This window comes from Enterobacter sp. 4974935 (genome assembly GCF_058661735.1).
On the sequence record NZ_JBZWGT010000003.1, the window covers coordinates 1020679 to 1078349 of the forward strand.

Annotated in this window: 44 protein-coding genes and 1 pseudogene (2 of these 45 only partly in view); 27 read left to right on the forward strand and 18 right to left on the reverse strand. The window is 56.4% G+C overall.

Translation table 11 applies throughout. The features are described from left to right. The 3 genes from iscX to sseB all read left to right on the forward strand — a co-directional run. Positions 1-24, forward strand: the 3' portion of a protein-coding gene (gene iscX, locus AC4OVS_RS06140; protein ID WP_003860650.1) for a Fe-S cluster assembly protein IscX. Its footprint begins 177 nt before the window's first position; 24 of the gene's 201 nt are visible here — the last part of the coding sequence; its start codon lies off the left edge, out of view; the stop codon is at positions 22-24. Between the two features lie 53 nt (positions 25-77). Then, positions 78-1364: an aminopeptidase PepB gene (pepB, locus tag AC4OVS_RS06145; RefSeq protein WP_155019552.1), complete on the forward strand. Its 1287-nt coding sequence runs from the start codon at positions 78-80 to the stop codon at positions 1362-1364. Between the two features lie 96 nt (positions 1365-1460). Next, the gene (gene sseB / locus AC4OVS_RS06150; protein WP_063148285.1) at positions 1461-2237 is read left to right on the forward strand and encodes an enhanced serine sensitivity protein SseB; all 777 of its coding nucleotides are present in this window, start codon (positions 1461-1463) and stop codon (positions 2235-2237) included. Between the two features lie 17 nt (positions 2238-2254). On the opposite strand, the gene AC4OVS_RS06155 is transcribed toward sseB, so the two are convergent. The 4 genes from AC4OVS_RS06155 to AC4OVS_RS06170 all read right to left on the reverse strand — a co-directional run bounded on the left by AC4OVS_RS06155 (position 2255) and on the right by AC4OVS_RS06170 (position 6884). Beyond that, on the reverse strand, positions 2255-3025 hold the full coding sequence (locus AC4OVS_RS06155; protein ID WP_491922260.1) for a MurR/RpiR family transcriptional regulator: 771 nt from the start codon (positions 3023-3025) through the stop codon (positions 2255-2257). Beyond that, positions 3025-3870 (reverse strand): 3-mercaptopyruvate sulfurtransferase, encoded by an 846-nt coding sequence (sseA, locus tag AC4OVS_RS06160; RefSeq protein ID WP_063148286.1) that lies wholly within the window; start codon positions 3868-3870, stop codon positions 3025-3027. The genes AC4OVS_RS06155 and sseA overlap by 1 nt, the downstream gene beginning before the upstream one ends. A gap of 89 nt (positions 3871-3959) precedes the next feature. Continuing rightward, positions 3960-5327 (reverse strand): 6-phospho-alpha-glucosidase, encoded by a 1368-nt coding sequence (locus tag AC4OVS_RS06165; RefSeq protein ID WP_023300715.1) that lies wholly within the window; start codon positions 5325-5327, stop codon positions 3960-3962. A gap of 12 nt (positions 5328-5339) precedes the next feature. Beyond that, a complete protein-coding gene (locus AC4OVS_RS06170) occupies positions 5340-6884 on the reverse strand; it encodes a PTS transporter subunit EIIC (RefSeq protein WP_161177706.1) in 1545 nt (514 codons plus the stop codon). Between the two features lie 286 nt (positions 6885-7170). On the opposite strand from AC4OVS_RS06170, the gene AC4OVS_RS06175 reads away from it, so the two are divergent. From AC4OVS_RS06175 to AC4OVS_RS06250, 16 genes are all read left to right on the forward strand, one after another. Next, the gene (locus tag AC4OVS_RS06175) at positions 7171-12123 is read left to right on the forward strand and encodes an alpha-2-macroglobulin family protein (RefSeq protein ID WP_491922261.1); all 4953 of its coding nucleotides are present in this window, start codon (positions 7171-7173) and stop codon (positions 12121-12123) included. 1 nt (position 12124) lies between these two features. Further along, positions 12125-14452: a peptidoglycan glycosyltransferase PbpC gene (gene pbpC, locus AC4OVS_RS06180; RefSeq protein WP_491922262.1), complete on the forward strand. Its 2328-nt coding sequence runs from the start codon at positions 12125-12127 to the stop codon at positions 14450-14452. Positions 14453-14540: 88 nt separating this feature from the next. Further along, positions 14541-16919 carry a DMSO/selenate family reductase complex A subunit gene (locus AC4OVS_RS06185; protein ID WP_491922263.1) on the forward strand — a complete coding sequence of 793 codons (2379 nt, stop codon included), beginning with the start codon at positions 14541-14543 and terminating at the stop codon, positions 16917-16919. Continuing rightward, positions 16916-17545: a DMSO/selenate family reductase complex B subunit gene (locus AC4OVS_RS06190; protein ID WP_022649006.1), complete on the forward strand. Its 630-nt coding sequence runs from the start codon at positions 16916-16918 to the stop codon at positions 17543-17545. The genes AC4OVS_RS06185 and AC4OVS_RS06190 overlap by 4 nt, the downstream gene beginning before the upstream one ends. After that, positions 17538-18317 (forward strand): dimethyl sulfoxide reductase anchor subunit family protein, encoded by a 780-nt coding sequence (locus tag AC4OVS_RS06195; protein ID WP_022649005.1) that lies wholly within the window; start codon positions 17538-17540, stop codon positions 18315-18317. The genes AC4OVS_RS06190 and AC4OVS_RS06195 overlap by 8 nt, the downstream gene beginning before the upstream one ends. Beyond that, positions 18317-19192, forward strand: a complete 876-nt coding sequence (locus AC4OVS_RS06200; protein WP_491922264.1) for a 4Fe-4S binding protein — start codon at positions 18317-18319, stop codon at positions 19190-19192. The genes AC4OVS_RS06195 and AC4OVS_RS06200 overlap by 1 nt, the downstream gene beginning before the upstream one ends. A 124-nt stretch (positions 19193-19316) precedes the next feature. Then, positions 19317-19748, forward strand: coding sequence for a nucleoside-diphosphate kinase (gene ndk, locus AC4OVS_RS06205; protein WP_003860625.1), 432 nt, complete (start codon positions 19317-19319; stop codon positions 19746-19748). 147 nt (positions 19749-19895) lie between these two features. Continuing rightward, positions 19896-21062, forward strand: coding sequence for a dual-specificity RNA methyltransferase RlmN (rlmN, locus tag AC4OVS_RS06210; RefSeq protein WP_003860623.1), 1167 nt, complete (start codon positions 19896-19898; stop codon positions 21060-21062). 291 nt (positions 21063-21353) lie between these two features. After that, entirely contained in the window at positions 21354-22364 is a 1011-nt protein-coding gene (rodZ, locus tag AC4OVS_RS06215; RefSeq protein WP_045621487.1) for a cytoskeleton protein RodZ, read from the forward strand. Between the two features lie 26 nt (positions 22365-22390). Then, on the forward strand, positions 22391-23509 hold the full coding sequence (gene ispG, locus AC4OVS_RS06220) for a flavodoxin-dependent (E)-4-hydroxy-3-methylbut-2-enyl-diphosphate synthase (protein ID WP_003860619.1): 1119 nt from the start codon (positions 22391-22393) through the stop codon (positions 23507-23509). A gap of 81 nt (positions 23510-23590) precedes the next feature. Next, complete coding sequence (hisS, locus tag AC4OVS_RS06225; protein ID WP_022649001.1) at positions 23591-24865, forward strand: histidine--tRNA ligase; 1275 nt, start codon at positions 23591-23593, stop codon at positions 24863-24865. A 13-nt stretch (positions 24866-24878) separates the two neighbouring features. Continuing rightward, a complete protein-coding gene (locus AC4OVS_RS06230) occupies positions 24879-25499 on the forward strand; it encodes a YfgM family protein (RefSeq protein WP_063850005.1) in 621 nt (206 codons plus the stop codon). Positions 25500-25509: 10 nt separating this feature from the next. Further along, positions 25510-26688, forward strand: coding sequence for an outer membrane protein assembly factor BamB (bamB, locus tag AC4OVS_RS06235; RefSeq protein ID WP_022648999.1), 1179 nt, complete (start codon positions 25510-25512; stop codon positions 26686-26688). Between the two features lie 112 nt (positions 26689-26800). After that, the gene (gene der, locus AC4OVS_RS06240) at positions 26801-28273 is read left to right on the forward strand and encodes a ribosome biogenesis GTPase Der (protein WP_022648998.1); all 1473 of its coding nucleotides are present in this window, start codon (positions 26801-26803) and stop codon (positions 28271-28273) included. A gap of 298 nt (positions 28274-28571) precedes the next feature. Beyond that, positions 28572-30113, forward strand: a complete 1542-nt coding sequence (locus AC4OVS_RS06245) for a peptide MFS transporter (protein WP_023306697.1) — start codon at positions 28572-28574, stop codon at positions 30111-30113. Between the two features lie 58 nt (positions 30114-30171). Then, the gene (locus AC4OVS_RS06250) at positions 30172-30393 is read left to right on the forward strand and encodes a zinc ribbon domain-containing protein (protein ID WP_022648996.1); all 222 of its coding nucleotides are present in this window, start codon (positions 30172-30174) and stop codon (positions 30391-30393) included. On the opposite strand, the gene AC4OVS_RS06255 is transcribed toward AC4OVS_RS06250, so the two are convergent. Genes AC4OVS_RS06255 through xseA form a run of 3 tightly spaced genes read right to left on the reverse strand, consistent with a single transcriptional unit; the run spans position 30390 to position 33191 of the window. After that, on the reverse strand, positions 30390-30740 hold the full coding sequence (locus AC4OVS_RS06255) for a protealysin inhibitor emfourin (RefSeq protein WP_023300706.1): 351 nt from the start codon (positions 30738-30740) through the stop codon (positions 30390-30392). The genes AC4OVS_RS06250 and AC4OVS_RS06255 overlap by 4 nt on opposite strands. Then, positions 30740-31759, reverse strand: coding sequence for a M4 family metallopeptidase (locus tag AC4OVS_RS06260; protein WP_192970401.1), 1020 nt, complete (start codon positions 31757-31759; stop codon positions 30740-30742). The genes AC4OVS_RS06255 and AC4OVS_RS06260 overlap by 1 nt, the downstream gene beginning before the upstream one ends. Positions 31760-31817: 58 nt before the next feature. After that, the gene (gene xseA / locus AC4OVS_RS06265) at positions 31818-33191 is read right to left on the reverse strand and encodes an exodeoxyribonuclease VII large subunit (RefSeq protein ID WP_491922265.1); all 1374 of its coding nucleotides are present in this window, start codon (positions 33189-33191) and stop codon (positions 31818-31820) included. Positions 33192-33350: 159 nt separating this feature from the next. On the opposite strand from xseA, the gene guaB reads away from it, so the two are divergent. Beyond that, positions 33351-34817, forward strand: a complete 1467-nt coding sequence (guaB, locus tag AC4OVS_RS06270; protein ID WP_003860601.1) for an IMP dehydrogenase — start codon at positions 33351-33353, stop codon at positions 34815-34817. Positions 34818-34885: 68 nt separating this feature from the next. Beyond that, positions 34886-36463: a glutamine-hydrolyzing GMP synthase gene (guaA, locus tag AC4OVS_RS06275; protein ID WP_006811514.1), complete on the forward strand. Its 1578-nt coding sequence runs from the start codon at positions 34886-34888 to the stop codon at positions 36461-36463. Between the two features lie 102 nt (positions 36464-36565). Here the strand turns inward: guaA and AC4OVS_RS06280 are convergent, their stop codons facing one another. After that, positions 36566-36919, reverse strand: coding sequence for a helix-turn-helix domain-containing protein (locus AC4OVS_RS06280; protein ID WP_006811509.1), 354 nt, complete (start codon positions 36917-36919; stop codon positions 36566-36568). 334 nt (positions 36920-37253) lie between these two features. Here AC4OVS_RS06280 and oqxA point away from each other — a divergent pair, with 334 nt between their 5' ends. Both oqxA and oqxB read left to right on the forward strand, forming a co-directional pair. After that, on the forward strand, positions 37254-38429 hold the full coding sequence (gene oqxA, locus AC4OVS_RS06285) for a multidrug efflux RND transporter periplasmic adaptor subunit OqxA (protein WP_063163661.1): 1176 nt from the start codon (positions 37254-37256) through the stop codon (positions 38427-38429). A gap of 23 nt (positions 38430-38452) precedes the next feature. Then, entirely contained in the window at positions 38453-41605 is a 3153-nt protein-coding gene (gene oqxB / locus AC4OVS_RS06290) for a multidrug efflux RND transporter permease subunit OqxB (protein WP_023300700.1), read from the forward strand. Positions 41606-41671: 66 nt separating this feature from the next. Here the strand turns inward: oqxB and oqxR are convergent, their stop codons facing one another. From oqxR to AC4OVS_RS06305, 3 genes are all read right to left on the reverse strand, one after another. Then, positions 41672-42151 carry an efflux pump transcriptional repressor OqxR gene (gene oqxR / locus AC4OVS_RS06295; RefSeq protein ID WP_003860591.1) on the reverse strand — a complete coding sequence of 160 codons (480 nt, stop codon included), beginning with the start codon at positions 42149-42151 and terminating at the stop codon, positions 41672-41674. Positions 42152-42318: 167 nt separating this feature from the next. Next, positions 42319-43707: a sensor histidine kinase gene (locus tag AC4OVS_RS06300; RefSeq protein WP_491922266.1), complete on the reverse strand. Its 1389-nt coding sequence runs from the start codon at positions 43705-43707 to the stop codon at positions 42319-42321. After that, complete coding sequence (locus AC4OVS_RS06305; protein WP_045621477.1) at positions 43707-44384, reverse strand: response regulator; 678 nt, start codon at positions 44382-44384, stop codon at positions 43707-43709. The genes AC4OVS_RS06300 and AC4OVS_RS06305 overlap by 1 nt, the downstream gene beginning before the upstream one ends. 205 nt (positions 44385-44589) lie before the next feature. Here AC4OVS_RS06305 and AC4OVS_RS06310 point away from each other — a divergent pair, with 205 nt between their 5' ends. Further along, positions 44590-45426 (forward strand): MipA/OmpV family protein, encoded by an 837-nt coding sequence (locus tag AC4OVS_RS06310; protein WP_491922267.1) that lies wholly within the window; start codon positions 44590-44592, stop codon positions 45424-45426. Positions 45427-45556: 130 nt separating this feature from the next. On the opposite strand, the pseudogene AC4OVS_RS06315 reads toward AC4OVS_RS06310, so the two are convergent. From AC4OVS_RS06315 to AC4OVS_RS06325, 3 genes and pseudogenes are all read right to left on the reverse strand, one after another. Beyond that, a pseudogene (locus AC4OVS_RS06315) lies at positions 45557-46302 on the reverse strand (alpha/beta fold hydrolase). Between the two features lie 10 nt (positions 46303-46312). Then, positions 46313-46780: a DUF6130 family protein gene (locus AC4OVS_RS06320; RefSeq protein WP_045308561.1), complete on the reverse strand. Its 468-nt coding sequence runs from the start codon at positions 46778-46780 to the stop codon at positions 46313-46315. A 156-nt stretch (positions 46781-46936) separates the two neighbouring features. Then, complete coding sequence (locus AC4OVS_RS06325) at positions 46937-47107, reverse strand: YfgG family protein (protein WP_017383512.1); 171 nt, start codon at positions 47105-47107, stop codon at positions 46937-46939. A gap of 368 nt (positions 47108-47475) precedes the next feature. Between AC4OVS_RS06325 and AC4OVS_RS06330 the strand changes: the two genes are divergently transcribed. Beyond that, positions 47476-49773 carry an EAL domain-containing protein gene (locus AC4OVS_RS06330; RefSeq protein WP_421767542.1) on the forward strand — a complete coding sequence of 766 codons (2298 nt, stop codon included), beginning with the start codon at positions 47476-47478 and terminating at the stop codon, positions 49771-49773. Here AC4OVS_RS06330 and ppx read toward each other — a convergent pair. The 4 genes from ppx to purM form a co-directional block, all read right to left on the reverse strand. Continuing rightward, entirely contained in the window at positions 49721-51259 is a 1539-nt protein-coding gene (gene ppx / locus AC4OVS_RS06335; RefSeq protein ID WP_003860570.1) for an exopolyphosphatase, read from the reverse strand. The two genes, AC4OVS_RS06330 and ppx, sit on opposite strands and share 53 nt — an antisense overlap. A gap of 3 nt (positions 51260-51262) precedes the next feature. After that, positions 51263-53323 (reverse strand): polyphosphate kinase 1, encoded by a 2061-nt coding sequence (gene ppk1, locus AC4OVS_RS06340; protein ID WP_006811494.1) that lies wholly within the window; start codon positions 53321-53323, stop codon positions 51263-51265. Positions 53324-53527: 204 nt separating this feature from the next. After that, positions 53528-54169, reverse strand: coding sequence for a phosphoribosylglycinamide formyltransferase (gene purN / locus AC4OVS_RS06345; protein WP_023300681.1), 642 nt, complete (start codon positions 54167-54169; stop codon positions 53528-53530). After that, positions 54166-55203, reverse strand: coding sequence for a phosphoribosylformylglycinamidine cyclo-ligase (purM, locus tag AC4OVS_RS06350; RefSeq protein WP_491922268.1), 1038 nt, complete (start codon positions 55201-55203; stop codon positions 54166-54168). The genes purN and purM overlap by 4 nt, the downstream gene beginning before the upstream one ends. Positions 55204-55469: 266 nt before the next feature. Here purM and AC4OVS_RS06355 point away from each other — a divergent pair, with 266 nt between their 5' ends. Continuing rightward, positions 55470-56900: a 6-phospho-beta-glucosidase gene (locus AC4OVS_RS06355; protein ID WP_126490525.1), complete on the forward strand. Its 1431-nt coding sequence runs from the start codon at positions 55470-55472 to the stop codon at positions 56898-56900. A 217-nt stretch (positions 56901-57117) separates the two neighbouring features. Continuing rightward, positions 57118-57671: the 5' portion of a uracil phosphoribosyltransferase gene (gene upp / locus AC4OVS_RS06360; protein WP_022648979.1), read on the forward strand. The gene runs 73 nt beyond the window's last position; only the first 554 of its 627 coding nucleotides appear in the window; the start codon lies at positions 57118-57120; the stop codon falls past the right edge of the window.

Consider the following 57671-nt stretch of genomic DNA (forward strand, 5'->3'; position numbering starts at 1 on the left):
GTCTGGTTAGATGAAGCAGAGTAAATCACTTAACGGGCTGCCTTCAGGCGGCCCGTTTGCTAATAAGGACAAATAAAATGACCGAAGCGATGAAGATTACGCTATCCACGCAGCCAGCCGACGCACGCTGGGGCGAGAAAGCCACCTGGAGCATCAATAACGACGGTATTACCCTGCACGTGACGGGTAACGATGATTTGGGCCTGATCCAGCGCGCCGCGCGTAAAATTGACGGCCTGGGCATTAAGCATGTCACTCTGGCTGGCGAAGGCTGGGACACAGACCGCAGCTGGGCTTTCTGGGCGGGTTACAAAGGGCCGAAAGGCACCCGTAAAATTGAGTGGGCGAACCTCGATGAAGCCGGTCAGAAAGAGCTGGAAAGCCGCCTGAAAATTATCGACTGGGTGCGCGACACCATCAACGCCCCGGCGGAAGAGTTGGGGCCTGAGCAGCTGGCGCAGCGCGCGGTTGACCTGCTGTGCGGCGTGGCGGACGACAAGATGTCCTACCGCATCACCAAAGGTGAAGACCTGCGCGAACAAAATTACATGGGTATCCACACCGTGGGTCGTGGCTCCGAGCGTCCTCCGGTCCTGCTGGCGCTGGATTACAACCCAACCGGCGATAAAGAAGCGCCGGTCTTTGCCTGTCTGGTCGGGAAAGGTATCACCTTCGATACCGGCGGTTACAGCCTGAAGCAGAGCGCGTTCATGGACTCCATGAAGTCCGACATGGGCGGCGCGGCGACCATTACCGGCGCGCTGGCGTTCGCCATCACCCGTGGTCTGAACAAACGCGTGAAGCTCTACCTGTGCTGCGCGGATAACATGGTGAGTGGCAATGCCTTCAAGCTGGGCGACATCATTCGCTACCGCAACGGTAAAAATGTTGAGGTGATGAACACCGATGCCGAAGGCCGTCTGGTGCTGGCCGATGGCCTGATCGACGCCTCTGCGCAGAAGCCGGAGCTGATTATCGACATGGCGACCCTGACCGGCGCGGCGAAAACTGCCCTTGGCAACGATTACCATGCGCTGTTCAGCTTCGACGACAAGCTGGCCGCTCGCCTGCTGGCCAGCGCGGCGGCGGAAAACGAGCCGTTCTGGCGTCTGCCGCTGGCCGAGTTCCACCGCAGCCAGCTGCCGTCTAACTTCGCCGAGCTGAACAACACCGCGAGCGCGGCGTACCCGGCGGGAGCCAGCACAGCAGCAGGCTTCCTGTCTCACTTCGTTGAGAACTACCATGAAGGCTGGCTGCACATTGACTGCTCCGCAACCTACCGTAAAGCGGCGGTTGAGCAGTGGTCAGCAGGCGCAACCGGTCTGGGTGTGCGTACCGTGGCGAACCTGCTGACGGCTGAGTGATCTTTTTTGCCGGGTGGCGCAACGCTTACCCGGCCTACAAAACCCGTAGGCCCGTGCAAGCGTTGCGCCGCCGGGCAATTGTGAAGTAGCCAAACTATGTCAGAAACCAAAAACGAATTAGAAACCCTGCTGGAGCAGGCGGCGACCGAGCCCGCCCACCGTCCGGCCTTTTTCCGCACGCTGCTGGAATCCACCGTCTGGGTGCCGGGCACCGCCGCGGAAGGGGAGCAGGTTGTCGAAGACAGCGCCCTGGATCTGCTGCACTGGGAGAAAGACGACGGCACGTCGGTGATCCCGTTCTTTACCTCGCTCGAGGCCTTGCAGGAAGCGGTAGAAGACGAACAGGCGTTCGTGGTGATGCCGGTGCGCACGCTGTTCGAAATGACCCTGGGGCAGACGCTGTTCCTCAACGCCAAACTGCCGACAGGGAAAGAGTTCACTCCGCGTGAAATCAGCCATCTGATTGGTGACGAGGGCAACCCGCTCAGCACCCAGGAGGTGCTGGAAGGGGGCGAAACGCTGCTACTGTCTGAAGTGGCCGAGCCGCCCGCGCAGATGATTGACTCCCTGACCACGCTGTTTAAAACCATCAAGCCCGTAAAACGCGCGTTCCTCTGCTCCATCAAAGAGAGCGCTGACGAAAAGCCTGTTCTGCTGATAGGGATCGAGGCCGACGGCGATGTTGAGGAGATCATCCAGGCGGCGGGAAGCGTAGCGACCGACACGCTCCCGGGCGATGAGCCGATTGATATCTGTCAGGTGAAGAAAGGTGAGCAGGGCATAAGCCACTTTATTACCGAGCACATCACCCCGTTCTACGAGCGTCGCTGGGGCGGCTTCCTGCGCGATCTCAAGACCAACCGCATTATCTGATTACGGCGGGGTGACCTTCACCCCGTTGCTTCCAGCAACAGTAAATCCATCAGCAGCACCAGATTCGACTCAAACGACGTCACCCCTGCGGCTTCGGCGGCGAAATGTACCGCTTCGTCATAGAGGGCAAAATGCACGTCGGCCATACCTGCCAGCGTATTGGCCGACGCGCGGGTAAACGCGACAATCGTCATGCCGACGTTTTTGGCGATCCGCGCTTTATCCAGCACCGGCTCCGTTTCGCCGCTGCGCGAAACGGCAATAAATACCTGATAGCGTGCGGCGTTGCTGAGAAAAATATTCCGGCTGTCCCCCGGTCCGGAGATGAACGCGGTTTTTCCCAGCACCTGCAACTTCTTGGTCAGGTACTCGGCAAAAAGATATGAAAACCCGGCGCCGTAGAGAAAGAAGCTCTCTTTCTGGCGCAGCAGGCTGGCAAACTGCTGGCGTTTGTCCTGGGTAACCCACTGGAAGGTCTGCTGATAGTTGGCAATAAACCGGGCAAAAAGCGCGGGCATTTCTGCATGTTGCGCAGACTGTACGGTGATCCGCGGCGTGTCAGAAAGCAGCTGCTTGCAGTGCCAGATAAACTCGCTAAAGCCGCTGAAGCCCAGCTTCTGGCACAGCCGCATAATCGTCGCGGTGGAGACAAATGTCGCCAGCGCCAGCTCGCGCACCGTGATATTGCCCACCAGCAGCGGATGCTCAGTGAGGTGGGCGAGGACGCGATACTCCGCGCGGGTCAGTGACGACCCGCGTGTTAACAGCGTTGCCAGGCGGTTATCCATTATTTCGCCGGTTCTACCGGCAGATCGTCCCGTGCACCCCATTCACTCCAGGCGCCGTCATACAGCATCACGTCATTTGCGCCAAGGGTTGCCAGCGCCAGGATCACCACGCAGGCCGTCACGCCGGAGCCGCAGCTGGCAATAACCGGACGATGCAAATCCACGCCCTGACGTTCAAAAATGGCACGCAATTCATCGGTGGTTTTCAGCTCGCCTTCAAACACCAGATCGCCCCACGGCACGTTCAGCGCCCCCGGGATATGTCCTCGTTTCAGTCCCGGACGCGGCTCATCCGCTTCAGCGTTGAAGCGTGGAGCGGGACGCGCATCGACGATTTGGGCCGTGTTTTCGTGGCTCACCACCAGAACGTCGGTCAGGCGCTTGACCACGTGTGCGTCAAACGTGGCATCAAATTCCCCTTCCGGCAGCGTCACGTCGCCCTGCTGAAGCGGCAGCTCGTCGCGCTTCCAGCCCGCAAGCCCACCCGCCAGAATCGACACTTTTTCCACGCCGAAGTTTTTCAGCATCCACCACGCCCGCGGGGCGGAGAAGAGGTTACCCTCATCGTAAACAACGAGGTGTTTGTCTTTGCTGATGCCGAGCTCGCGCATCGCCACGGAAAACGCTTCCGGACGAGGCAGCATGTGCGGCAGGGGAGAAGTGTGATCGGAGAGGGCTTCGATATCGAAAAAAACCGCGCCAGGCAGGTGTCCTGCGCGATATTCAGCGGGAACGTCACGATGCTCCTGGCCCGGAGGGGCCATGCGCGCGTCGATAATCTGAACTTCCGGGTCGTCGCCGTGCTCAATCAGCCAGTCGGCGGCGACAAAATATGAGGTGGACATGGTTGCCTCCATTCTTTTCCGTAAAAAAGGATTGTCGGTGTTTTTTCTGACACCGACAAGTTAACCACGTTCAACTCGCGAGCAAGCCCCTATTTTTTCACCGCTTCACCGTCCTGCCATGCCTTTTGCAGCGCTGGCCAGTAGTCGCGGTTGGCTTCGATCATCTCATCCAGAATCGCTTTTGCGTGCTCCATGGTCGGCACGGTGCGGTTCAGGGTGAACGCCTGAAGTGCTTTCTCATAGCTGCCTTCGATGGTCGCCTCAACCAGCAGCTGTTCAGAGGCCAACTGCTGCTGTAAAAGCGTCTGGTGGAACAGCGGCACCCGACCCACGCGGACGGGCTCTGGTCCTTCGGAGGTAATATAGGCAGGCACTTCCACCACCGCATCATAAGGCAGGTTGGTAATCGCCCCGCGGTTTTCGACCATCACCAGGTGACGCTGGCGCAGGTTAAACGCCAGCGAGCAGGCGACATCGACGATAAACTCACCGTGGACACCTACGTGGAAGGCGTCCGGTAAGATCCCGCTGCGCTGGTACTCTTCGGCGGCGGCGAACAGCTTTTTCTCACGTCCGTTCATCACTTCATTGGCGCGGGTATAGTCCGGGTTCTGATGCTCCACAATCTGGTTCGGCATCAGGTAGTACTGTAGATACGGGTTCGGCAGGTACTCCGGGAAGTTATCCATAATCGGCTTGATGTTGCGCCAGGTTTTCACCCATGACGGATCCGAGTGCTGCGGGTCGGTTTTGGCCGCGTCTTCCGTCAGCAGGCCAAACTTCGCGATATGTTTACGCAGCTCCGGTAATTTGTCCTCGCCGTCCACCAGCACGCGGGTAAACCAGCCGAAGTGGTTGAGGCCAAAATAGTCCACCTCCAGTTTATGACGATCCACGCCCAGAATGGCGCCCATATTGCGCATCGCGGCGACAGGCATATCGCAGATGTTCAGCACGCGTGCGTTGGGGCGCAGGCGACGCACGCCCTCAGCGACAATCGCCGCCGGGTTGGAGTAGTTCACGATCCACGCCTTTTCGTGCGCGTAGCGTTCCACCCTATCGATAAGCTCTACCATCGGCAGGATCGTACGCAGGCCATATGCCAGCCCGCCGGGTCCGCAGGTTTCCTGGCCGACCACCCCGTGGCGCAGCGGAATTTTTTCATCCTGCTCGCGCATTTTGTACTGTCCGACGCGCATCTGAGCAAAAACAAAATGCGCGCCGCTGAAGGCCACCTCCGGATCGCTGGTGACCGTGAATTTGATGCTCTGGCTGTGGTCGCGAATGACCTTTTCCACCACGGGCGCAATGGTGTTCTGGCGCGCCTCGTCGATGTCATACAGGCGAATCTCTGCCAGGGGGAAATCGTGCAGGCGTACCATCAGGCTTTTTACTATACCTGGCGTGTAGGTGCTGCCGCCGCCGGCAATCGACAGAATGAATGGGGGTGTTAACATCTTTAGCTCCTTTCAGAGAAACGTCTCAACGGCTTCTCGCATTTTTTTGACATGCAGCCCGTAGACCACCTGAACGTTGTTACCTTGTTTGATAATCCCTTTCGCGCCGGTCGCTTTCAGGCGCGGTTCGTCGATGATGGCGACGTCCTTCACCGTGACGCGTAAGCGGGTGTAGCAGTTATCAACCACCTGAATGTTTTCCCGACCGCCCAGACCGACGACGATCGATTCGCCCAGCCCGTCGTTATTTCCCTTCGCCTGGTATTCCTGTTTGCTGTAGAGGCGCGTCTCCCGATCGTCATCTTCACGACCGGGCGTTTTCATGTTGAAACGCAGGATCAGGAAGCGGAACACCACGAAATAAAGGGCGAACATGATCAGCCCGACCACGATGTACATGGGCCAGTTGGACTTTTCCGTGCCGAGCGGCAGGTTGTAGAGGATAAAATCGATAATTCCGTTGGCGCCGATGGCGTGAACGCCAAACAGGGTGAACAGCATCATGCCAATGCCGGTCAGCACCGCATGCACCACGAACAACAGCGGGGCGACAAACAGGAAAGAGAACTCGATCGGCTCGGTTACGCCGACCAGCAGCGAGGTCAGCGCCGCCGGGATCAGAATGGCTTTCGCAATCGCTTTACGCTCTGGCTTCGCGGTCATGTACATCGCCAGCGCGGCGGCGGGAAGGCCGAACATCTTGCTGATGCCGCGAGCATCCCACACCACGGTGCTGCTGAGCTGCTTCACGTCCGGGCAGGCCATCTCGGCGAAGTAGATATTGCGCGCGCCCTGGTAAGCCGTACCGCACACCTCCTGCGTACCGCCCAGTTCGGTATACAGGAACGGCGTATAGACCAGATGATGCAGGCCCGTCGGCACCAGAATGCGTTCAAGGAAACCGTAGATCGCCACCCCAAACGGACCGGACCCTTTGATCGCCAGCGCCAGGGCGCTTATTCCATGCTGTGCGTACGGCCAGAGTTCGCTCATGACCACGCCGAGTAGCATAGAGACTGGCAACATCACAATCGCGACAAAGCAGTGGCCGGAGTATATCGCCATCGCGCCGTTAAACTGGACACCGGAATATTTGTTGTACAGATAACCGGAGAGCGCCCCGGTCAGGATCCCGGCGAAAACGCCCATCTCCAGCACCTGGACGCCCAGAACCATGCTTTGTCCGGCGGCTTTCATCTGCTCTGCAGGGGCCAGTTCTCCCTGAAGCTGTAACGTCACGTTCATGGCATTGATAAACACGATAAAAGTCACCAGCCCAATCAGCGCCGCGTAGCCTTTGTCTCGGGTTGCCAGGCCAATGGGGATCCCGACGGCAAACACCAGCGCCAGGTTGACCAGCACCGACACGGCAGATTTGGCGATCAGCTGGCCGACACTCTGGATCAGCGGATGGCCGAGAAACGGCAGGTACTCGGCCAGATTGCCGTTACCCAGCACATTCCCAAAGGCGATAAACAGACCGACGATAGGTAAGATAAGTACAGGTCCGTAAAGTGATTTTCCGAAATTTTGTAGGGCGTTCACGGCTCGTTGCATGGCTTTCTCTCTTATTGAACCGCGCACTCGGGGTGCGTCATGGTCATAAAACTAGCAGGCATGATGCGAGCTTATCCAGCTATCTTCTTGTTTTAAAAACAAATGACGCGAAAGGTAACATGTTACGTTACGCTGTGTGATCGCGGTTCCACCCTCGCATGCGAGCGCGATGCCATTCTGCGAGGCGCTTTCCAGATTATAAAATTGGACTTTTTGTATTAACGAAACTTGCGGATAATACTTATCCGGACGACGACCAACAGGCCCCTCAGGCCAGGGACATAGGATGAAACCGTTTCGCTTAGCTGCGATCTCTCTCGCGCTGCTCACCACCTTTACGCTTGCCGGCTGTGATAACAGCGATGACAAACCTCAGGCCGCTGCCCCCGCAGCGTCTACTACATCAGCACAGAAAACCCCGGCAAAACCGGATCCTGAAAAGCTGGCTAAGCTGGCCGCGCAGAGTCAGGGTAAGGCGTTGACGCTGCTGGATGCCTCTGAAGTGCAACTCGACGGTGCTGCGACACTGGTTCTGACCTTCTCTGTACCGCTGGATCCCAGCCAGGATTTTGCGAAAACGGTGCATGTGGTGGATAAAAAAAGTGGCAAAGTGGACGGCGCCTGGGAACTGGCCCCCAATCTGAAAGAGCTGCGCCTGCGCCATCTGGAGCCGAATCGTAATCTGGTCGTCACCGTCGAGCGTAATTTGCTGGCGCTGAACAAAGCGACATTCGGCATTGACTATGAAAAAGCGATCACCACCCGGGATGTTGAACCGACGGTCGGATTCGCCAGCCGCGGATCGCTGCTGCCGGGTAAAGTGGTGGAAGGGTTGCCGGTGATGGCGCTCAACGTCAACAATGTGGACGTGAACTTCTACCGCGTTAAGCCGGAGTCGTTGGCCTCGTTTGTCAGCCAGTGGGAGTACCGTAACTCGCTGACCAACTGGGAATCTGACAACCTGCTGAAGATGGCGGAACTGGTCTACACCGGCCGTTTCGACCTCAACCCGGCGCGCAACACGCGTGAAAAACTGCTCCTGCCGCTCAAAGATATTAAGCCGCTCCAGCAGTCTGGCGTCTATATCGCCGTGATGAATCAGGCTGGTCACTATAACTACAGTAACGCCGCGACGCTCTTTACCTTAAGTGATATTGGGCTGTCCGCTCACCGTTATCATAACCGCCTGGACATCTTCACCCAGAGTCTTGAAAACGGTGCGGCGCAGTCAGGCGTGACCATTACCCTTCTGAACGATAAAGGACAGACCCTGGCCGAGGCGAACAGCGACGCCGATGGTCATGCGAAACTGGAAACCGATAAAGAAGCCGCGCTGATCCTGGCCAGTAAAGATGGACAGACCACGCTTCTTGACCTCAAACTTCCGGCGCTGGATCTGGCGGAGTTTGATATCGCCGGTAACCCGGGTTACAGCAAACAGTTCTTTATGTTTGGCCCGCGCGATCTCTATCGTCCGGATGAAACGGTGATCCTTAACGGCCTGCTTCGCGACAGCGATGGCAAACCGCTTCCCGAGCAGCCGGTAAAACTTGACGTGCTGCGTCCGGACGGCCAGGTAGCGCGTACGGTCGTTGTGCAACCTGAGAACGGCCTTTATCGCTTCAACTATTCGCTTGATAGCGGCGCCCAGACCGGCATGTGGCATATTCGCGCGAATACGGGGGATAACCAGCAGCGCATGTGGGATTTCCACGTCGAAGATTTTATGCCTGAGCGTATGGCGCTGAATCTGACCGGGCAAAAAACGCCGGTTTCCCCGCAGGAGGATGTGGACTTTAACGTTGTGGGCTATTACCTGTATGGCGCGCCGGCTAACGGTAATTCTCTGCAAGGCCAGCTTTTCCTGCGTCCGCTACGTGACGCGGTGCCTGCACTGCCTGGCTTCCAGTTCGGTGATATTGCCGAGGAGAACCTGAGCCGCAGCCTGGATGAAGTGCAGCTTACGCTGGACGAACAGGGGCGCGGACAGGTTACCACCGAAAGCCAGTGGAAAGAGGTGCACTCGCCGCTGCAACTGATTTTGCAGGCCAGCCTGCTGGAATCAGGCGGGCGTCCGGTAACGCGACGCGCCGAGCAGGCTATCTGGCCTGCGGCTGAACTTCCGGGGATCCGCCCACAGTTCGCCAGCAAGGCCGTGTACGACTACCGCACCGATACCACCGTCAACCAGCCGATTGTCGACGAGAACGGCAACGCCAGCTTTGACATCGTCTATGCCGATGCCAGCGGGGCGAAAAAAGCGGTATCTGGTCTGCAGGTGCGTCTGGTCCGTGAGCGTCGCGACTACTTCTGGAACTGGTCCGAGAGCGAGGGCTGGCAGTCTCAGTTTGATCAAAAAGATCTCGTTGAGGGCGAGCAGGAACTTAACCTCAAGGCCGATGAAACCGGTAAAGTCACCTTCCCGGTGGAGTGGGGCTCATACCGTCTGGAAGTGAAAGCCCCTGATAACATGGTCAGCAGCGTGCGCTTCTGGGCGGGGTACAGCTGGCAGGATAACAGCGATGGCACGGGTGCTGCACGCCCGGATCGTGTGACGCTGAAACTGGACAAGCCATCCTATCAGCCAGGCGATACCATCAACCTGCATATTGCAGCGCCGGCCGCAGGCAAGGGCTATGCAATGATCGAATCCAGCGAAGGGCCACTGTGGTGGAAAGAGATCGACGTACCGGTTAACGGTCTGGATCTCGCCATTCCGGTGGATAAGGCCTGGAAACGTCACGATCTCTACCTCAGCACGCTGGTGGTTCGTCCTGGCGATAAATCTAAATCCGCCACGCCAAAACGCGCGGTTGGTCTGCTGCATCTGCCAATGGGGGACGAAAATCGTCGCCTGAGCATCGCACTTGATAACCCACAAAAAATGCGTCCGAACCAGACGCTTTCTGTGAAAGTGAAAGCCAGCGTAAAAGAGGGGGCTGTGCCACAGAAGGTGAACGTGCTGGTCTCGGCTGTTGATAGCGGCGTGCTGAACATTACCGACTACGTCACGCCGGATCCGTGGGAAGCTTTCTTCGGTCAGAAGCGCTATGGCGCGGACATCTATGATGTTTATGGCCAGGTGATTGAAGGTCAGGGTCGTTTGGCCGCACTGCGCTTTGGCGGAGACGGCGATGAACTGAAACGCGGCGGTAAGCCACCGGTGAACCATGTCACCATTATTGCTCAGCAGGCGCAGCCGGTTAGGCTTGATGCCAACGGTGAAGGCACCATCACGCTGCCGATTGGCGATTTTAACGGCGAACTGCGTCTGATGGCGCAGGCCTGGACGGAAGACGATTTCGGCAGCAGCGAAAGCAAAATCATTGTGGCGGCTCCGATTATCACCGAGCTTAACACGCCGCGATTCCTCGCAAGTGGCGATACCTCTCGCCTGACGCTGGACCTGACCAACCTTACTGACCAGCCGCAAACCCTGAACATTGCGTTAACCGCAACCGGTAAGGTGTCGCTCGAAGGTGCTCAGCCAGAGCCGGTTAAGCTGCCGCCTGGCGCACGTAGCACTCTGTTTATTCCGGTGCGCGCGCTGGAAGGCTATGGCGATGGTGAAGTAACTGCTCAGGTGACGGGGCTTCAGCTCCCTGGTGAGACGTTTGCGCCGCAGCAGAAGAGCTGGAAAATTGGTGTACGCCCCGCATTCCCGGCGCAAACGGTGAATACGGGCACGATGCTGAACCCTGGCGAATCCTGGAGCGCGCCAGCACAGCATATCGACGGTTTCTCGCCTGCCACGCTACAGGGACAGCTGTTGCTCAGCGGTAAACCACCTTTGAACCTGGCGCGCTACATTCGTGAACTTCAGGCCTATCCATACGGATGTCTTGAGCAGACCACCAGCGGCCTGTTCCCGTCCCTCTACACCAACGCGGCACAGCTTACGGCGTTGGGCATTAAAGGCGACACCGACGATAAACGCCGTGCGGCCATTGATATCGGCATCTCCCGTCTGCTGCAAATGCAGCGTGACGATGGCGGTTTTGCCTTGTGGGATAAAAACGGCCCGGAAGAGTACTGGCTGACCGCCTATGTTACGGACTTCCTGGTGCGGGCAGGGGAGCAGGGTTACAGCGTGCCTGCCGAGGCGGTGAATAACGCCAACAGCCGACTGCTGCGCTATTTACAGGATCCGGGGATGATGTCCATCCGCTACAGCGACGACACCCAGGCCAGCAAATTTGCTGTCCAGGCGTATGCTTCGCTGGTGCTGGCTCGTCAGCAAAAAGCGCCGCTCGGTGCACTGCGTGAAATCTGGGAGCGTCACGCTCAGGCCGCTTCCGGGCTTCCGTTGATGCAGCTGGGCATGGCACTCAAACTGATGGGGGATACACCGCGCAGCCAGCAGGCGCTGGATCTGGCTCTCAAAACACCCCGTAACGACAGCCGAAACTGGATGGCGGATTACGGCAGCCAGCTGCGTGATAATGCCCTGATGCTCTCCCTGCTGGAAGAGTACAAGCTGCTGCCGGATGCGCAAAACAGGCTGTTGAACGCGTTATCTGAAAACGCGTTCAGCCAGCGCTGGCTGTCAACCCAGGAGAGCAATGCGCTGTTCCTGGCTGGACGTTCACTGCAAACCTTGTCAGGCGCGTGGCAGGCAACGACCACCCTCTCTGAACAGACCCAGAGCAGTGATAAAGCGCAGGTAGAAAACCTGAACGGCGACCAGCCTGGTGCCTTGCAGGTGACGAATACCGGCACGACGCCGCTGTGGGTACGACTGGACACTACTGGCTATCCGGAGTATGCGCCCCAGCCATCTTCTCACGTCTTGCAGATTGAACGTCATATCCTGGCGACAGACGGCAGCAGCAAGTCGCTCTCTTCACTTAAGAGCGGTGAGCTGGTTCTGGTGTGGCTGGAAGTGAAGGCAAGCCAGAACGTACCGGATGCGCTGGTGGTGGATCTGCTCCCGGCAGGTCTGGAGCTGGAAAACCAGAATCTGGCGAGCAGCAGCGCCAGCTTGCAGGACAGCGGCAGTGAAGTGCAAAACCTGCTGAATCAGATGCAACAGTCTGATATTCAGCACATGGAATTCCGCGACGATCGCTTTGTGGCCGCCGTGCCGGTCAATGAAGGTCAGCCGGTCACGCTGGTTTACCTGGCCCGTGCCGTTACGCCAGGAACCTATCAGGTGCCTGTTCCGATGGTCGAGTCCATGTACGTTCCGCAGTGGCGAGCAACGGGGTCGGCCAGTGGCCCGCTGATCGTTGTTCCGTAAGATGCAGATAGCACGCCTGATTCGCTCCCGCTGGCTGTGGCTTGCGGGAGCGCTTCTCTTTTTAGGGGGGCTGATTGTCGCCGCTGACCGCGTGTGGCCGTTGCCCCTGAAAGAGGTCAACCCTGCGCGAGTGGTGGTGGATGAGCAGGGTGTTCCGTTGTGGCGTTTTGCCGACAGCGAAGGCATCTGGCGCTATCCGGTTACCATTGAAGAGGTTTCCCCACGCTATCTTGAGGCGCTGATCCAGTATGAAGATCGCTGGTTCTGGGATCACCCTGGCGTCAATCCGCTTTCTGTACTGCGTGCCGCCTGGCAGGATCTCACCGCCGGGAGAGTGGTTTCTGGCGGGAGCACGCTTACCATGCAGGTGGCACGCCTGCTGGATCCGCATCCGCGTACCTTTGGCGGTAAAATTCGTCAGCTGTGGCGGGCGATGCAGCTGGAGTGGCATCTCTCCAAGCGTGAAATCCTGACGCTGTATCTCAACCGTGCCCCGTTTGGCGGCACGTTGCAGGGCGTGGGCGCGGCAAGCTGGACTTATCTTGGCAAACCGCCGTCTCAGCTGAGCTATTCCGACGCGGCGCTGCTGGCTGTACTGCCACAGGCACCCAGCCGTCTGCGCCCCGACCGCTGGCCGGAACGTGCCGAAGCGGCGCGGAACAAAGTGCTCGACCGCATGCTGACTCAGGGCGTCTGGTCTGAGAAGCAGGTGAAAGAGTCCCGTGAAGAGCCGGTCTGGCTGGCCCCCCGGCAGATGCCGCAGCTGGCGCCGCTCTTTTCCCGCATGATGTTGAGTAAAAGCCGCGACACAAAAATAGTCACCACGCTGGATGCAGCTTTGCAACGACAGCTTGAAGAGCTGGCAATGAACTGGAAATCGCGCCTGCCTGCCCGCAGTTCACTGGCGATGATCGTCGTGGATCATACATCCATGAAAGTGCGTGGCTGGGTAGGCTCGGTAGATATCAATGATGACAGTCGCTTTAGTCACGTGGATATGGTCAATGCGATCCGATCGCCGGGATCGGTCCTCAAGCCATTCATCTATGGCATGGCGCTGGACGATGGCCTGATCCATCCCGCTTCGTTATTACAGGATGTTCCAAGAAAAACGGGGGATTATCGCCCCGGCAACTTTGACAGCGGTTTCCATGGGCCGGTCAGCATGAGCGAAGCCCTGGTGCGTTCCCTCAACCTGCCTGCGGTGCAGGTACTGGAAGCGTACGGCCCAAAACGTTTTGCAGGCATGCTGAGCAACGCGGGATTACCGCTCATACTCCCCGCGGGGGCGCAGCCCAACCTCTCCCTGATCCTGGGGGGCGCAGGCGCACGCCTGGCTGATATCGCTGCCGCCTATAGTGCCTTTGCGCGTCAGGGTAAGGCGGGCCGGTTGCGTTTACAGCCGGGCGATCCGCTGATCGAACGTCCGCTGCTGTCGCAGGGGGCGGCGTGGATCATTCGTCGCATTCTCGCCAGTGAAGCACAGCCCCTGCCGGACAGTGCGCTGCCCCAGGTTGCGCCGCTGGCGTGGAAAACGGGCACCAGCTATGGCTACCGGGATGCCTGGGCCATCGGGCTGAACGCCCGGTATGTCATTGGAATCTGGACCGGACGTCCGGACGGCACGCCCGTTGCCGGGCAGTTTGGTTTCGCCAGCGCGGTTCCGCTCCTGAATCAGGTCAATAACATGCTTCAGTCCCGCTCGATGGTGGATGAAGCCCGTCTGCCGCGCGATCCGCGTCCTGCAAGCGTAGGACGGGGCGTGATTTGCTGGCCGGGGGGCCAGTCCCTGCCTGAAGGGAGCGAAAACTGTCGGCGTCGGCTGTCAACCTGGCTGCTGGAAGGCAGTGAACCGCCTACGCTGCTGCTGCCGGAACAAGAGGGGATTCGCGGGATCCGTTTCCCGGTCTGGCTGGATAAAGAAGGCAAACGCGTCGCAGCGGATTGTCCTGATGCGACAGAAAAAGTGCTGGATGTCTGGCCGCTGCCGCTGGAGCCCTGGCTGCCTGCTGCCGAAAAACGGGCAGCTCGTCTCCCCGCCCGTTCAGCGGTTTGCCCTCCGCTGGATAACCATAATGCGGCGCCGCTGATGTTGTCAGGCGTCAGAGAAGGGGCGGTAATTAAACGTCTTCCGGGTGAGAAAAACATGACCCTGTTCGTTTCAACCAGCGGCGGGGAGGGGCAACGATGGTGGTTTTTGAATGGCGAACCGCTGGACGGACATCAGAAGAATTATTCACTGCAATTATATTTGTCGGGTAAATATCAGTTAGTTGTATTAGATGAAACAGGACAAACGGCGACGGTCAATTTTGAGTTAGATCGCTAAGTGTTACTCCTCAAGAGTTAGCTTGATAATTATCAATATCCGTTCCTGAAAAAAAACGAGAATGCGTTTTTATTTTAAGGAACGAACAATGGAAAAAAATAAACATCAGGGAGAGGGGACTATTCCCGCCATATCCCGGCGTCAGTTTATTCAGGCAGGATCGGCGCTCGCCGCTCTGCCTTTTGTCGTCAAAACCGGCAAAGTACAGGCACAGGGCGCGGCGGTTTCAGACACTACGCCTGAAGAAAAAGTAGTGCAAACCTGTAGTACGTTTGACTGCGGCGGCAAGTGTGATATTCGTGCTCACGTCAGTGAGGGCGTTGTGACCCGAATTTCTACGCGTCCGGATAACGCGTTGGATCCGCAAATGCCCGTAATGCGCGCCTGCGTGCGTGGCCGGGCTTATCGGAAATTTGTTTACCATCCCGATCGGCTGAAATACCCAATGAAACGTGTAGGGAAACGTGGCGAAGGAAAATTCGAGCGTATTACCTGGGATGAAGCCACCACCCTTATTGCGAATCAATTAAAAACTATTACGAAAAAATACGGTGCGGCTTCACGCTATGTTCATGTGGGCACCGCTGTGTCCGGCGGGACTTTTTCCGGCGATAAAATGGTTCGTCGTCTGCTCAACTTAACCGGCGGCTATCTCGAAAGCTATCACTCGGTCAGTATGGGTAACACGGCGGCAGCAACGCCGTATACCTATGGCACCGCTGCCAGCGGCAGCTCTCTTGACACGCTGCTGGACACCAAACTGGTCATCCTCTGGGGACATAACCCGACGGAAACGATCTTTGGTCACAGCAACCACTTCTACCAGAAGATGAAGCAAAACGGCACTCGCTTTATTGTTGTCGACCCTCGCTATTCCGATACGGTTTCCTCCCTGGCCGATCAGTGGATCCCGCTGCTTCCCACCACGGACAACGCCCTGATGGACGCGATGATGTATGTGATCGTCACGGAGAACCTGCACGATCGCGACTTTATTCAGCGCTACACCCTGGGCTTTGACGAAGACACTATGCCAGAAGGCGTTCCGGCCAATGAATCCCTGATGGCTTACCTGAGCGGCGCAAAAGATGGCGTGGCGAAAACGCCCGAGTGGGCAGAGAAAATCACTCACGTGCCTGCACAAACAATTCGGCAACTGGCGCGCGACTACGCAACCACCAAACCCGCTGCGCTGATCCAGGGCTGGGGACCGCAGCGTCATAACTGCGGCGAGCGCACCGCGCGCGGCTCGACGTTGCTGGCTACGCTCACGGGTAACGTCGGGGTGAAAGGCGGTTGGGCAGCAGGCTATGGCGGCTGCGCAAACCGGAAATTTGCCGCCGGACCAGAAATGCCGGACAACCCGGTCAAAGCCAAAATATCGGTGATGAACTGGGTGCAGGCCGCCGACGATGCCTCTCAGGTCACCGCGGACGTCGGCCTGAAAGATGCCGAAAAGCTGGACAGCAATATCCGCATCCTGTTCTCGCTGGCGGGAAATTATCTGGCTAACCAGAACCCGGATCTTCATCAGGCAACCCGTGTCCTGGAAGACGAGTCGAAAATCGAGTTTATCGTCGCAAGCGATCTGTTTATGACGCCGAGCGCCCGATACGCCGACCTTCTTTTGCCGGAAACCAGCTTTATGGAACGCTGGAATATCGGCGAAACCTGGGGCACGGCAAGCTATCTGATCCTGTCAGAAAAGCTCATTGAACCTGAATTTGAACGCCGTTCAGACTACGACTGGCTGCGGGAGGTCGCCGCTAAGCTTGGCGTCGAACCCGCGTTCAGTGAAGGGCGTGACGAAAAAGCGTGGATTGAGCACATCTGGGAGCAGACGCGTCTTTCCATGCCTGACGAAAACCTGCCGGACTTCGCGACGCTACAGAAGACGCGTCAGCACCTTTTCAAAAGCGCGCCGTTCGTCGCCTTTGAAGACAACATTCGCGATCCGCAGAATCATCCGTTTCCGACGCCGTCCGGAAAAATTGAGATCTTCTCGAAGCGTCTGTACGACATGCATCACCCGGAAATTCCGGCGCTGTCGCACTACGTGCCTGCCCATGAAGGGCCGGAAGACGCGCTGGCGAAACGCTTCCCGCTCCAGCTGATTACATGGAAAGGAAAAAACCGCGCTAACTCCACCCAGTACGCCAACCCGTGGTTAATTGAGGCGCAGCAGCAAAAGCTGTGGATCAACCCGCAGGATGCGCAAAATCGCGGCATTGCGCAGGGAGATACCGTGCGTATTCATAACGCGCGCGGCATTTGCGAGATCCTGGCGGAGGTCACGCCGCGCATCATTCCAGGCGTTGTGGCCATGCAGGCAGGTGCCTGGTGGCAGCCGGACGAGCAGGGTATTGATAAGGGCGGCTGCGCGAACGTGCTCAGTTCCGCACGTATTACCGCGCTTGCGAAAGGGAATTCCCATCAAACCATGCTGGTGGAGGTAGCTAAAGCATGAGTCAGTTTAAACATTACGCACCGGTAAGCGACAAACAGCTGGGTTTTTATATCGACTCTTCTCGCTGCTCGGGCTGCAAAGCATGTCAGGTAGCGTGCAAAGATAAAAACAACCTTGAGGTCGGACGTCGTTTCCGTCGCGTGTACGAAGTTAATGGCGGGAGCTTTATCCCGACCGGGCAGGGTGGCGTCAGCAATAACGTTTTTGCCTACACGCTCTCTATCTCCTGTAACCACTGTGCCGACCCAATCTGCACCAAAAACTGTCCGACCACTGCGATGCATAAGCGTCCGGGGGACGGTATTGTGCGCGTAGATACTGATAAGTGCGTCGGCTGCGGCTACTGCGCGTGGTCATGCCCTTACGGCGCGCCACAGCTCAACGAGCAGACCGGGCAGATGTCCAAATGTGATTTCTGCGTGGATCTACAGGCGAAGGGGGAACAGCCTGTCTGTGTGGCAACCTGTCCACTCGAAGCGATTAAATTCGGGCCGATTGATGAACTGCGGGCGAAGTATGGTGCGGTCTGTGATGTGAAAGGCTTGCCTGATTCCTCCATCACCAAACCGAACCTGGTGATCAAAGCGCATCAGGGCGCAGAGAAAGAGGGGAAACGTCATGCATGAGTTACCGCTGCTGATTTTTACGCTGTTCCTGCAAGGATCGGTTGGCGTTACGCTGTGGCTGGCCTTCGGAAGCACGCAACGCAGCGCGCTGCTGCCGGCTGCCGGAGCGTTTGTGCTGGCCAGCCTCGGTCTGCTCGCCTCCGCGTTGCACATGGGCTATCCACTTAATGCGTTCAACGCGCTGCGTCACGTATCCAGCTCCTGGCTGAGCCGTGAGATTATCTTTGCCAGTCTTTATCTTGCGGCACTTGGCCTCGCAACGCTGCTGATGTTTGTCAAAAAACCAGGCTGGAAGCCGCTGTTGGTTGTGGCAGGTCTTGTCGGGCTGGTGGATGTGTTCTGCATGGCGCAGATCTACATGCATGCATCCGTGGTGACGTGGCATCACATTAATACCCTGGTGCTGTTTATCGGTTCGGTGGGAATTATCGGTTCAGCCTGCATGGCCGTTGGGGCACGTTCCCAGACTCGCGTGCGAACGGCGATTGTCATTATCACGCTGCTGGTGATTGCACGTCTGGTGATGCAGCCCGTCTGGCTGGCAGATATTACGGCTATGGACAACACCGTTGTGACGTTCCCACACGCACCGTTACAAATGCTGGAGCAACTGCGAACCGTGCATCTGCTGAGCTGGTGCGTTTCCGTTGCGGGTATGCTGTGCTTTGCTGCGGGCGGCTTAAAAGCGGCGCGAGGCACAATGCTGTTGGGCAGCGCCTTGCTGATTGTGGGTGAGCTGATGCTGCGCTTTGTTTTCTTCAGTATTGGCTGATGGGCGGATTAACCTTTGCCCCGGCGATGGACGTGACGCATGCGTGCGTCCGTCGCCGTTTTCGCCACTCTTCCTGCTGCGCCTGCGCGGACGTCTGTCCCGTACAGGCTTTTTCTTTTACCGACACCGGCGTCTCGGTTGATGACAGCCGCTGTATTGAATGCGGTGACTGCCTGTTTGTCTGCCCCGCTGAAGCCATCACCGGCATCACGCCGCGAAAACGTTTTCTGTGTGGCGATACGCTTGTTGGGCCTTTTACTGACCGTGCGCCAGGGGTGAATGAGCTTCTGCTGTGGCACGCGCAGCACCACGTTCGTTTTATCAGTATCGACGCGGAGCAGTATCCTGACTGGTTGCTGGCGATTGCCCGGCTGAATCTTGCGCTTCGTCGACGTGGTGAAGCAGCGTGGGCGTTTAAACATATACCCGTCAACGAGGTAAATACCGCCCGGCGTGCGCTGATGCACGTTCCCCGTGAGGATGTCCGGGCCTGTTGCGTCGTGCCCGGTCAGCGTGAGCTGCGCAGGGCGTTTTCTGCGTTTAGCGAGGCAGAGATAACTCTCGATACCGAATCCTGCGTACTCTGCGGCGCGTGCTGGCGGAGTTGTACGGAAAACGCGATTCGGTTTGAGAACGCTGAACTGGTCGTGGAAACCGGACGCTGTACGGGGTGTGGCGGCTGCGAAGCGGTATGCCAGCATGCGGCGATAAACGTGACGCAAACAGACGGGACAGCGAAAAGCGTGACCATACCGGCATATGAAGCCGTTTGTTTGACGTGCCACCGCCATTTCTGGTCATTTAGTTCTGATGAAAAGCAGTGTCCGCTCTGTTTTCACCATCAGTACGGCATGCGAAATACGAGCTGTTGCTAATCTTCGTCTCATTTTAAAAAAATGTTATGCATAACCATAGGCAATGGCGCTATTGCTCTTTATAATCCGCGCCACACCATACTCAGGTATGCAAAAACAACAGAACATTTTACAGAGGTTATCAATGGCTATTGAACGTACTTTTTCCATCATCAAACCAAACGCGGTGGCAAAAAACGTTATTGGCAGCATCTTCGCTCGCTTTGAATCAGCAGGGTTTAAGATCGTTGGCACCAAAATGCTGCACCTGACCGTTGAACAGGCTCGCGGATTCTACGCTGAGCACGAAGGTCGCCCATTCTTTGACGGTCTGGTCGAGTTCATGACTTCTGGCCCAATCGTGGTATCCGTACTGGAAGGCGAAAACGCGGTACAGCGTCACCGCGATCTGCTGGGTGCAACCAACCCGGACAACGCGCTGGCAGGTACTCTGCGCGCTGACTACGCAGACAGCTTCACCGAGAACGGCACTCACGGTTCCGACTCTGTTGAATCTGCTGCGCGCGAAATCGCGTTCTTCTTTGCAGAAGGCGAAGTGTGCCCGCGCACTCGCTAATAATTTCGTAAATGCCGCGTGCAAACGTGGCATCCCTGCGCCAGACTTTGTACAATGCAACGCCCCGGACGAGCAGACTGCTTCCCGGGGCGTTTCTTTTCAACCCACCAAGGGCCACAACGTGTAACAACGAGGCCGGAAAAAATTATGTCTGAATTAGTGAATACCTCCGAAGTCGCCATTCCTGCGGTTCCCAATAAAAATGGAAAAATTAACCTGCTGGACCTGAACCGTCAGCAGATGCGCGAGTTCTTTAAAGAGATGGGCGAGAAGCCGTTTCGTGCCGATCAGGTCATGAAATGGATGTACCACTATTGCAGCGACAACTTTGATGACATGACGGACATCAACAAAGTGCTGCGCAATAAGCTTAAAGAAGTGGCGGAAATCCGCGCACCGGAAGTGGTGGAAGAGCAGCGCTCTTCAGATGGCACTATCAAGTGGGCCATTGCCGTTGGCGATCAGCGTGTTGAAACCGTGTATATCCCGGAAGACGATCGCGCCACGCTGTGCGTCTCTTCTCAGGTGGGCTGTGCGCTGGAGTGCAAATTCTGCTCTACGGCGCAGCAGGGCTTTAACCGTAACCTGCGCGTGTCGGAAATTATCGGCCAGGTCTGGCGTGCCGCGAAAATCGTGGGTGCAGCGAAAGTCACCGGTACACGTCCAATCACCAACGTGGTGATGATGGGGATGGGTGAACCGCTGCTCAACCTGACCAACGTCGTTCCGGCGATGGAAATCATGCTCGACGATTTCGGTTTTGGTCTGTCCAAGCGCCGCGTTACGCTCTCTACTTCCGGCGTTGTGCCTGCGCTGGACAAACTGGGTGACATGATTGACGTTGCGCTGGCCATCTCCCTTCACGCGCCAAACGACGCCATCCGTGACGAAATTGTGCCGATCAACAAAAAGTACAATATCGAAACTTTCCTGGCTGGCGTGCGCCGTTACCTGGAGAAATCCAATGCTAACCAGGGCCGCGTGACCATTGAATATGTGATGCTGGATCATGTTAACGACGGTACCGAGCATGCACATGAGCTGGCTGAACTGCTGAAAGATACGCCATGTAAGATCAACCTGATCCCATGGAACCCGTTCCCGGGCGCGCCGTATGGTCGTAGCTCGAACAGCCGTATCGATCGCTTCTCAAAAGTGCTGATGGAGTATGGTTTCACCACCATCGTACGTAAAACGCGTGGCGACGATATCGACGCAGCCTGTGGTCAGCTGGCGGGTGACGTTATTGACCGTACCAAACGTACGCTACGTAAGCGTATGCAGGGTGAGTCAATCGCGGTTAAAACCGTTTGATTATTATGCAGACACGGCGCATTTTTTGCGCCGTGAAGCATTAATTTACTGAATAACCAGCCACAATCATCACGACTGATTAATAATTACGGTGCGTTTCATACGACTTTCGGGCAGTATGTAACGACGTAACAACAGTTTAGCGTGAAGGCCTGCCAGCGCTGTCATCTGCGGCCCGACAGTCTTATACTGTTTGTTCCAGGTTAACTGACCTAAAGTTTCGCGGTGCGGGTGGCATTGTGACTCACCGGCACCTGAACCCTTATTTTCACGTACCAGTAGTTGTAGCGAATGAATACTGAAGCCACTCACGATCAAAATGCAGCACTCTCCACTGGCGTTCGTCTTCGCAACGCCCGTGAACAACTCGGACTCAGCCAGCAAGCCGTTGCAGAACGCCTGTGCCTGAAGGTTTCCACCGTTCGCGACATTGAAGAAGATAAGGCGCCCGCCGATCTGGCTTCAACGTTTCTGCGCGGTTATATCCGTTCTTACGCCAAACTGGTTCATATTCCTGAAGACGAATTACTGCCGATGATGGAGAAGCAGGCGCCTGTGCGTGCGGCAAAAGTTGCGCCGATGCAAAGCTTCTCTTTGGGTAAACGTCGTAAAAAACGCGATGGCTGGCTGATGAGCTTTACCTGGCTGGTCCTGTTCGTGGTTGTCGGCCTGACGGGCGCATGGTGGTGGCAAAACCACAAAGCGCAACAGGAAGAGATCACCACCATGGCCGATCAGTCCTCCGCTGAGCTTAATCAATCTGGTACTAACGGCGCGCAAAGCGTGCCGTTAAGCACCGAAGGGGCTGCGACCTCCAGCGAACCTCAGGCGGCAGCAACCAGCACGCCTGCAACCGAGCCAGCGGCGACGCCAGAAGCGACGGCGAATACCGCACCAGCCACCCAGGCCCAGGATCAGAACGCGGTCGTATCACCTTCTCAGGCCAATGTTGATACCGCCCCTGCGGCAACGGCACCGGCAGATAACACCGCAGCGTCACTGCCAACTGACCCGGCGGGTACGGCGGCACCTGCCGTTGACCCGAATGCGCTGGTGATGAATTTCACGGCTGATTGCTGGCTGGAAGTGACTGACGCGACAGGTAAAAAGCTGTTCAGCGGCCTGCAACGTAAAGATGGCACGTTAAATCTAACGGGCCAGGCACCATACAAGCTTAAAATCGGCGCACCGGCAGCGGTACAGATCCAGTATCAAGGAAAACCTGTCGATCTGAGCCGCTTTATCAGAACTAACCAGGTTGCGCGTCTTACCGTTAATGCCGAACAATCAGCAGCACAGTAACAGACGGGCAATGCGGGAGATTTTACATGCATAACCAGGCTCCTATTCAACGTAGAAAATCGAAACGGATTTACGTTGGGAACGTGCCAATCGGCGATGGGGCGCCTATCGCCGTCCAGTCGATGACCAATACGCGTACTACGGATGTAGAAGCGACGGTTAATCAAATCAAAGCATTAGAACGCGTCGGCGCGGACATTGTTCGCGTCTCAGTGCCGACCATGGACGCCGCTGAGGCGTTCAAACTGATCAAGCAGCAGGTGAGCGTTCCGCTGGTTGCCGATATTCACTTCGATTACCGTATCGCGCTGAAAGTCGCTGAATACGGTGTCGATTGTCTGCGTATTAACCCAGGCAACATCGGCAACGAAGAGCGCATTCGCATGGTGGTTGACTGCGCCCGCGACAAAAACATTCCAATCCGTATCGGCGTAAACGCTGGCTCTCTGGAAAAAGATCTCCAGGAAAAGTACGGTGAGCCGACGCCGCAGGCGCTGCTCGAATCCGCCATGCGTCACGTCGATCATCTGGATCGCCTTAACTTCGATCAGTTCAAAGTGAGCGTGAAAGCGTCTGACGTTTTCCTGGCCGTTGAATCGTATCGTCTGCTGGCAAAACAGATCGATCAGCCGCTGCACCTTGGCATCACCGAGGCGGGCGGTCTGCGCAGCGGCTCAGTAAAATCGGCAATTGGTCTCGGCCTGCTGCTCTCTGAAGGCATCGGTGACACGTTACGCGTCTCCCTGGCCGCCGATCCGGTGGAAGAGATCAAAGTCGGTTTCGACATCCTGAAATCACTGCGTATCCGCGCGCGTGGGATCAACTTCATTGCCTGCCCAACCTGTTCACGTCAGGAGTTTGACGTGATCGGCACCGTGAATGCCCTGGAGCAGCGTCTGGAAGACATTATCACCCCGATGGACGTTTCCATCATCGGCTGCGTGGTGAACGGTCCGGGTGAAGCGCTGGTGTCCACGCTGGGCGTTACCGGCGGTAACAAGAAAAGTGGTCTCTATGAAGATGGCGTTCGTAAAGATCGTCTGGATAATAGTGATATGATCGACCAGCTTGAAGCCCGCATTCGCGCAAAAGCGACGATGATGGACGAAGCGCAGCGCATCAGCGTTCAGCAGGTTGAAAAATAACGTGATGGGAAGCAGGCTGCTTCCCATGTATGATTGAACCCATTCTTTGGGTTCTTTTTTGTATATAGAAAGAGAATAAACGTGGCAAAAAACATTCAAGCCATCCGCGGCATGAACGATTATCTGCCTGGCGAAACCGCCATCTGGCAGCGCATTGAAGGCACACTGAAGCAGGTGCTCGGCAGCTACGGTTACAGCGAAATTCGTTTGCCGATTGTAGAGCAGACCCCGTTATTCAAACGCGCGATCGGCGAAGTAACCGACGTGGTTGAAAAAGAGATGTATACCTTTGAGGACCGCAACGGCGACAGCCTGACCCTGCGTCCTGAGGGGACGGCGGGTTGCGTACGCGCCGGCATCGAACATGGTCTCCTGTACAATCAGGAGCAGCGCCTGTGGTATATCGGCCCGATGTTCCGCCACGAACGTCCGCAAAAAGGCCGCTACCGTCAGTTCAACCAACTTGGCGTGGAAGTGTTTGGTCTGCAAGGACCAGATATCGATGCCGAACTGATTATGCTGACTGCCCGCTGGTGGCGTGCGCTCGGTATTTCTGAGCACGTATCCCTGGAGCTGAACTCTATCGGTTCTCTGGAAGCGCGTGCGAACTATCGCGATGCGCTGGTGGCGTTCCTGGAACAACACAAAGAGAAGCTCGACGAAGACTGTAAACGTCGTATGTACAGCAACCCGCTGCGCGTACTCGATTCCAAAAATCCTGACGTACAGGCGCTGCTGAACGATGCGCCAGCGCTGGGTGACTACCTGGATGAGGATTCCCGCGAACACTTTGCTGGCCTGTGCAAGCTGCTTGAAGCGGCGGGCATTGCTTATACCGTTAACCAGCGTCTGGTGCGCGGTCTGGACTACTACAACCGCACCGTATTTGAGTGGGTCACCACCAGCCTCGGTTCGCAGGGCACCGTCTGTGCTGGCGGTCGTTATGACGGACTGGTCGAGCAACTGGGTGGTCGCGCAGCACCGGCTGTAGGCTTCGCGATGGGCCTTGAGCGACTTGTTTTGCTGGTTCAGGCAGTTAATCCGGAATTTAAAGCCGATCCTGTTGTCGATATATACCTGGTGGCCTCAGGTGCGGATACGCAGTCTGCGGCGATGCAGCTTGCCGAACGCGTGCGCGATGCGCTGCCGGACGTAAAGCTGATGACCAACCACGGCGGCGGCAACTTTAAAAAACAGTTTGCTCGTGCCGATAAGTGGGGCGCAAGTATCGCATTGGTGCTGGGTGAGTCCGAAGTGGCCAACGGCGAAGTGGTGGTTAAAGACCTGCGCTCTGGTGAGCAAACTACGGTAACGCAGGATGGCGTTGCGGCGCACTTGCGCACTCTATTGGGCTAAGGAGAAGGACTGCGTGGAAATGTACGAGAACGAACACGACCAGGTTGATGCGGTTAAACGCTTCTTTGCTGAAAACGGCAAGGCACTGGTTGTAGGGGTTATTTTAGGTGTTGGTGCGCTGGTTGGCTGGCGTTACTGGAACAATCATCAGGCTGACTCTGCTCGCGGTTCATCCCTGAACTACGAAAACACCGTTAGCGCAATCCGTGCCGATCAGCCGCAAACGCTGACGGCTGCGGAGAAATTTGCCGCTGACAACAAAAACACCTACGGTGCGCTGGCTGCGCTGGAAGTGGCTCAGCAGTATGTTGATAAAAACGAACTGGACAAAGCCGCTACGCAACTGTCTCAGGGGCTTGCTGCTGCCAGTGACGAAAATCTGAAAGCGGTGATCAATCTGCGCCTGGCACGTATTCAGGTTCAGCAGAAAAAAGCCGACGACGCGCTGAAAACGCTTGATACCATCAAAGGTGATGGCTTTGCCGCTATTGTCGCCGATCTTCGCGGTGAAGCACTGCTGAGTAAGGGTGATAAAGCGGGCGCGCGTAAAGCGTGGCAAGCTGGCGTGGATAGTAAAGCTTCACCTGCGCTGAGCGAAATGATGCAGATGAAAATAAATAATTTGTCCGTCTGAGAGGGACCCAATGCAATTGCGTAAATTACTTCTGCCAGGACTGCTTTCTGTTACGTTATTGAGTGGTTGTTCACTGTTCAGTGGCGAAGAAGACGTTGTCAAAATGTCCCCGCTGCCGACGGTTGAAAACCAGTTCACTCCGTCCACCGCCTGGGACACCTCCGTGGGTGATGGTATTGGCGATTTTTATTCCAACCTGCACCCGGCATTTGCTGACGGCGTGGTCTATGCGGCCGATCGCAAAGGCACCGTTAAAGCGCTGAACGCTGATGACGGAAAAGAAGTGTGGTCCATTAACCTGGCGGAAAAAGACGGCTGGTTCTCCCGTAAACCTGCGCTGCTTTCTGGCGGCCTGACCGTTGCTGGCGGTCACGTGTATGTGGGCAGCGAAAAAGCGCAGGTTTACGCGCTGAATGCCAGCGACGGTTCGGTTGCATGGCAGACCAGCGTTGCCGGTGAATCCTTGTCACGTCCGGTTGTCAGCGACGGCCTGGTGTTGATCCATACCAGCAACGGCCAGTTGCAGGCGCTGAACGAAGCCGATGGTCTGGTAAAATGGACGGTTAACCTGGATATGCCAGCGCTGTCTCTGCGTGGTGAATCTGCTCCGGCGACTGCATTTGGCGCCGCCATTGTGGGTGGTGACAACGGTCGTGTCAGCGCAGTACTGATGCAGCAGGGCCAGATGATCTGGCAGCAGCGTATTTCCCAGGCGACCGGTTCAACTGAAATCGACCGTCTGAGTGACGTGGACACCACGCCGGTCATCGTTGACGGTGTGGTTTACGCGCTGGCGTATAACGGCAACCTGACGGCGCTGGACCTGCGTAGCGGCCAGATCATGTGGAAACGTGAGCTGGGTTCCGTGAACGATTTCATTGTCGACGGCAACCGTATTTATATGGTGGATCAGAACGACCGTCTGCTGGCGCTGAGCACCGAAGGTGGCGTGACGCTGTGGACGCAGAGCGATCTGCTGCACCGTCTGCTGACCGCACCGGCACTGTATAACGGCAGCCTGGTGGTGGGCGACAGCGAAGGCTATATGCACTGGATCGATCCAGAGAATGGCCGCTTCGTGGCGCAGCAGAAAGTGGACGGCTCAGGCTTCCTGACCGACCCGGTTGTGGCTGACGGTAAACTGCTGATTCAGGCAAAAGACGGCACGCTGTACGCGATCACGCGTTAATTACACGGCGGTTGTAGTATACTAAACGGCTCCTGTTCACTCAGGAGCCGTTTTGACATTTTTAAAAACGCTGCGAAAGCGACGTTATTTTGAATTTTATGAGGCTTCAAACATGGTACCTGTGGTCGCGCTTGTCGGGCGCCCTAACGTTGGAAAATCCACTCTTTTTAACCGTTTAACACGCACCCGTGATGCGCTGGTTGCGGATTTCCCGGGGCTGACGCGTGACCGTAAGTACGGTCGTGCAGAGGTGGAAGGACGCGAGTTCATCTGTATCGATACCGGGGGTATTGACGGTACGGAAGACGGCGTAGAAACCCGCATGGCAGAGCAATCTCTGCTGGCTATCGAAGAAGCGGATGTGGTTCTGTTTATGGTGGATGCGCGCGCTGGCCTGATGCCCGCGGATTCTGCTATCGCTAAACATCTGCGTTCACGCGAAAAGCCAACCTTCCTGGTGGCGAACAAAACTGACGGCATTGATGCCGATCAGGCCGTTGCGGATTTCTGGTCTTTAGGTCTGGGTGATATTTATCCTATCGCGGCCTCGCATGGCCGTGGCGTCACCAGCCTGCTGGAAACCGTTCTGCTGCCGTGGGTTGATGAAGTAAACCCGCCGGAAGAGGTGGACGAAGACGCCGAATACTGGGCACAGTTTGAAGCCGGAGAGGAAGGCGAGGAAGAGCCGGAAGATGACTTCAACCCGCAGGATCTGCCGATTAAGCTGGCTATCGTTGGTCGCCCAAACGTAGGTAAGTCTACGCTTACTAACCGTATTCTGGGCGAAGAGCGCGTGGTGGTTTACGACATGCCAGGCACAACGCGTGACAGCATTTACATTCCAATGCAGCGCGATGAACGTGAGTACGTACTTATCGACACTGCAGGGGTGCGTAAGCGCGGGAAAATCACCGATGTAGTGGAAAAATTCTCGGTGATCAAAACCCTTCAGGCGATTGAAGACGCCAATGTGGTGCTGCTGGTTATTGACGCACGTGAAGGTATCTCCGATCAGGATCTCTCTCTGCTCGGCTTTATCCTTAATAGTGGGCGCTCACTGGTTATCGTCGTCAACAAGTGGGATGGCCTGAGCAATGAAGTACGCGAACAGGTGAAAGAGACGCTGGACTTCCGTCTGGGCTTTATCGACTTTGCCCGCGTTCACTTCATCTCTGCCCTGCACGGCAGCGGCGTAGGCAACCTGTTCGAATCCGTTCGTGAAGCCTATGACAGCTCTACCCGCCGCCAGAGCACGGCGATGCTGACCCGTATCATGAACATGGCAGCAGAAGATCACCAGCCGCCGCTGGTGCGTGGCCGTCGCGTGAAGCTGAAATATGCCCACGCCGGGGGGTATAACCCGCCTATCGTGGTGATCCACGGTAACCAGGTGAAAGACCTGCCGGACTCCTACAAACGCTACCTGATGAACTACTTCCGTAAGTCGCTGGACGTGATGGGTACGCCTATCCGTATTCAGTTCAAGGAAGGGGAAAACCCGTTTGCGAATAAACGTAATACCCTGACGCCGAACCAGATGCGTAAGCGTAAGCGTTTGATTAAGCACATTAAGAAAAGCAAATAATTCTTACCGAACTCACTAAAACCCGCGCCTGTCGCGGGTTTTTTTCGCTCATTCAAAAGGCCTGCCTTCCCTTTGTGATGTCAATCACTATTCGCTTTTAACCATGTTTATATCTAAGAAAGTAGACAATCGTCGAATTTTCATCTTAAAGTCCAGGGTTCGGTACTAGACAAAACTAGCGCCTGGTTATCAAATGGTTAACCAACATTTCGCCGCATGTAAAAAATCGATCGGATACGTAACCGTTCGGCGTACATGCTGGTGTTTACAAGCACGACACATACCTTTCGGGAGAATTATGCAATCCTCTGTTAATCAAAAAGAGAGCCGAACCTTCTTCGGCCATCCTTATCCGCTCGGTTCGCTGTTCTTCACCGAGATGTGGGAGCGTTTCTCGTTTTACGGTATTCGCCCGCTACTGATCCTGTTTATGGCCGCCACCGTGTATGACGGCGGAATGGGCCTGGCGCGTGAAAACGCCTCGGCGATTGTCGGCATCTTCGCGGGCACCATGTACCTCGCCGCACTGCCGGGCGGCTGGCTGGCGGATAACTGGCTCGGCCAGCAGCGGGCCGTCTGGTACGGTTCGATTTTGATTGCGCTCGGGCACCTGTCGATTGCCCTGTCGGCCATTATGGGCGACAACCTGTTCTTCATCGGCCTGATGTTCATCGTGCTCGGCTCCGGCCTGTTCAAGACCTGTATCTCGGTCATGGTCGGTACCCTCTACAAAAAGGGCGATGCGCGTCGTGACGGCGGTTTCTCGCTGTTCTATATGGGCATCAACATGGGCTCGTTCATTGCTCCTCTGATTTCCGGCTGGCTGATTAAAACCCACGGCTGGCACTGGGGCTTTGGTATCGGCGGTATCGGGATGCTGGTCGCCCTGATTATCTTCCGCGTGTTTGCCGTTCCGGCCATGAAGCGCTACGACAGCGAAGTCGGTCTGGACTCCACCTGGAACAGTCCAGTAGTGAAACGTAACGGCGTGGGTGCCTGGCTGCTGGCGCTGGCTGTGGGTGTTGCAATCATCGTCACGTTGATTGCCCAGGGCGTGATTGTGATTAATCCGGTCGCGGTGGCCAGCGTGCTGGTATATGTGATTGCCGCCTCCGTCGCGCTCTACTTCATCTACCTGTTCATCTTCGCCGGGCTGAATCGCAAAGAGCGCGCAAGGCTGCTGGTATGCTTTATTCTGCTGGTCTCCGCCGCGTTCTTCTGGTCCGCGTTCGAGCAGAAGCCAACCTCCTTCAACCTGTTCGCCAACGACTACACTAACCGCATGATCGGTGATTTTGAGATCCCGGCGGTGTGGTTCCAGTCGATTAATGCCCTGTTCATCATTCTGCTGGCACCGGTATTTAGCTGGGCATGGCCGAAGCTGGCGAGCAATAATATTCGCCCGAGCAGTATCACCAAGTTCGTGATCGGTATTTTGTGCGCGGCGGCGGGCTTCGGCCTGATGATGCTGGCGGCACAGAACGTGCTGAGCAATGGTGGAGCAGGGGTTTCTCCGTTCTGGCTGGTGGGCAGTATCCTGATGCTGACGCTCGGGGAACTGTGCCTGAGTCCGATTGGTCTGGCAACCATGACCCTGCTGGCGCCGGAAAGAATGCGCGGTCAGATGATGGGCCTGTGGTTCTGCGCCAGTGCGCTGGGTAACCTGGCTGCGGGCCTGATTGGTGGTCACGTGAAGGCCGACCAGCTGGATATGCTGCCGGACCTCTTTGCCCGTTGCTCCATCGCGCTGTTGATTTGTGCTGCGGTGCTGATCGTCCTCATTGTTCCGGTGCGTCGCATGCTGGAAAATGTGCAGACAAAACCGGCTACCGAAGCCTGATACTATTCAGCCTGCCGGGGCAGTTATCCAGCCCCGGCCCACCTCAACAGGAGAGAGCATGTCGATAACCTGTCCGGATTGCCACGCAGCGCTCGAGCCGCAAAACGGTATCGCGCACTGCGACAGCTGCAATAACGATATTCCCCTCGAAGCGCGCTGCCCTGACTGCCATCAACCGCTTCAGGTACTCAAGGCCTGCGGTGCGGTGGACTATTTTTGCCAGAACGGCCACGGGCTTATCTCAAAAAAACGCGTTGAGTTCGTCAGAGCTGAGGCTTAATCGCACACGCAGCCTTCACCTTTCTGCCACAGTTCCACCAGCGACTCGGGTGCTTCCTGCTCGGGTACCAGCACGATGATATCGGCGTAGTGCGCCTGATTTTGGCCGGTCCAGATAATCTGGATGCGGAAATAGCGCTGGTCACCTCTGCCGGGGGAAGAGGCTTGTCCGGGCGGCTGGCCGCGCGGGAAAGCCTGCTCCAGAATGCTCACCAGGCGCTGGCGCTGGGCCTCATTAAGCGAGGAGAGCGCAATGGTGCGCTGGCCGCTCAGCTTAGGGATAAAAGCGACGCCGCCTTCCCGGGCCAGCTCAACCACGGCGTCATCCGTCAGTTCCGGAACCTGCATTACAGCACTCCTACCTGTTCCCAGGCTTGTTTTATAGCCCCCCCAACGTCGCTACCGGAGCGTTTCTCGCCGTGCGCTATCGTCAGTTTTGCAAAGGCATCAAAATCCGCATCCTGCGCCAGGTTGCGATCGCAAACCGTGTCGTACCAGGCATAACCCGCTTTTTCCCAGGCGTAGCCACCGATCGCCGTTGCGGCCAGGTAAAACGCGCGGTTGGGGATACCGGAGTTAAGGTGTACGCCGCCGTTATCCTCGCGCGTTTTGATGAAATCTTTCATATGCCCGGGCTGCGGATCTTTACCGAGCAGCGGATCGTTATAGGCCGTGCCGGGTTCAGACATGGAGCGAAGCCCTTTCCCGTTGATGCCCTCCGCCAGCAGCCCTTCACCAATCAGCCAGTCTGCTTTATCGGCGGTTTGCTTAAGATAGTATTGCTTCACCAGCGAACCGAACACGTCGGATAACGACTCGTTCAGCGCGCCCGATTGTTCAAAGTAGATGAGTCCGGCTTCGGTCTCCGTCACGCCGTGGCTAAGCTCATGCGCTACCACGTCGATGGCAATGGTAAAGCGGTTGAAGATTTCCCCGTCGCCATCGCCAAAGACCATCTGCTGGCCGTTCCAGAAGGCGTTTTGATACTCACGGCCATAGTGCACGGTGCCGGTGAGGATCAGCCCTTTGTTATCGAGCGAATCGCGCTGATATTCCTTCCAGAAGAAATCATGGGTAATACCCAGATAATCGTACGCTTCATCCACCGCCACATCTCCGTTGGAGGGCTGGCCTTCATAGCGTACCTGGGTACCCGGCAGCTCCTGGGTCTGTTTCGCATCGTAGATGTCACGCTCAAGCTGACCGGCTTTATTCACATGCGGCGCGGCGGGTTTGCCCGGCATATGGGCCATCAGCGTCTGGACGTGGGTTAAGGTCTGACGGGCGCAGCGCTGCTGCGGCTCAGAACCGCTTTCGATAATACGGCGAAGAATATACGGAGGGATGACGCTATGTAGATGGGGCATGCTGCTCTCCTTATTAAAAAAGGCAATAGCAGCAGTATAGTTTGTAACCGGCGAAGATTTATCCGCTTTTACGCTGACGCGTTTTTTTCACCGGTTTGATCTCTTTCACTTCACTCTCGACCCAGCCGTCAGAAAGCCGGGTGGTGAGCACATCCCCTGCTTTAACCTGCTTCGTCTGCTTCAGCACTTTGCCGTCCGTCGCGGTGGTCACGCTATAGCCGCGGGCCAGCGTGGAGAGTGGGCTGACGGCTTCCAGATGGGTGACCGCATTGCCAAAACGCTCGCGGGTGGCGCTCAGGCGTGAGCGGATATTTTCCGCGAGGCGGAACTCAAGCTGCTGGATCCGCGTTTGTGCGCGATAAATCTTTGGCTGCGGATTCTGCTGGTTCAGACGCTGAGTCGTGCGCTGCTGGCGCGATATCGCTTTCTTAAGCTGGTTATCCAGCGCGAAGTTCATCCGCTGACGCAGACGCTCCAGTACGGTTTGCTGACGCGCCAGACGCAATTGCGGATGCTGCTGTTGCAGACGATGATGAAGCTGGGTAAAGCGGCGGGTACGGTTGGCGAGGAAGTAGTCCATCGCCATCTCCAGGCGCTGCTGCCCGTTCTGGATCTGGCGCAGCAGCTCCTGCTGATTACGGCTGACCACCTCTGCCGCCGCGGACGGCGTGGGCGCGCGTAAATCCGCGACAAAATCGGCTATCGTCACATCCGTTTCATGGCCGACGGCGCTCACCACAGGGATAAGGCTGGCAAAGATTGCCCGCGCCACGCGCTCGTCGTTAAAGCTCCACAGGTCTTCCAGCGAGCCGCCGCCGCGCCCGACGATCAGGACATCGCACTCCTGACGCGCATTCGCCAGCTCAATCGCGCACACGATCTGCCCCGGCGCATCGTCACCCTGAACGGCAGTTGGGTAGATAATGACGGGCAGGGAAGGGTCACGGCGCTTCAGGACGTGCAAAATATCGTGCAGCGCCGCGCCGGTTTTCGAGGTGATAACTCCAACACAGTGGGCAGGTGAGGGCAGGGGCTTTTTAAACCGCTGGTCAAACAATCCCTCAGCCGAAAGCATGGCTTTTAACTGCTCGTACTTCTGCTGCAACAAGCCTTCACCGGCGGGCTGCATGCTCTCGACGATAATCTGATAATCGCCGCGCGGCTCATACAGGGTAATGTTGGCGCGAACCAGAACCTGCTGGCCATGCTGAGGGCGGAACGTCACGCGACGATTGCTGTTGCGGAACATCGCGCAGCGCACCTGAGCGGTGTCGTCTTTTAGCGTAAAGTACCAATGACCGGAAGCAGGCTGCGTGAAGTTAGAGATTTCACCGCTGATCCAGACCTGTCCCATTTCCTGCTCAAGCAGCAAACGCACCGTCTGATTAAGGCGGCTGACAGTATAAATTGAGGGGGATTGAGAGGATAACATGTGAGCGGGATCAAATTCTAAATCAGCAAGTTATTCAGTCGATAGTAACCTGCTGAGAGGCGATCGCAAGCATTTTTTTCAAAAAAGTGTAGATGCAATCGGTTACGCTCTGTATAATGCCACGGCAATATTTAACCACCCAGGTCAGAGATATTGCCCATGCTACGTATCGCTAAAGAAGCACTGACGTTTGACGACGTCCTCCTCGTTCCCGCTCATTCCACCGTTCTGCCGAATACTGCCGACCTCAGCACGCAGTTGACGAAAACCATTCGTCTGAACATTCCTATGCTCTCCGCAGCAATGGACACCGTGACTGAAGCGCGTCTGGCTATCGCTTTGGCACAGGAAGGCGGCATTGGCTTTATCCACAAAAACATGTCTATCGAGCGTCAGGCGGAAGAAGTTCGCCGCGTGAAGAAACATGAATCCGGTATCGTGTCCGATCCTCAGACCGTTCTGCCAACCACCACCCTGCACGAAGTGAAAGCGCTAACCGAGCGTAACGGCTTTGCAGGTTACCCGGTTGTGACCGAAGACAACGAGCTGGTGGGCATCATCACCGGTCGTGATGTGCGTTTCGTGACTGACCTGAACCAGCCTGTCAGCGTCTATATGACACCAAAAGAGCGCCTGGTGACCGTTCGCGAAGGCGAAACCCGCGACGTGGTGCTGGCGAAAATGCACGAAAAACGCGTTGAGAAAGCGCTGGTTGTGGATGCGAACTTCCACCTGCGTGGCATGATCACCGTTAAAGATTTCCAGAAAGCAGAACGTAAACCGAACGCCTGTAAAGACGAGCATGGCCGTCTGCGCGTCGGCGCTGCGGTTGGCGCGGGCGCAGGTAACGAAGAGCGCGTTGACGCGCTGGTTGCCGCGGGCGTTGACGTGCTGCTGATTGACTCCTCACATGGCCACTCCGAAGGCGTTCTGCAACGTATTCGTGAAACCCGTGCTAAATACCCGGATCTCCAGATCATCGGCGGTAACGTGGCTACGGGCGCAGGTGCTCGCGCGCTGGCGGAAGCCGGTTGCAGCGCGGTGAAAGTGGGTATCGGCCCTGGCTCTATCTGTACTACCCGTATCGTCACCGGCGTGGGCGTTCCGCAGATCACCGCGGTGTCTGACGCGGTTGAAGCGCTGGAAGGCACCGGTATTCCGGTTATCGCGGACGGCGGTATCCGCTTCTCTGGCGACATCGCCAAAGCGATCGCCGCAGGTGCCGCAGCCGTGATGGTGGGCTCCATGCTGGCCGGTACCGAAGAATCCCCGGGCGAAATCGAACTCTACCAGGGCCGTTCTTATAAATCCTACCGCGGTATGGGCTCCCTGGGCGCGATGTCCAAAGGTTCCTCCGACCGTTACTTCCAGACCGATAATGCCGCTGACAAACTGGTACCGGAAGGCATCGAAGGCCGCGTGGCCTATAAAGGCCGTCTGAAAGAGATCATCCACCAGCAGATGGGCGGCCTGCGTTCCTGTATGGGGCTGACCGGCTGTGGTACCATTGACCTGCTGCGTACCAAAGCGGAATTCGTACGCATCAGCGGTGCGGGTATCCAGGAGAGCCACGTGCACGACGTGACGATCACCAAAGAGTCCCCGAACTACCGTCTGGGATCATGATTTTCTTCGCCCGACCTCGTGTCGGGCGATTTATTTAATCTGTTTCACTTGCCTCGGAATTAGCGTCAATGACGGAAAACATTCATAAACATCGCATCCTCATCCTCGATTTTGGTTCTCAGTACACTCAACTGGTGGCGCGTCGCGTGCGTGAGCTGGGCGTTTACTGTGAACTGTGGGCGTGGGATGTTACGGAAGCACAGATTCGCGAGTTCAATCCAAGCGGCATCATCCTGTCCGGCGGCCCGGAGAGCACCACCGAAGAGAACAGCCCACGCGCGCCGCAGTACGTATTCGAAGCTGGCGTACCGGTGTTCGGCGTGTGCTACGGCATGCAGACTATGGCGATGCAGCTGGGCGGCCACGTAGAAGGCTCTAACGAGCGTGAGTTCGGCTACGCGCAGGTTGAAGTCGTCACCGACAGCGCGCTGGTGCGCGGTATCGAAGACTCCCTGACCGCAGACGGCAAACCGCTGCTGGACGTGTGGATGAGCCACGGCGACAAAGTCACCGCTATCCCGTCGGACTTCGTGACCGTAGCCAGCACCGAAAGCTGCCCGTTCGCGATTATGGCGAACGAAGAAAAACGCTTCTACGGCGTGCAGTTCCACCCGGAAGTGACTCACACCCGTCAGGGTATGCGCATGCTGGAGCGCTTCGTGCGTGATATCTGCCAGTGTGAAGCCCTGTGGACCCCGGCAAAAATCATCGACGACGCCGTGGAGCGTATCCGCCAGCAGGTTGGTGATGACAAAGTGATCCTCGGCCTCTCCGGCGGCGTGGATTCCTCCGTGACCGCGATGCTGCTGCACCGCGCCATCGGCAAAAACCTGACCTGCGTCTTCGTGGACAACGGCCTGCTGCGTCTGAACGAAGCCCAGCAGGTCATGGACATGTTCGGCGACCACTTCGGTCTGAACATCGTTCACGTGGAAGGCGAACAGCGCTTCCTGGACGCGCTGAAAGGCGAGAACGATCCGGAAGCGAAACGTAAAATCATCGGCCGCGTATTCGTGGAAGTGTTCGACGAAGAAGCGCTGAAGCTGGAAGACGTGAAATGGCTGGCGCAGGGCACTATCTACCCTGACGTGATCGAATCCGCCGCCTCCGCAACCGGTAAAGCACACGTCATCAAATCTCACCACAACGTGGGCGGCCTGCCGAAAGAGATGAAGATGGGCCTGGTTGAGCCGCTGCGCGAGCTGTTCAAAGACGAAGTGCGCAAGATTGGTCTGGAACTGGGTCTGCCGTACGACATGCTCTACCGTCACCCGTTCCCGGGCCCGGGCCTCGGCGTACGCGTGCTGGGCGAAGTGAAGAAAGAGTACTGCGACCTGCTGCGTCGCGCGGACGCGATCTTCATTGAAGAGCTGCACAAGGCTGACCTGTACAACAAGGTTAGCCAGGCGTTCACCGTGTTCCTGCCGGTTCGCTCCGTCGGCGTGATGGGCGATGGCCGCAAGTACGACTGGGTTGTCTCCCTGCGTGCGGTTGAAACCATCGACTTCATGACCGCGCACTGGGCGCACCTGCCGTATGACTTCTTAGGCCGCGTGTCTAATCGCATCATCAACGAAGTGAACGGCATTTCCCGCGTGGTGTATGACATCAGCGGCAAGCCACCGGCGACGATCGAGTGGGAGTAAGCCCATAACCTTTCCTGCGAAGTTATAAGCAGGTAAGACTGATAAAACCCTCTGTTTACAGAGGGTTTTTCTTTTGTAACTGATATCCGAACGGGACGTGAATTATTGGCTCATCTGCCGGGATCCACGGCAGCCGATACTGCGTCGCCATGCCCCTGGCGCCTGACCATACTGACGCTTAAAGCTGCGGTTGAAGGACTGCTGAGAGTCAAAGCCCAGCGCGATCGCCACGTTCAGAATCGGTTCATCGCTTTGGGCTAAGCGCTCAACTGATTTTTGCAGCTTTTGCGCGCGAATATATTCAGCGAGAGGGGAGCCGGTATGTTCTTTGAAGATCCGCTGGAGATGCCATTTCGAATAGCCGGCTCGCCTGGAGACGGTTTCAATGTCCAGGCGGCTATCAAGGTTGTTGTCGATCCAGTCGAGCAAATCGTGAATGAATGCACCCGTGTTCATCTTGCTTCCCCCTACGCCACGCATTAAAAGCATCTTTGTTTGTTGCACTTAAAGGTGGCCCGTTTTGATATTAATTGCAAGTTTTATTGTTACATTTAAATCCCTTCTCAAAACCCGTGATTTACCTTCGCCGCAAATAGCACATAAAGTGCAACAATTATTCTTGCACTTAATTAAGCGCCTTCCTACAATCGCCGAGATAGTGTATTCGCAACTGTTACAGTTTTGTGGCGATGAACGACACAAATGGCCTTAAGCCAGACCGGACAAAGGAAGTGGCGCGGCGCCTCCCGCTGCGTCTTGCCCGGCGGCTACAATAACCGGAATAAAAATAATGAGCCTGCAAAAAACCTGGGGTTACTTTCATCTGAGCGCGACGGGGGTGGTTTTACTCTCCGCGCTTCTCGTCGGGTGCGATGACAGCGTCGCGCAAAATGCTGCACCGCAAGCGCCCGTCGTCAGCGCAGCTGACGTGGTGGTGAAATCCATTAGCCAGTGGGACAGCTTTAACGGTCGCATTGAAGCGGTGGAAAGCGTTCAGCTGCGCCCACGCGTCTCCGGCTACATTGATAAAGTGAATTACACCGACGGCCAGGAGGTGAAAAAGGGCGAGGTGCTGTTCACGATTGATGACCGAACCTATCGCGCGGCGCTGGAACAGGCGCAGGCGAACCTGGCGAGAGCCAAAACGCAGGCCAGCCTGGCGCGAAGCGAGGCTAACCGTACCGATAAATTAGTCAATACCAACGTGGTATCCCGTGAAGAGTGGGAGCAGCGCCGTTCCGCTGCTACCCAGGCACAGGCCGATATTCGCGCGGCGCAGGCGGAGGTTGATGCCGCGCAGCTCAACCTCGACTTCACCAAAGTGACCGCGCCTATCGACGGTCGCGCCAGCCGGGCGCTGATCACCAGCGGTAACCTGGTGACTGCGGGTGACAGCGCCAGCGTGCTCACCACCCTGGTCTCACAGAAGACGGTTTACGTCTACTTCGACGTGGACGAGTCCACCTATCTTCACTATCAGAACCTGGCCCGCAGCGGGCAGGGGGCGTCCAGTCACCACACGGCGCTGCCAGTGGAGATTGGTCTGACGGGTGAGGAGGGCTATCCCCATCAGGGCAAAGTGGATTTCCTTGATAACCAGCTCACGCCGAGTACCGGTACAATCCGCATGCGCGCGCTGCTGGATAACTCACAGCGTCAGTTCACGCCGGGACTCTTCGCACGCGTGCGCCTGCCGGGCAGTGCGGAATTTAAAGCCACGCTTGTTGACGATAAGGCGGTGCTGACCGATCAGGATCGTAAGTATGTTTATGTCGTTGATAAAGACGGGAAAGCGCAGCGCCGCGATATTACGCCGGGGCGTCTGGCCGACGGTTTACGTATCGTACAGCAGGGGCTGAAACCCGGGGATAAAGTCATCGTCGATGGTTTACAAAAAGTGTTTATGCCGGGTATGCCGGTTAACGCGAAAACCGTTGCCATGACCGCCAGCGCCGCCCTCAACTGATCCCTTACCTGAGAATCCAATCCATGGACTTTTCCCGTTTTTTCATCGACAGGCCGATTTTTGCCGCCGTACTGTCGATTCTGATTTTTATCACAGGATTAATCGCCATCCCGCTGCTGCCGGTGAGCGAATATCCTGATGTCGTGCCGCCAAGCGTGCAGGTGCGCGCCGAGTACCCGGGCGCCAACCCGAAAGTGATTGCCGAAACCGTGGCGACGCCGCTGGAAGAGGCGATCAACGGCGTTGAAAACATGATGTACATGAAATCCGTCGCGGGCTCCGACGGCGTGCTGGTGACTACCGTCACCTTCCGTCCGGGTACCGACCCGGATCAGGCGCAGGTACAGGTGCAAAACCGCGTTGCACAGGCCGAGGCGCGTCTGCCGGAAGACGTTCGGCGTCTGGGCATCACGACTCAGAAACAGTCGCCAACGCTGACGCTGGTGGTGCATCTCTTTTCGCCTGGCGGTAAGTACGATTCACTGTATATGCGTAACTACGCCACGCTGAAGGTGAAGGACGAGCTGGCGCGTCTGCCCGGCGTGGGTCAGATCCAGATTTTCGGCTCGGGTGAATACGCGATGCGCGTCTGGCTGGACCCAAATAAAGTGGCCGCGCGCGGACTGACGGCCTCGGACGTGGTGACGGCGATGCAGGAGCAAAACGTACAGGTATCCGCCGGGCAGCTTGGCGCCGAGCCGCTGCCGAAAGAGAGCGATTTCCTGATCTCCATTAACGCCCAGGGCCGTCTGCATACCGAAGAAGAGTTTGGCAATATTGTCCTGAAAACAACGCAGGACGGTACGGTCGTCCGCCTGCGCGACGTGGCGCGCATAGAGATGGGTTCCGGCAGCTATGCGCTGCGCTCCCAGCTGAACAATAAAGACGCGGTCGGGATTGGTATCTTCCAGTCGCCGGGGGCAAACGCCATCGATCTGTCTAACGCGGTGCGCGCCAAAATGGACGAACTGTCCACGCGATTCCCGGACGATATGAAGTGGGCGGCACCTTACGACCCAACGGTATTTGTGCGCGACTCGATCCGTGCGGTTGTACAAACGCTGCTGGAAGCGGTGGTGCTGGTCGTGCTGGTGGTGATCCTGTTCCTGCAAACCTGGCGCGCGTCGATCATCCCGCTGATCGCGGTGCCGGTATCGGTGGTGGGTACCTTCAGCATTCTTTACCTGCTGGGCTTCTCGCTGAATACCCTGAGCCTGTTCGGGCTGGTGCTGGCCATCGGTATCGTGGTGGATGATGCCATCGTGGTGGTGGAGAACGTCGAGCGAAATATCGAAGAGGGGCTCGCCCCGCTTGCGGCGGCGCATCAGGCGATGCGTGAAGTGTCCGGGCCGATTATCGCCATTGCGCTGGTGCTGTGTGCAGTGTTTGTGCCGATGGCGTTCCTCTCTGGCGTGACCGGCCAGTTCTACAAACAGTTTGCGGTAACGATAGCCATTTCCACGGTGATCTCCGCGATCAACTCGCTGACGCTTTCTCCGGCGCTGGCCGCGCTGCTGTTGAAGCCGCATGGTGCCCCGAAAGATTTCCCGACCCGGCTTATCGATCGTCTGTTCGGCTGGATTTTCCGTCCGTTTAACCGCTTTTTCCATCGCAGCTCGACCGGCTATCAGGGACTGGTAGGGAAAACGCTTGGCCGACGCGGTGCAGTGTTTGCGGTTTATTTGCTGCTGCTTTGTGCCGCGGGTGTGATGTTTAAAGTCGTACCCGGCGGGTTTATTCCGACGCAGGATAAGCTGTACCTGATCGGCGGCGTGAAAATGCCGGAAGGCTCGTCGCTGGCGCGTACCGATGCGGTGATCCGCAAAATGAGCGAGATCGGGATGAATACCGAAGGTGTGGATTATGCGGTCGCGTTTCCTGGCCTGAACGCGCTCCAGTTCACCAATACGCCGAACACCGGGACGGTCTTCTTTGGCCTGAAGCCGTTCGACCAGCGTAAACATACTGCGGCGGAAATTAACGCGGAGATCAATGCGAAAATCGCGCAAATCCAGCAGGGCTTTGGCTTCTCGATTCTGCCGCCGCCGATTTTAGGGCTGGGTCAAGGGTCCGGTTATTCGCTGTACATTCAGGACCGTGCTGGTCTGGGCTATGGCGCGCTGCAAAACGCGGTGAACACCATGTCCGGGGCGATTATGCAGACGCCGGGTATGCATTTCCCCATCTCAACCTACCAGGCTAACGTTCCGCAGCTGGATGTGCAGGTTGACCGTGATAAAGCGAAAGCGCAGGGCGTATCGCTTACCGATCTTTTCGGCACGCTGCAAACTTATCTGGGCTCGTCATATGTAAACGACTTTAACCAGTTTGGACGGACCTGGCGCGTAATGGCACAGGCCGACGGGCAGTTCCGCGACAGCGTGGAAGATATCGCGAATTTACGCACACGCAATGACCAGGGCGAAATGGTGCCGATTGGCAGTATGGTGAAAATCACGACCACCTACGGGCCGGACCCGGTGATCCGCTATAATGGTTACCCGGCGGCGGATCTTATTGGTGATGCTGACCCGCGCGTGCTCTCTTCCGCGCAGGCGATGACGCAGCTGGACGCCATGTCTAAGCAGATCCTGCCGAACGGGATGAATATTGAATGGACGGACCTGAGTTTCCAGCAGGCCACCCAGGGCAATACGGCGCTGATCGTCTTCCCGGTCGCGGTGCTGCTGGCGTTCCTGGTGCTGGCGGCGCTGTATGAAAGCTGGACGCTGCCGCTGGCGGTGATCCTTATCGTGCCGATGACGATGCTCTCCGCGCTGTTCGGCGTCTGGCTGACCGGGGGCGATAACAACGTCTTCGTGCAGGTGGGGCTGGTCGTGCTGATGGGGCTGGCCTGTAAAAACGCGATACTTATCGTGGAGTTTGCCCGCGAGCTGGAAATTCAGGGCAAAGGCATCATGGAGGCTGCGCTGGAGGCGTGCCGCCTGCGTTTACGCCCGATTGTAATGACCTCTATCGCCTTTATTGCCGGGACCATTCCACTGATCCTTGGTCACGGGGCAGGGGCAGAAGTCCGCGGCGTCACCGGGATCACCGTCTTCTCCGGGATGCTGGGCGTGACGCTGTTTGGTCTGTTCCTGACGCCGGTCTTTTACGTGACGCTGCGTAAGTTCGTGACGCGCGGCAAAGCGGAAAGAGAGGTGTTGCCTGCGTAGGACGTAGCAGATAACAAAAAGCCGCCTTCACTGTGAAGGCGGCTTTTTTTTCGCAATCCGTCAGGATTAAGGCGCTTTTTTATGCTGCGTACAGAGTTCCGGCACCGGATCGCACCCGCTGGTATCGGCTTTTTTCACCTCTTCCAGCGCGCTGGCGACGGTATGGCGCGCTAAAACCGCTAACGAAGCCTGCTCCGCTTCATCAGCGATTGATTTGAAGTACCAGCAGGCGTTGGCGCTGACCACACAGCGGGCCGGGACGTCAGGACGGGACGCCCACAGCTTTTTATCTTCAGTGACGGAAAGGTAGATATCACGCAGGGTGATCTCTTCAGCCGGGCGGCCAAGGTGAATAGAGCCGTTGCGGCCAAGCGTGGAGACGATAATGCCGTCCCGGGCGAGAGGAACCATTAATTTGCGGATAAAGCTCGGATTCGCTTCCAGGCCGTAAGCCAGGATTGCACTCGTCGAACGTTCACCCGATTGCTCCGCCATCGCTACGCTGAGAACCATCTGCAAAGCTGTCGGGAAGCGGTAATCTAACATTTTTCTGTCCTGGGTTGCGGTGAATCTTGTTCTTTTTGGCACCGCAGAGGTGAATAATCAGTAAGTAACAATATAACAAATACGGTAATTTTATTGAAGCAATCTGCGGCATACGTGAAGTAACGCTGCGCTGACACATGTCAGGACGTGTAGCGCCGGGTTTACGTTCATGCGAACGACGGATTCGGGAAATCAACGGTCACCATAAGACCACCTTCGGCTGACGTACTCAGATTGACCCTGCCGTTGTGTTGCTGCGTAACGGCTTTGACGATGGCAAGCCCCAGTCCACTCCCGCTTTGGGTCTGATTAGGATCGCGGAAAAATCTGTCGAACCCGCGCTCCCGCAGTTCAACCGGGATACCGGGGCCCGCGTCTGAGACGCGCAGTTGAGCGGACTTATCACGCGATTGCAGTTGTACCTCAATGCGTCCACCCTCAGGGCTGTACTTCACGGCATTCTCAATTAAATTGTCGATCAGCGACACCATACGTTCCCGAATGCCTGCGACATGGATTTCATCGTCGGCGAAGAATTCAAACTCAATCCCGCGTGCCGATGCCAGCGGCTCCAGTGCGGCCATTCGCTCCTGAATAAGCGTTGTCAGCGGCACAGGCTCCATTACCGTGTCGATGTGCGCTTCGCTGTGCTTCATCAGCAGAAGCTGATTGACGAGACGAGCAGCACGGCTATTGCTGCGAACAATGCCTGCAAGCAGCTCCTGCTGGCTTTCGCTGATGACCCAGGACTGCAGCGCCTCGACGTTGATTCGCATCGCGGCCAGCGGCGTACGCAGCTCGTGCGCGGCATCGGCAATAAACACCCTTTCCCTTTCGGCGCTTTCCCGCACCCTGGCGAGAAAGTCATTAATCGCGTCCACCGTCTGGCGCAGCTCCCTGTGCCTGGGAACGGCTTTTAAGGGAGAGAGATCGTCTGGCGTGCGCAATGAAATTTCATTCACTACCCTGTTCCAGGGGCGCATCGCGATGCGGATTGACAGCCACGCGGGAAACAGAAGAAAAGGGATGCATACCAGCAGCGGCATGACGTAATAGCCGCGCGAGTTCAGGTAGATAAAGAAATTCCAGCTGCCGGCCGGGGTGAAAAGGGTGACCTCCAAGTCGGAGCGCGCAGATTTGAGCGTGCGGCTCGTCCAGGTGTGGTCTCCGGTCCGGACGCGCTGCATTTCCCCCAGGCGGCTATTTTTCACCTCCGTTGGCGCGCCACGCGAAGAAAAAATAATCTCATTATGCTTGCGAACGATCAGGTTGATAGCGAGTTCCGGATCTTCACCGCCGCCATACCCCTCCCGCAGCGCCTTGCTGAACGCGGCCAGCACCTCATTACGCGCCTGCGGCCTATCCTCCATGCTCTCAACCAGGGAAAAGAGGGTTTCGTAAGTCTCACTGCCCGTGAGTATTGGAGGGCTGCGCAGGTCCTCCAGCAAAATGAAGGTTAAAAAGAAACACCAGAGCAACGTAAGCAGCAGCATCTGGGCGACCAGCATTCGCCTGACCAGCGTAGGGAGCCTGAGGCGGTACCAAAAATTACGCATCAACCTGCCGCCTTCTGAACCGGTACGGTATCAATGACGTACCCTACGCCCCGCACCGTTCGCACAAAGCCATCGCCAATTTTTCGCCGCAGGTTACCCATATGCACGTCGAGCGCGTTGCTGAGATTTTCTTTCGTGCCGAATATCCTCTCTTCCAGATACCGCCGCGTAAGCACGCGATCGGCGCGCAGCATTAACGTTTCAAGCAGCGCATATTCGCTTGCCGTCAGCTCAACGTGGCGTGCGCTCACCGTTACGCGACGCGTCGGAATATGAAGCGACAAACCGCGAATTTCTATTGCCTCATTTTCAAAACCGTAACTGCGTCGCGCAAGGGCTCTCACGCGTGCCAGCAGCTCGGCGAGAACAAAAGGTTTGACCAGATAATCGTCCGCGCCCGCGTCCAGCCCGCACAGGCGGTCCTGCAGCGTGCCTCGCGCCGTCAGGATAATGACGGGCATCCCCCGGAGTTGCTGACGCAGGCGCGTCATCAGGCTCATGCCATCGCCATCGGGCAGCCCCAGGTCGAGCAGAATAAGTTCCGGCACGCAGAGCTCAAGCTGATGCAGCGCATCCTCTTTCCGGCGTACCCATATGACATCAAATCCTTGATCTGCAAGGGCGAAACGTACGCCGTTGCCGAGATCCAGGTCGTCTTCAATTAGTAGAATTTTCACAAAGGTAACGGTATCAGCAGTGGATGAAGAACAGCTTAAGAAAAAAACGGTATCAGGAAATCATTTAGCTTTACATAACCAGCACGTGCTTCAGCGTTTCTTCATTTTCGGCTCATAAGAACCTTAGGGAGGGTATTCAGAATGAGCGCGCTGGCGTTTAACACCGCCTGAATCGTAACCATCTGAATCCAAAAGGGCTTCTTTAATGAGAAACTGCAAACTGCGTCACAGGTTCCCCCGTTCACTCATCGGTCGCAGCGTGAAAAGCATCCTGTCGGGGGCCGTCCTGGCGTTACTGGCTACCCCGGCGCTGGCGGCCGGGCAGCGCCAGGGCAACGTGTTAACCCTGGGGGGCGGCGTGGATGTTGCGCCACGCTATTCCGGTTCGGATAAGAGCCGCGTTACTGCGGCTCAGGTGGTTGATTACGCGATGGCAAATGGGTTCTTTATCAGTACCACCCGCGGGCTCGGCTACGGCAACCGCGTTGGCAACCTGGATTACAGCGCTGCGCTGAGCTATCGCGCAGGACGTAAGGATCGCGACGTAAGCAGCGATTCAATCGCCTCCGGCAGCGACTACCTGCGGGGGATGGGTGACATCAAAGGCTCGGCCGTCGTTGTGCCGGGGCTGGGGTACAGGATAACTGACTGGCTTAACGTGCAGCTGCAGGCTGAGGTCCCGGTTTCGGAAAGAGACAACGGTGAGGCTGTGCACTTTGGCATTGCCAGCCCGCTCTACACCTCTCCTGAAAACTCGGTGACGCTGGCGCTGACCGGCAGCTGGGGATCCAGCAAGTACATGCAAACGTACTACGGGGTCAGCGCCGCCCAGTCGGCCGCATCGGGATTTGCCCGACATGATGCCGGATCGGGCATATACGCCTATTCGCTGAACCTGGACTGGACCCATAAGCTCACCTCCCGCTGGAGCCTGCTTGCTGCTGCTGGCGTTATGCAGCTGACGGGAGAGGCGGGCGATAGCCCCATTGTTCAGCGAAAAACGTCTCCTGTGGGAAGTTTGAAGGTGACGTATAGCTTCTGATGGTTCAGTGAGGGCGAAGGCGCGTTTGTGACAAAACCGCACATAACCCCGTTACAGGAGCCGGAAGTACATAAAGCCCGCAGGATGGCGTGGCCCGAAGTCGGACCGTTCATCATGCGGGCTTTTTTTATCACTGTTGTCCCGATAACGCCTGTTCAATCGTACGGGTAACAACGTCCGGCTGGCTGACCATCGATACATGGCTTGCCGCAACCTCCGTGGTGTTGGCGTTGATTTTCTTCGCCATTGCGCGCTCAAGCTCAGGATTGATCATCCGGTCATTTTTGCTGACCACATACCAGCTCGGTTTGTCATGCCAGGCGGCATGCGCGACTTTCTCCCCAAACGCATTGGCCTTAATGGGGCTCTGCGTCGCGGCAATCACGCTGCGCTCAACGTCCTTCACGTCAGGGGCAAAATTCTCGCTGACCGCTTTTGTCGGCAGATATAAATACCCCTCTGCCGTTTTAGCGAGGCTGGCGCTCCCTGGCGGATCAGGGAAGCTATTTGCCAGTTCTGCCGTCGACTGGCCGGAATCCGGCGCAAAAGCGGCAACGTAAACCAGTGACTTCAGCGGGCATTGTTTCCCGCCTCGCTGATTACCGTCCCGCCCCAGGAGTGACCGACCAGCACCACATCCCCATGAGCCCGGGCAATAGCACGCTGCGTGGCGGCGACATCATCTTTCAGAGACGTGAGCGGAAGTTGTACCGCAATGACCTCGGTATGGTGTTTTTGCAGCCGGGTGATCACCTTATTCCAGCTGCTCCTGTCGGCAAACGCCCCGTGCACCAGCACCACGCTGGCTTTCGTCTCTGCCAGCGCGCTGGTGGAAACCGCCAGCAGCGCCGCTGTTAATACAGACAATGCTTTCATAACAGGCTCCTTAAAAGTGATGAACCGCCGCGTGGGGCGGTACGGTGAATTCAACGGTTTTATGGTCGATGGGCTTATGCGTCGGGTCGGCAACGATGATGGTTACCTTGTGTTTCCCGGCGGGCAGCCCGACCAGGATCACCGGCTCGCCGCTGGTATCAGCCCAGTGCCAGGGCGCGTCATCCACCACTACGTGAATATGGCCGATACGCGGAGTGACTTTCAGCGCGTCGGGTCCAAATACAGGTTCAATGCGCAGGTTTTCGACGCGGTACTGAATAAAGACCGCACCTTTACTCAGCGGTCCCGCCAGCGGTGGGTCGACGATCAGTTTTGCTGGCGGCTGGGGTTTTTCCTGCGGCGCTACGGCGGCCGGGCCATTAACATCACCGGCGCTCAGGCCATCCAACGGTGCGGCCAGTGCGCCAGCAAAGGACGTCAGCGCAAATACAGGAAGCAGGAAATATCGACGAATCATCTGTGGCTCTCCTCATCAGTTTATTATGGCGAGGGACACAGAAGACCATTTTTATGTATCGGGGATGTTTGCTTTTGCGGGTGTTTTGTACCTGTTTGTCAGCGTAGCGCTCGGGATACAGTGCGATACAGTTTGTCTGCCTGGAGCGAACACGCTTTAGCGCTCGGGCGAATCCACTACAAGACCTGATTGCTGCGACTGAATTTTGTCCTGATGGTGATACCAGGCGCCAATGGAGGAATAAACAAAGCGGCCAAAGAAAAACAGGAAACTGATGAGCAGTATGATGCGGGTCATCCGGGTGTTAAATCGATGTCGTTTTCGCATACGCGTAGCCTGACTCACTTTCTTTTCCTGAGTATACCCTTTTGGGCGATACGGCTATTAAGGCACAGCCGCAAGTCGGGGTCAATTCAGCGAAATGTAAAATACCGTCAATGCTTACATTAATTTATGTTATTAAAAACAACGCTTTTATTTATCGCATTGATAATTACAGGAAAAATATTCAAATAAAACGTAAGAAATGTTTATTCAGATAAATTAATTTGATTTAGGTCAACGGCATCTCGTCGTTGATATTTAAAATCCCACCTCCACTGTGCTTGCCAGGAATTTTCCGGGCATCGTGTACGTCAGGTTGGATGCCTGTCTTCATTTACCCTCTGGAGCGCAAGGGTTGTAAACGAGCATCTATGAATATTCACCACATCCTGAAGCAAAATAAAGACCGCTGGTGGGCACTTCCTCTTATATTACCCGTCGTGTTACTCCCGGTGCTTAGTGTGGCTAATACCTTAACGCAGCTGGGCGACGGTATCGTTGCGCTCTATTATCTCCCGCTCTCCTTTCTGCTGACGCTGATGTTGTTCTTTGGCCTGGAAGCCCTTCCCGGAGTGGTGGTGTCGCTGTTTTTACGTTATTACCCGTCCGTTGGGCTGTTTGAAACCGTGACCGGCATTCTACATTTTATCGTCCCCCTGGTGCTCAGCTGGGGCGGTTACCGCGTGTTTGCGCCCCGACGCAATATGACCGCTTACGGTGACATACGCCTGATGGGGCAACGTATCTTCTGGCAGGTGTTTTGCCCGGCAACGCTTTTTCTGGTGCTATTTCAGTTTGCGGTTTATCTCGGGGTCTATGAGAGCCGCCAGAGCCTTGCAGGATTGAATCCCCTCAATATTCGGACCCTTATTAACTATCAGGGGCTGCTGGTGAGCGGGCTGACGGGTGTGCCGCTAAGCTACCTGCTGATCCGCCTGATACGTCATCCGCGCTATTTCAAGGGACTGATGTCCCAGCTCCGCACGCAAATAGACAAAAAGGTGACGGCCGTTGAGTTTGTGGTGTGGTTTTTAGCTCTGGGAGGGTTGCTGGCTATGCTGCTGCTGCCCATGAATGAAAACAGTTCCATTTTCAGCACCAACTACACGTTGTCACTGCTGATGCCCGTGATGCTCTGGGGGGCGATGCGCTTTGGCTACAAGCTGATGTCAATCATCTGGACGCCGGTCCTGCTGGTATCGATTCACTTTTTTTATCACTACATTCCGGTGCAGGGGGGTTATGGCATTCAGCTGGCGATCACCTCATCCAGCTATCTGGTCTTTTCCTTCGTTGTGACGTACATGTCGATGCTGGCGACACGTCAACGGACCATCAATATTCGCTCCCGCAGTCAGGCTTTTCTCGATCCGGTGGTGCATATGCCCAACCTGCGGGCGCTGTCGCGAGAGCTGGCCAGTAACCCCTGGTCGGCGCTCTGTTTACTGCGCGTGCCCGAACTGGAAGTGCTGGGGCGTAATTACGGCGTACTGCTACGGATCCAGTATAAGCAGCAGCTGGCGCAATGGATAAATGGCACCCTTCAGCCAAAAGAGCAAGTCTATCACCTCACCGGATATGACATGGCGGTGCGACTGGAGGCGGAGTCGCATCAACAGCGCATTGAGACGCTGGACGAGCATATTAAGCAGTTTGTTTTTATCTGGGATGGTATGCCGGTGCAGCCTCAGGTTGGCGTGAGCTACTGCTATGTACGCTCACCCGTCAATCACCTCTATCTGGTGCTGGGGGAACTGGGCATCGTGGCTGACCTCTCCCTCTCAACGAATCACCCGGAAAATCTTCAGCAGCGCGGGGCTGTTCACTTGCAGCGTAGCCTGAAAGATAAGGTGGCGATGATGAGCCGTTTGCAGACAGCGCTGGAGCAGAACGCTTTTAGCCTGTTAGTTCAGCCCGTTCGCGGCCTGCGCGGCGATCATTACCACGAAGTGCTGCTGCGAATGCGTGATGATAACGGGGCGCTGATCTTTCCCGAGCAGTTCCTGCCCATAGCACAGGAGTTTGGTTTATCGTCGCGTGTCGATTTATGGGTACTGGAGCGTACGTTGAGTTTCCTGGCACAGCACCGCCAGCGTTTGCCGGGCCAGCGCTTTGCCATCAACCTCGCACCTTCTACCGTCTACCGGGCGCAGTTCCCGCTTGAAGTGAGCCGCCTGTTAGCCAGATATGCCGTTGAAGCATGGCAGCTGATCTTTGAAGTGACCGAAAGTAGCGCCTTTGGTCATGCGGATCTGGCGGCATCCACCCTCAGGCAATTGCAAAAAATGGGAATACGGATCGCCATTGATGATTTTGGCACCGGCTACGCCAGCTATGCGCGGTTAAAAAGCGTGGACGCCGACATTCTCAAAATCGACGGCGGCTTTATTCGCAATATTGTCAGCAACAGTCTGGATTACCAGATCGTGGCATCCATTTGCCATCTGGCCCGGATGAAGAAAATGCTGGTGGTGGCGGAATGTGTGGAAACAGAAGAGATACGTAGCGCGGTGCACGCGCTAGGTATCGATTATGTGCAGGGCTACTTGATTGGATTGCCAGTTGAGCTTGATACGTTGCTCGAAACACAGCCTTCTCAGGAGAACGCCTTAGCCGTTACGCTGCCGCCTCAGAACTCTCTTCTTCAATCTTCAACAGCCAGCCGGTGACCGCTTCCCAGTACTGTTGCTCTTTTTCCAGATCCAGCAGCACCAGCGCGTTCTGGCTAAACCAGTCGTGCGGGAAGCTCAGCGTCCAGTGATAGTCATCCGTTTTAAGCTTCAGTGTCGGCGGCGTGGTGGTCGCCTGTCGCTGATTATTGAGCAGCACGCCCAGGCGCAGAAGCTGAATGAGTGGCAGGAACTGCTTTTTCTTAAATAGCGTAAAGCGCGGCAGATCGTCGAGCTTGATGGCTTTGCGGTGATAGCGCACCAGCGTCGCCATCATGGTTTGCTGCTCCTGGTTGAAGCCAGGCAGATCGCTATTTTGCAGAATATAGGCTGAATGACGATGCATTCCGCTGTGGTTAATGTTCAGCCCCACCTCATGCAGCATCGCGGCCCATTTTAACAGCGCGGCCAGCTGCGGATGCGCCAGCTTTGGATTCTGCTCCTCCCACTGCTCGTACATCTGAACCGTGGTTTCCAGCACCCGTTTCGCCTGTTCGCGGTCGATATTGTACTGGTTGGCAAGGCTCTGCGCGGTGCGGCTGCGAATATCCTGATGACGGAAACGGCCTTCCATCTCATACAGCACACCTTCGCGCAGGGCGCCGTCAGAGAGGCGCAGCTCTTTGATCGCCAGCGCGTCAAACACGCCGCAGAGGATCGCCAGCCCCGGTACGAACACCGCTTTACGCTCGTCGGACAAGCCCGGCAGACTCAGGGCGTCGAAGCTCTTGTGCTTAAGCACCTCTTCGGTGAGTTTCACCAGGCGCTCAGGCGTAATAAACCCGTCCTTTTCACCCATCGCCAGCAGCACTTCATGGGCCGCTTTAATCGACCCCGATGCGCCCAGCGCCACGTTCCAGCCCTGAATACGATACTGCCAGGCCAGATTTTCCAGTTTTTGCACGGCGGCCATGCGCGCGCGCTGGAAGTTTTCGCGGGTGATGACGCCGCCCGGAAAATACATTTGCGCGAAGCTGACGCAGCCCATACGGCGGCTTTCAACCAGACGCGGCTCGAAATCTTCGCCAATCACCAGTTCGGTTGAGCCTCCGCCGATATCAATCACCAGCTTGCGGCCTTTTTCCGGCTGCGTATGCTCCACGCCCATAAAAATCAGGCGCGCTTCTTCGTTACCGGAGATGATCTCAATCGGGTAGGGGATAACCTTTTCCGCGCGCTTAAGAAATTCCGGCGCGTTCAGCGCCTGGCGTAGCGTATGCGTCCCGACGATGCAGACGCTGGACGGCGAAAAGCCTTGCAGACGTTCTGCGAACAGCGACAGGCAGTTAAGCCCGCGCTCCATTGCCTCTTCGCTCAGCATGTTACGCGCGTCGAGCCCATCGGCCAGATGCACGCGCTGCTTCAGACGACCGATGATCTGCATCGCGCCATCCACCTCGCGGGCGATGACCATATGGAAACTGTTTGAGCCAAGATCGACCGCAGCGAACTCCTGCGGGCGTGGGGTATTATCGTTTATTGGCATAGGTTAATCGGGTTGCTCAAGTGATTTGATGTAATCGTAAATCGCCAGCTGCGACCGCACTTTACGGCGATTGCCGCGCGGTACATAGCGATTACTGAGTTCTTTGTCGATATAACGTGCTTTCACCGTATCGCTGAACAGGATCTCGATAATGTCCAGGATACGCTGCTTCAGGCGAGGATCCAGCAGCGGTGCCGCCACTTCAATACGGTAATCAATGTTACGCGTCATCCAGTCGGCGGACGAGAGGTATACGCGCTTATCACCGGCGTTATCGAAAATATAGACGCGATCGTGTTCAAGATAGCGATCCACAATGCTGATCACGCGGATGTTGTCGCTGATGCCTTCCAGTTCCGGAATGAGCGAGCACATGCCGCGAATGAGCAGATTTACCGGAACGCCGGAGCTGGAGGCCGCATACAGGCGATCCACCAGGCCTTTGTCCACCAGATTGTTGAGCTTCAGCGTGATGCCGGACGACAAGCCGTTCTGCGCATTGGCAATCTCTTTGTCGATCATATCGTACAGCAGGCGCCGTGAGTTCTGCGGTGACACCAGCAGATAATCGAAGCTCACCGGGCGGTACGGGTTCTCAATGAAGTTGAACACCCGACGCACTTCGTTGGTGATGCGGGCATCGGCAGTCAGCAGTGAATAGTCGGTGTAAATACGCGCGGTTTTCTCGTTAAAGTTCCCGGTACCGATATGGGCGTAGCGCACCACATCGTCGCCCTCTTTACGGGAGATCAGGAACAACTTGGCGTGAATTTTCAGCCCCGGCGCGGAGAAGATGACGTGCACGCCCGCTTCCGTCAGTCGGCGCGCCCAGTGGATGTTGGCCTCTTCGTCGAAGCGAGCCTGGAGCTCAACCACCACGGTCACTTTCTTGCCGTTGTGCGCTGCGTGGATCATCGCATCGATGATGCGGGAATCTTTCGCCACGCGATAAATGTTGATTTTAATCGCCAGCACGTTCGGATCGAACGAGGCCTGACGCAGCAATTCCAGCACGTGTTCAAAGGTGTGATACGGATAGTAGAGCAGCACATCCCGCTCGCGGATGGCATCGAACCCGTTGCGGAATTTATCGAACCAGATATGGCGCAGGCGCGGCAGCGGTTTGTTTACCAGATTGGCTTTGCCGACGTTCGGGAAGCCAATGAAATCTTTAAAGTTGTGGTAACGCCCACCGGGGATTATGGAGTCGTAGCGGGAGATGGTCAGCTTATCGCGCAGCATCTCCACCATCGCGTCCGGCATATCGCGCTGATAGACAAAACGCACCGGCTCTGCCGTCAGGCGCTGCTTGAGGCTGGAAGACATCAGCTCCATCAGGCTGGCCTCCATCTCATGCACCAGATCGTACTCGGCGTCACGGGTCATCTTCATCGAGTAGGCGTTGAGCGCGTCGTAATCGAAGAAACCTTTGAAGATATCGTCCAGACAGTAGCGCAGAATGTTATCCAGCAGGATCATCGGCTTACGTCGGCGCGGGGTTTCCGGCGGCAGATTTACAAAGCGCGGGACTTTATCAGACGGTATTTCCAGCAGCGCGTAGTTAATGGTCTCACCACGAATGATTTCTACCGCCAGATAGGTGTAATCATCTTTCAGGAACTGCACCAGATCGGTTTCACGGTTGATCAGAATCGGGGTGATATGCTGGCGCAGATAGTGTTTGAAATAGTGGCGCAGCCAGTTTTGCTGATTCGCGGAGAGCTGGCGTTCGTTGATCAGGAAGATTTGGTTGCGTGCCATTTCCAGCAGCAGCTCGTTATAGAGGCCATCAAATTCCTGATCGGCTTTCATGACGCGAGACTGGATTTTTCCAAGCAGATGCCGCGAGTGGGAGTTTAAGCCCTGTTCTTCGCTGATGATGATTCGGCGTTTCAGTTCGGCGAAGCGAACCTTGTAGAACTCATCCAGATTGTTGGAATAGATGCCTAAAAAACGCATACGCTCAATCAGCGGGTTACTTTTATCGGCCGCTTCCTGAAGTACACGTTCGTTGAATGCTAACCAGCTTAGCTCTTTCTCGATATATAACTTTTCCTGACCCATTACAGCTCACACTCCAGTTCAATCACAGGACGTGGTAAATCCGTCTCGTCCTTATTATGGCGAGCATTTCCACGATATGTCCAACAGTGCCAGAAAAGTATGACAGTTATTTTTTTTGTTGGGGATTTTAGGGGGTTGGAGAAGGGAATATCGGGTAATGCAATATGTAGGTCGGGTAAGCGCAGCGCCACCCGACAGAACAAACTACTCTTCAGCCGCATGACCCTGCGGGGGCAACTTCACGCCGTCCAGCCAGGCGGCACCGTCGCGCATCTCAAGACGGCCGTCAACAAACCAGCTTACCACCAGCGGATAAATGGCATGTTCCTGAGCCTGTACACGTTCGGTCACGTCGTCTTCGTTGTCACCGTCAAAGACCGGTACTTTTGCCTGCAAAATGACCGGACCGCCGTCCAGCTCGTCGGTAACGAAATGCACGGAGGTACCATGCTCCTCATCGCCGTTCTCCAGCACCTGACGATGGGTATGCAGGCCAGGATATTTCGGCAGAAGAGAAGGGTGGATATTCAGCAAACGTCCGTTGTAATGCGCGACGAAGGCCGGGCTCAGGATACGCATGTAGCCCGCCAGCACCACCACGTCAGGCGCGTAGGCGTCAATCTCCTGCACCAGCTCACGGTCAAAGGCTTCACGCCCGGCGAACTGGCTGGCTTCCAGCGCGTGCGCAGGAATGTTCGCTTCCCGCGCGCGCTCAAGGCCGAACGCATCGGCCTTGTTGCTGAATACTGCCCGAATGGTGCCATTGATTTTCTTCTGTTTGCAGGCGTCTATGATTGCCTGCAAATTGCTTCCGTTGCCGGAAATGAGCACCACGATGTTTTTCATTCAATGACCACACGCTGTTCGGAATCGGAAGCTTTAATCGTACCGATTTTCCACGCGTTTTCACCTTTTTCTGTCAGCAGCTTAACCGCTTTATCCGCTTCGCTGGCGGGCAGGGCGATAACCATGCCCACGCCGCAGTTAAAGGTGCGGTACATTTCATGCTCGCTCACGTTGCCTGCGGTTTGCAGCCAGTTGAAGACGGACGGCCACTGCCATGAGGAGGCGTCGATCACCGCCTGGGTATTGTCCGGCAGCACGCGCGGAATGTTTTCCCAGAAGCCGCCGCCGGTAAGGTGAGCGATGGCGTGCACGTCAACGTTCTCAATCAGCTCCAGCACGTTTTTCACGTAGATGCGGGTCGGGGCCAGCAGGTGATCGGCCAGCGGTTTGCCGTCCAGCTCGGTGGTCAGCGGGTCGCAACCGCTCACTTCGAGAATCTTACGCACCAGAGAGTAGCCGTTGGAGTGCGGACCGCTGGAGGCCAGCGCAACCAGCACATCGCCGTCAGCCACTTTGCTGCCGTCGATAATTTCTGATTTTTCTACCACGCCGACGCAGAAGCCTGCGACGTCATAATCTTCTCCGTGATACATGCCAGGCATTTCAGCGGTTTCACCGCCGACCAGCGCACAGCCGGATTGCAGACAGCCTTCGGCGATACCGTTAATGACGCTGGCTGCGGTATCCACATCCAGCTTGCCGGTCGCGTAGTAATCCAGGAAGAACAGCGGCTCAGCGCCCTGTACCACCAGGTCGTTGACGCACATCGCCACCAGATCAATACCAATCGTATCGTGACGGTTAAGATCCATCGCCAGGCGCAGTTTTGTACCGACACCATCCGTACCCGAGACCAGCACAGGTTCACGATATTTTTGCGGCAGCGCGCACAGTGCGCCGAATCCACCCAGGCCACCCATCACTTCCGGGCGGCGGGTTTTTTTCACCACACCTTTGATTCGGTCAACCAGCGCATTACCTGCGTCAATATCAACACCGGCATCTTTGTAGCTGAGAGAAGTTTTGTTGGTCACGGCTTAAATCCCCACGCGATTGCATAGCTAGTAAGAAAAATCGGCGCAATTCTAACAGTCCAGGCAAACGTTTGCGAGCCTATTCTCGGCGCGGGGATCTTTTTTTCTGTGCGGACTGTCCAGGGCAACAAACTTGACTCCGTTCACGAAAATGAAACCGGTTTCGGCGATCTGCTTGCAACGGATATCCCCTTTGCACATCATCAAAATGAAACCGGTTTCTGTAACTGTTTTTGCAGAAAATAACGCAGAATGAGGGAAAGCGAATGTCAGGATTTAAAGCAGGTTTTCTGTGGGGTGGGGCCGTTGCGGCGCACCAGCTTGAAGGCGGCTGGAAAGAGGGCGGCAAGGGCGTGAGCGTTGCCGATGTCATGACGGCAGGCGCCCACGGGGTACCGCGTGAAATCACCAACGGCGTGCTGGAGGGGAAAAATTACCCAAACCACGAAGCCATCGACTTTTACCACCGCTATAAAGAAGACATCAAACTCTTTGCCGAGATGGGGTTCAAATGCTTCCGCACCTCCATTGCCTGGACGCGTATCTTCCCGAAAGGCGACGAGCTGGAGCCGAACGAAGCGGGACTCAAATTCTATGACGATCTTTTCGACGAGTGCCTGAAGCACGGCATCGAGCCGGTGATCACGCTTTCCCACTTCGAGATGCCTTTCCACCTCGTAACGGAATACGGCGGCTGGCGTAACCGTAAGCTGATCGACTTCTTTGTCCGCTTCGCGAAGGTCGTTTTTGAGCGCTATCAGCATAAAGTGAAGTACTGGATGACCTTTAACGAGATCAATAACCAGGCCAACTTTCACGAAGACTTTGCGCCGTTTACCAACTCCGGGCTGAAATATGCCCCGGGAGAAGATCGCGAGCCGGTGATGTTCCAGGCGGCGCACTATGAGCTGGTGGCCAGCGCCCTGGCGGTGAAAGCGGGGCGCGAGATCAACCCGTCACTGCATATCGGCTGCATGATTGCCATGTGCCCCATCTATCCGCTGACCTGTGCCCCGGACGACATGATGATGGCGATGAACGCCATGCATCGCCGCTACTGGTTTGCCGACGTTCACGTGCGCGGCAAGTATCCGCAGCATCTGCTCAATTACTTTGAACGTCGCGGCTTCGCGCTGGATATCACCGAAGAAGATAAAGTGGCGCTGACGCAAGGCTGCGTGGATTACATCGGGTTCAGCTACTACATGTCGTTCGCCACCAAAGCGACGGCGGATAATCCGACGCTGGATTATGACGAGAGCAAGAGCCTGGTTTCTAACCCGTACGTGCAGAAATCGGACTGGGGCTGGCAGATCGATCCTGTCGGGCTGCGCTACTCTCTGAACTGGTTCTGGGATCACTATCAGCTGCCGCTGTTTATTGTGGAAAACGGCTTTGGCGCGATCGACGTGCAGGAGAGCGACGGCACGGTGAACGACCAGTACCGCATCGACTACCTTTCCGCCCACATCCGCGAGATGAAAAAAGCGGTGGTGGAAGACGGCGTGGATCTGATGGGCTATACCCCGTGGGGCTGTATCGACCTGGTCTCTGCCGGCACTGGCGAGATGAAGAAACGCTACGGCTTTATCTTTGTCGATAAAGATAACGAAGGTAACGGCACGCTGAACCGCAGCAAGAAGAAATCGTTCGACTGGTATAAGCAGGTGATTGCGAGCAACGGCGATAACCTGTAATTGTCGGGTGGCGCTTACACTTACCCGACCTACACTACACGTAGGCCCGCGTAAGCGCAGCGCCACCGGGCAAGACCCCGCACCCAAACCGGAGCCCAGCCTCCGGCTTTTTTGTTTTTGATTGATGTACATCAAGCAACATGGGTATGGCGCAATCCGAAAAAAGCGGTATAATCCCGCGATTTTTTTGCGGATGCCACCTCAGAGGAGAAAGAGAATGAAGATTGTGGAAGTGAAACACCCACTCGTTAAACACAAGTTGGGCCTGATGCGTGAGCATGACATCAGCACGAAGCGTTTTCGCGAACTGGCTTCTGAAGTGGGTAGCCTGCTGACCTACGAAGCGACCTCTGATCTGGAAACGGAAAAAGTGACCATCGAAGGCTGGAACGGCCCGGTACAGGTTGAGCAGATCAAAGGTAAAAAAATTACCGTGGTGCCAATCCTGCGTGCGGGTCTGGGCATGATGGAAGGCGTGCTGGAGCACGTCCCAAGCGCGCGTATCAGCGTGGTAGGTATCTACCGTAACGAAGAGACGCTTGAGCCGGTCCCATACTTCCAGAAGCTGGTCTCTAACATTGATGAGCGTATGGCGCTGGTAGTTGACCCGATGCTGGCGACCGGTGGTTCGATGATCGCCACCATTGACCTGCTGAAACAAGCAGGCTGCAGCAGCATCAAAGTGCTGGTGCTGGTCGCGGCGCCGGAAGGTATCGCGGCGCTGGAAAAAGCGCACCCGGACGTTGAACTCTATACCGCGTCTGTCGACCA

What these genes read in the sequence shown, in the direction of transcription:
- AC4OVS_RS06170 (WP_161177706.1), bottom strand. Translation starts at nt 6,884, where the DNA reads ATGCAACGAGCCGTGAACGCCCTACAAAATTTCGGAAAATCACTTTAC.
- AC4OVS_RS06330 (WP_421767542.1), top strand. Translation starts at nt 47,476, where the DNA reads ATGAATATTCACCACATCCTGAAGCAAAATAAAGACCGCTGGTGGGCA.
- sseA (WP_063148286.1), bottom strand. Translation starts at nt 3,870, where the DNA reads ATGTCCACCTCATATTTTGTCGCCGCCGACTGGCTGATTGAGCACGGC.
- bamB (WP_022648999.1), top strand. Translation starts at nt 25,510, where the DNA reads ATGCAATTGCGTAAATTACTTCTGCCAGGACTGCTTTCTGTTACGTTA.
- pepB (WP_155019552.1), top strand. Translation starts at nt 78, where the DNA reads ATGACCGAAGCGATGAAGATTACGCTATCCACGCAGCCAGCCGACGCA.
- oqxB (WP_023300700.1), top strand. Translation starts at nt 38,453, where the DNA reads ATGGACTTTTCCCGTTTTTTCATCGACAGGCCGATTTTTGCCGCCGTA.
- sseB (WP_063148285.1), top strand. Translation starts at nt 1,461, where the DNA reads ATGTCAGAAACCAAAAACGAATTAGAAACCCTGCTGGAGCAGGCGGCG.
- der (WP_022648998.1), top strand. Translation starts at nt 26,801, where the DNA reads ATGGTACCTGTGGTCGCGCTTGTCGGGCGCCCTAACGTTGGAAAATCC.
- purN (WP_023300681.1), bottom strand. Translation starts at nt 54,169, where the DNA reads ATGAAAAACATCGTGGTGCTCATTTCCGGCAACGGAAGCAATTTGCAG.
- AC4OVS_RS06185 (WP_491922263.1), top strand. Translation starts at nt 14,541, where the DNA reads ATGGAAAAAAATAAACATCAGGGAGAGGGGACTATTCCCGCCATATCC.
- ppk1 (WP_006811494.1), bottom strand. Translation starts at nt 53,323, where the DNA reads ATGGGTCAGGAAAAGTTATATATCGAGAAAGAGCTAAGCTGGTTAGCA.
- AC4OVS_RS06320 (WP_045308561.1), bottom strand. Translation starts at nt 46,780, where the DNA reads ATGATTCGTCGATATTTCCTGCTTCCTGTATTTGCGCTGACGTCCTTT.
- oqxA (WP_063163661.1), top strand. Translation starts at nt 37,254, where the DNA reads ATGAGCCTGCAAAAAACCTGGGGTTACTTTCATCTGAGCGCGACGGGG.
- AC4OVS_RS06195 (WP_022649005.1), top strand. Translation starts at nt 17,538, where the DNA reads ATGCATGAGTTACCGCTGCTGATTTTTACGCTGTTCCTGCAAGGATCG.
- AC4OVS_RS06260 (WP_192970401.1), bottom strand. Translation starts at nt 31,759, where the DNA reads ATGCCCCATCTACATAGCGTCATCCCTCCGTATATTCTTCGCCGTATT.
- pbpC (WP_491922262.1), top strand. Translation starts at nt 12,125, where the DNA reads ATGCAGATAGCACGCCTGATTCGCTCCCGCTGGCTGTGGCTTGCGGGA.
- AC4OVS_RS06155 (WP_491922260.1), bottom strand. Translation starts at nt 3,025, where the DNA reads ATGGATAACCGCCTGGCAACGCTGTTAACACGCGGGTCGTCACTGACC.
- oqxR (WP_003860591.1), bottom strand. Translation starts at nt 42,151, where the DNA reads ATGTTAGATTACCGCTTCCCGACAGCTTTGCAGATGGTTCTCAGCGTA.
- ispG (WP_003860619.1), top strand. Translation starts at nt 22,391, where the DNA reads ATGCATAACCAGGCTCCTATTCAACGTAGAAAATCGAAACGGATTTAC.
- guaA (WP_006811514.1), top strand. Translation starts at nt 34,886, where the DNA reads ATGACGGAAAACATTCATAAACATCGCATCCTCATCCTCGATTTTGGT.
- AC4OVS_RS06200 (WP_491922264.1), top strand. Translation starts at nt 18,317, where the DNA reads ATGGGCGGATTAACCTTTGCCCCGGCGATGGACGTGACGCATGCGTGC.
- ndk (WP_003860625.1), top strand. Translation starts at nt 19,317, where the DNA reads ATGGCTATTGAACGTACTTTTTCCATCATCAAACCAAACGCGGTGGCA.
- AC4OVS_RS06280 (WP_006811509.1), bottom strand. Translation starts at nt 36,919, where the DNA reads ATGAACACGGGTGCATTCATTCACGATTTGCTCGACTGGATCGACAAC.
- AC4OVS_RS06300 (WP_491922266.1), bottom strand. Translation starts at nt 43,707, where the DNA reads ATGCGTAATTTTTGGTACCGCCTCAGGCTCCCTACGCTGGTCAGGCGA.
- rlmN (WP_003860623.1), top strand. Translation starts at nt 19,896, where the DNA reads ATGTCTGAATTAGTGAATACCTCCGAAGTCGCCATTCCTGCGGTTCCC.
- AC4OVS_RS06325 (WP_017383512.1), bottom strand. Translation starts at nt 47,107, where the DNA reads ATGCGAAAACGACATCGATTTAACACCCGGATGACCCGCATCATACTG.
- AC4OVS_RS06355 (WP_126490525.1), top strand. Translation starts at nt 55,470, where the DNA reads ATGTCAGGATTTAAAGCAGGTTTTCTGTGGGGTGGGGCCGTTGCGGCG.
- AC4OVS_RS06175 (WP_491922261.1), top strand. Translation starts at nt 7,171, where the DNA reads ATGAAACCGTTTCGCTTAGCTGCGATCTCTCTCGCGCTGCTCACCACC.
- AC4OVS_RS06255 (WP_023300706.1), bottom strand. Translation starts at nt 30,740, where the DNA reads ATGCAGGTTCCGGAACTGACGGATGACGCCGTGGTTGAGCTGGCCCGG.
- AC4OVS_RS06165 (WP_023300715.1), bottom strand. Translation starts at nt 5,327, where the DNA reads ATGTTAACACCCCCATTCATTCTGTCGATTGCCGGCGGCGGCAGCACC.
- AC4OVS_RS06245 (WP_023306697.1), top strand. Translation starts at nt 28,572, where the DNA reads ATGCAATCCTCTGTTAATCAAAAAGAGAGCCGAACCTTCTTCGGCCAT.
- guaB (WP_003860601.1), top strand. Translation starts at nt 33,351, where the DNA reads ATGCTACGTATCGCTAAAGAAGCACTGACGTTTGACGACGTCCTCCTC.
- AC4OVS_RS06310 (WP_491922267.1), top strand. Translation starts at nt 44,590, where the DNA reads ATGAGAAACTGCAAACTGCGTCACAGGTTCCCCCGTTCACTCATCGGT.
- rodZ (WP_045621487.1), top strand. Translation starts at nt 21,354, where the DNA reads ATGAATACTGAAGCCACTCACGATCAAAATGCAGCACTCTCCACTGGC.
- AC4OVS_RS06190 (WP_022649006.1), top strand. Translation starts at nt 16,916, where the DNA reads ATGAGTCAGTTTAAACATTACGCACCGGTAAGCGACAAACAGCTGGGT.
- AC4OVS_RS06250 (WP_022648996.1), top strand. Translation starts at nt 30,172, where the DNA reads ATGTCGATAACCTGTCCGGATTGCCACGCAGCGCTCGAGCCGCAAAAC.
- ppx (WP_003860570.1), bottom strand. Translation starts at nt 51,259, where the DNA reads ATGCCAATAAACGATAATACCCCACGCCCGCAGGAGTTCGCTGCGGTC.
- xseA (WP_491922265.1), bottom strand. Translation starts at nt 33,191, where the DNA reads ATGTTATCCTCTCAATCCCCCTCAATTTATACTGTCAGCCGCCTTAAT.